The 57671-nt window shown below is 37.5% G+C and carries 59 protein-coding genes and 1 riboswitch (2 of these 60 running past the window's edge); of the genes, 15 read left to right on the forward strand and 44 right to left on the reverse strand.

What is annotated here, in order from left to right:
* From AAGS61_RS08030 to AAGS61_RS08045, 4 genes are all read right to left on the reverse strand, one after another.
* Positions 1–152: the 5' end (the start) of an ABC transporter ATP-binding protein gene (locus tag AAGS61_RS08030; RefSeq protein ID WP_391369835.1), read on the reverse strand. 730 nt of this gene lie to the left of the window's left edge; 152 of the gene's 882 nt are visible here — the first part of the coding sequence; the start codon lies at positions 150–152; its stop codon lies beyond the left edge, outside the window.
* A gap of 10 nt (positions 153–162) precedes the next feature.
* Positions 163–1059 carry an ABC transporter ATP-binding protein gene (locus AAGS61_RS08035; protein WP_391369838.1) on the reverse strand — a complete coding sequence of 299 codons (897 nt, stop codon included), beginning with the start codon at positions 1057–1059 and terminating at the stop codon, positions 163–165.
* Between the two features lie 101 nt (positions 1060–1160).
* On the reverse strand, positions 1161–1493 hold the full coding sequence (locus tag AAGS61_RS08040) for a DUF2500 domain-containing protein (RefSeq protein ID WP_391369841.1): 333 nt from the start codon (positions 1491–1493) through the stop codon (positions 1161–1163).
* A 41-nt stretch (positions 1494–1534) separates the two neighbouring features.
* Positions 1535–1852: a DUF3784 domain-containing protein gene (locus tag AAGS61_RS08045; protein ID WP_391369844.1), complete on the reverse strand. Its 318-nt coding sequence runs from the start codon at positions 1850–1852 to the stop codon at positions 1535–1537.
* Positions 1853–2302: 450 nt separating this feature from the next.
* Between AAGS61_RS08045 and AAGS61_RS08050 the strand changes: the two genes are divergently transcribed.
* Positions 2303–2605, forward strand: coding sequence for a tyrosine-type recombinase/integrase (locus tag AAGS61_RS08050; RefSeq protein WP_391370355.1), 303 nt, complete (start codon positions 2303–2305; stop codon positions 2603–2605).
* A 46-nt stretch (positions 2606–2651) separates the two neighbouring features.
* On the opposite strand, the gene AAGS61_RS08055 is transcribed toward AAGS61_RS08050, so the two are convergent.
* The 3 genes from AAGS61_RS08055 to AAGS61_RS08065 form a co-directional block, all read right to left on the reverse strand.
* Complete coding sequence (locus AAGS61_RS08055) at positions 2652–4058, reverse strand: hypothetical protein (RefSeq protein WP_391369846.1); 1407 nt, start codon at positions 4056–4058, stop codon at positions 2652–2654.
* A gap of 262 nt (positions 4059–4320) precedes the next feature.
* A complete protein-coding gene (locus AAGS61_RS08060; RefSeq protein ID WP_391369849.1) occupies positions 4321–4722 on the reverse strand; it encodes a hypothetical protein in 402 nt (133 codons plus the stop codon).
* Positions 4723–4765: 43 nt separating this feature from the next.
* A complete protein-coding gene (locus tag AAGS61_RS08065) occupies positions 4766–5353 on the reverse strand; it encodes a dienelactone hydrolase family protein (RefSeq protein WP_391369852.1) in 588 nt (195 codons plus the stop codon).
* 198 nt (positions 5354–5551) lie between these two features.
* On the opposite strand from AAGS61_RS08065, the gene AAGS61_RS08070 reads away from it, so the two are divergent.
* Entirely contained in the window at positions 5552–6190 is a 639-nt protein-coding gene (locus AAGS61_RS08070; protein ID WP_391369855.1) for an NAD(P)-dependent oxidoreductase, read from the forward strand.
* 369 nt (positions 6191–6559) lie between these two features.
* Positions 6560–7123 (forward strand): M15 family metallopeptidase, encoded by a 564-nt coding sequence (locus AAGS61_RS08075; RefSeq protein ID WP_391370358.1) that lies wholly within the window; start codon positions 6560–6562, stop codon positions 7121–7123.
* An 85-nt stretch (positions 7124–7208) separates the two neighbouring features.
* On the opposite strand, the gene AAGS61_RS08080 is transcribed toward AAGS61_RS08075, so the two are convergent.
* Genes AAGS61_RS08080 through AAGS61_RS08090 form a run of 3 tightly spaced genes read right to left on the reverse strand, consistent with a single transcriptional unit; the run spans position 7209 to position 12072 of the window.
* Positions 7209–10061, reverse strand: coding sequence for an ATP-binding protein (locus AAGS61_RS08080; RefSeq protein WP_391369858.1), 2853 nt, complete (start codon positions 10059–10061; stop codon positions 7209–7211).
* Positions 10054–10416: a response regulator transcription factor gene (locus AAGS61_RS08085; protein WP_391369861.1), complete on the reverse strand. Its 363-nt coding sequence runs from the start codon at positions 10414–10416 to the stop codon at positions 10054–10056. Before AAGS61_RS08085 ends, AAGS61_RS08080 begins: the two co-directional genes overlap by 8 nt.
* A 24-nt stretch (positions 10417–10440) precedes the next feature.
* Positions 10441–12072 carry a GGDEF domain-containing response regulator gene (locus AAGS61_RS08090; protein ID WP_391369864.1) on the reverse strand — a complete coding sequence of 544 codons (1632 nt, stop codon included), beginning with the start codon at positions 12070–12072 and terminating at the stop codon, positions 10441–10443.
* Positions 12073–12384: 312 nt separating this feature from the next.
* Here AAGS61_RS08090 and AAGS61_RS08095 point away from each other — a divergent pair, with 312 nt between their 5' ends.
* Both AAGS61_RS08095 and AAGS61_RS08100 read left to right on the forward strand, forming a co-directional pair.
* Positions 12385–12693, forward strand: a complete 309-nt coding sequence (locus tag AAGS61_RS08095; RefSeq protein WP_391369867.1) for a hypothetical protein — start codon at positions 12385–12387, stop codon at positions 12691–12693.
* A gap of 188 nt (positions 12694–12881) precedes the next feature.
* Positions 12882–13538, forward strand: coding sequence for a hypothetical protein (locus AAGS61_RS08100; RefSeq protein ID WP_391369870.1), 657 nt, complete (start codon positions 12882–12884; stop codon positions 13536–13538).
* A 49-nt stretch (positions 13539–13587) separates the two neighbouring features.
* Here the strand turns inward: AAGS61_RS08100 and AAGS61_RS08105 are convergent, their stop codons facing one another.
* The gene (locus AAGS61_RS08105) at positions 13588–14232 is read right to left on the reverse strand and encodes a hypothetical protein (protein WP_391369872.1); all 645 of its coding nucleotides are present in this window, start codon (positions 14230–14232) and stop codon (positions 13588–13590) included.
* A gap of 157 nt (positions 14233–14389) precedes the next feature.
* On the opposite strand from AAGS61_RS08105, the gene AAGS61_RS08110 reads away from it, so the two are divergent.
* On the forward strand, positions 14390–14821 hold the full coding sequence (locus AAGS61_RS08110; protein ID WP_391369875.1) for a YiaA/YiaB family inner membrane protein: 432 nt from the start codon (positions 14390–14392) through the stop codon (positions 14819–14821).
* A 9-nt stretch (positions 14822–14830) separates the two neighbouring features.
* Here the strand turns inward: AAGS61_RS08110 and AAGS61_RS08115 are convergent, their stop codons facing one another.
* Positions 14831–15565: a hypothetical protein gene (locus tag AAGS61_RS08115; protein ID WP_391369878.1), complete on the reverse strand. Its 735-nt coding sequence runs from the start codon at positions 15563–15565 to the stop codon at positions 14831–14833.
* Positions 15566–15798: 233 nt separating this feature from the next.
* On the opposite strand from AAGS61_RS08115, the gene AAGS61_RS08120 reads away from it, so the two are divergent.
* Complete coding sequence (locus AAGS61_RS08120) at positions 15799–15990, forward strand: hypothetical protein (protein WP_391369881.1); 192 nt, start codon at positions 15799–15801, stop codon at positions 15988–15990.
* A gap of 111 nt (positions 15991–16101) precedes the next feature.
* Here AAGS61_RS08120 and AAGS61_RS08125 read toward each other — a convergent pair whose 3' ends face one another.
* Together AAGS61_RS08125 and AAGS61_RS08130 are read right to left on the reverse strand one after the other, a co-directional pair.
* A complete protein-coding gene (locus tag AAGS61_RS08125; protein ID WP_036158806.1) occupies positions 16102–16302 on the reverse strand; it encodes a cold-shock protein in 201 nt (66 codons plus the stop codon).
* 216 nt (positions 16303–16518) lie between these two features.
* Positions 16519–16830 (reverse strand): DUF1033 family protein, encoded by a 312-nt coding sequence (locus tag AAGS61_RS08130; protein ID WP_391369884.1) that lies wholly within the window; start codon positions 16828–16830, stop codon positions 16519–16521.
* 88 nt (positions 16831–16918) lie between these two features.
* On the opposite strand from AAGS61_RS08130, the gene AAGS61_RS08135 reads away from it, so the two are divergent.
* The 4 genes from AAGS61_RS08135 (at position 16919) to AAGS61_RS08150 (ending at position 21205) form a co-directional block, all read left to right on the forward strand.
* The gene (locus tag AAGS61_RS08135; protein WP_391369887.1) at positions 16919–18682 is read left to right on the forward strand and encodes a methyl-accepting chemotaxis protein; all 1764 of its coding nucleotides are present in this window, start codon (positions 16919–16921) and stop codon (positions 18680–18682) included.
* A 401-nt stretch (positions 18683–19083) separates the two neighbouring features.
* On the forward strand, positions 19084–19365 hold the full coding sequence (locus tag AAGS61_RS08140; protein WP_391369889.1) for an acylphosphatase: 282 nt from the start codon (positions 19084–19086) through the stop codon (positions 19363–19365).
* A gap of 107 nt (positions 19366–19472) precedes the next feature.
* A complete protein-coding gene (locus tag AAGS61_RS08145; RefSeq protein ID WP_391370360.1) occupies positions 19473–20102 on the forward strand; it encodes a 5-bromo-4-chloroindolyl phosphate hydrolysis family protein in 630 nt (209 codons plus the stop codon).
* The gene (locus tag AAGS61_RS08150; protein ID WP_391369892.1) at positions 20099–21205 is read left to right on the forward strand and encodes a toxic anion resistance protein; all 1107 of its coding nucleotides are present in this window, start codon (positions 20099–20101) and stop codon (positions 21203–21205) included. Before AAGS61_RS08145 ends, AAGS61_RS08150 begins: the two co-directional genes overlap by 4 nt.
* 75 nt (positions 21206–21280) lie before the next feature.
* On the opposite strand, the gene AAGS61_RS08155 is transcribed toward AAGS61_RS08150, so the two are convergent.
* The 10 genes from AAGS61_RS08155 to dapF all read right to left on the reverse strand — a co-directional run bounded on the left by AAGS61_RS08155 (position 21281) and on the right by dapF (position 35516).
* On the reverse strand, positions 21281–21478 hold the full coding sequence (locus tag AAGS61_RS08155) for a DUF6501 family protein (RefSeq protein WP_391369895.1): 198 nt from the start codon (positions 21476–21478) through the stop codon (positions 21281–21283).
* A gap of 297 nt (positions 21479–21775) precedes the next feature.
* The gene (locus AAGS61_RS08160) at positions 21776–22510 is read right to left on the reverse strand and encodes an amino acid ABC transporter ATP-binding protein (protein ID WP_391369898.1); all 735 of its coding nucleotides are present in this window, start codon (positions 22508–22510) and stop codon (positions 21776–21778) included.
* 20 nt (positions 22511–22530) lie between these two features.
* A complete protein-coding gene (locus AAGS61_RS08165; protein WP_391369900.1) occupies positions 22531–23259 on the reverse strand; it encodes an amino acid ABC transporter permease in 729 nt (242 codons plus the stop codon).
* Between the two features lie 76 nt (positions 23260–23335).
* The gene (locus AAGS61_RS08170) at positions 23336–24187 is read right to left on the reverse strand and encodes a transporter substrate-binding domain-containing protein (protein ID WP_391369903.1); all 852 of its coding nucleotides are present in this window, start codon (positions 24185–24187) and stop codon (positions 23336–23338) included.
* A 102-nt stretch (positions 24188–24289) separates the two neighbouring features.
* A riboswitch (Lysine riboswitch) is annotated at positions 24290–24476 on the reverse strand.
* A 1157-nt stretch (positions 24477–25633) separates the two neighbouring features.
* Positions 25634–26878 carry a 2-oxoglutarate dehydrogenase complex dihydrolipoyllysine-residue succinyltransferase gene (gene odhB, locus AAGS61_RS08175; protein ID WP_391369905.1) on the reverse strand — a complete coding sequence of 415 codons (1245 nt, stop codon included), beginning with the start codon at positions 26876–26878 and terminating at the stop codon, positions 25634–25636.
* A gap of 98 nt (positions 26879–26976) precedes the next feature.
* A complete protein-coding gene (locus AAGS61_RS08180; RefSeq protein ID WP_391369907.1) occupies positions 26977–29781 on the reverse strand; it encodes a 2-oxoglutarate dehydrogenase E1 component in 2805 nt (934 codons plus the stop codon).
* A 235-nt stretch (positions 29782–30016) separates the two neighbouring features.
* Entirely contained in the window at positions 30017–31417 is a 1401-nt protein-coding gene (locus tag AAGS61_RS08185; protein ID WP_391369910.1) for a HAMP domain-containing sensor histidine kinase, read from the reverse strand.
* Positions 31414–32085: a response regulator transcription factor gene (locus tag AAGS61_RS08190; RefSeq protein WP_391369912.1), complete on the reverse strand. Its 672-nt coding sequence runs from the start codon at positions 32083–32085 to the stop codon at positions 31414–31416. Before AAGS61_RS08190 ends, AAGS61_RS08185 begins: the two co-directional genes overlap by 4 nt.
* A gap of 412 nt (positions 32086–32497) precedes the next feature.
* Entirely contained in the window at positions 32498–34531 is a 2034-nt protein-coding gene (locus AAGS61_RS08195) for a PAS domain S-box protein (protein WP_391369915.1), read from the reverse strand.
* Between the two features lie 19 nt (positions 34532–34550).
* Positions 34551–35516 carry a diaminopimelate epimerase gene (dapF, locus tag AAGS61_RS08200; protein WP_391369918.1) on the reverse strand — a complete coding sequence of 322 codons (966 nt, stop codon included), beginning with the start codon at positions 35514–35516 and terminating at the stop codon, positions 34551–34553.
* A gap of 330 nt (positions 35517–35846) precedes the next feature.
* On the opposite strand from dapF, the gene AAGS61_RS08205 reads away from it, so the two are divergent.
* Positions 35847–36395, forward strand: coding sequence for a GNAT family N-acetyltransferase (locus AAGS61_RS08205; RefSeq protein WP_391369921.1), 549 nt, complete (start codon positions 35847–35849; stop codon positions 36393–36395).
* 195 nt (positions 36396–36590) lie between these two features.
* Here AAGS61_RS08205 and AAGS61_RS08210 read toward each other — a convergent pair whose 3' ends face one another.
* From AAGS61_RS08210 to AAGS61_RS08220, 3 genes are all read right to left on the reverse strand, one after another.
* On the reverse strand, positions 36591–37667 hold the full coding sequence (locus AAGS61_RS08210) for an undecaprenyldiphospho-muramoylpentapeptide beta-N-acetylglucosaminyltransferase (RefSeq protein ID WP_391369924.1): 1077 nt from the start codon (positions 37665–37667) through the stop codon (positions 36591–36593).
* A 976-nt stretch (positions 37668–38643) separates the two neighbouring features.
* Entirely contained in the window at positions 38644–39549 is a 906-nt protein-coding gene (locus AAGS61_RS08215) for a CobW family GTP-binding protein (protein ID WP_391369927.1), read from the reverse strand.
* 158 nt (positions 39550–39707) lie between these two features.
* A complete protein-coding gene (locus AAGS61_RS08220) occupies positions 39708–41195 on the reverse strand; it encodes a S41 family peptidase (protein WP_391369930.1) in 1488 nt (495 codons plus the stop codon).
* A gap of 1020 nt (positions 41196–42215) precedes the next feature.
* Between AAGS61_RS08220 and AAGS61_RS08225 the strand changes: the two genes are divergently transcribed.
* The 3 genes from AAGS61_RS08225 (at position 42216) to AAGS61_RS08235 (ending at position 43568) form a co-directional block, all read left to right on the forward strand.
* Positions 42216–42836 carry a class I SAM-dependent methyltransferase gene (locus tag AAGS61_RS08225; protein WP_391369932.1) on the forward strand — a complete coding sequence of 207 codons (621 nt, stop codon included), beginning with the start codon at positions 42216–42218 and terminating at the stop codon, positions 42834–42836.
* A gap of 35 nt (positions 42837–42871) precedes the next feature.
* Positions 42872–43072: a hypothetical protein gene (locus tag AAGS61_RS08230; protein ID WP_391369935.1), complete on the forward strand. Its 201-nt coding sequence runs from the start codon at positions 42872–42874 to the stop codon at positions 43070–43072.
* Positions 43073–43289: 217 nt separating this feature from the next.
* On the forward strand, positions 43290–43568 hold the full coding sequence (locus AAGS61_RS08235; protein WP_391369937.1) for a hypothetical protein: 279 nt from the start codon (positions 43290–43292) through the stop codon (positions 43566–43568).
* A gap of 199 nt (positions 43569–43767) precedes the next feature.
* Here the strand turns inward: AAGS61_RS08235 and deoD are convergent, their stop codons facing one another.
* From deoD to AAGS61_RS08320, 17 genes are all read right to left on the reverse strand, one after another.
* Positions 43768–44475: a purine-nucleoside phosphorylase gene (gene deoD / locus AAGS61_RS08240; protein WP_391369940.1), complete on the reverse strand. Its 708-nt coding sequence runs from the start codon at positions 44473–44475 to the stop codon at positions 43768–43770.
* 112 nt (positions 44476–44587) lie between these two features.
* Positions 44588–44803, reverse strand: a complete 216-nt coding sequence (locus tag AAGS61_RS08245; protein ID WP_391369943.1) for a YozE family protein — start codon at positions 44801–44803, stop codon at positions 44588–44590.
* A 292-nt stretch (positions 44804–45095) separates the two neighbouring features.
* A complete protein-coding gene (msrB, locus tag AAGS61_RS08250) occupies positions 45096–45536 on the reverse strand; it encodes a peptide-methionine (R)-S-oxide reductase MsrB (protein WP_391369946.1) in 441 nt (146 codons plus the stop codon).
* Entirely contained in the window at positions 45529–46062 is a 534-nt protein-coding gene (gene msrA, locus AAGS61_RS08255; RefSeq protein WP_391369949.1) for a peptide-methionine (S)-S-oxide reductase MsrA, read from the reverse strand. The genes msrB and msrA overlap by 8 nt, the downstream gene beginning before the upstream one ends.
* Positions 46063–46067: 5 nt before the next feature.
* On the reverse strand, positions 46068–46628 hold the full coding sequence (locus tag AAGS61_RS08260) for a YpmS family protein (protein WP_391370363.1): 561 nt from the start codon (positions 46626–46628) through the stop codon (positions 46068–46070).
* 11 nt (positions 46629–46639) lie between these two features.
* Positions 46640–47572: a GDSL-type esterase/lipase family protein gene (locus tag AAGS61_RS08265; RefSeq protein WP_391369952.1), complete on the reverse strand. Its 933-nt coding sequence runs from the start codon at positions 47570–47572 to the stop codon at positions 46640–46642.
* Positions 47573–47788: 216 nt separating this feature from the next.
* Complete coding sequence (locus AAGS61_RS08270) at positions 47789–48625, reverse strand: DegV family protein (RefSeq protein WP_391369955.1); 837 nt, start codon at positions 48623–48625, stop codon at positions 47789–47791.
* Positions 48626–48723: 98 nt separating this feature from the next.
* Complete coding sequence (locus AAGS61_RS08275) at positions 48724–49794, reverse strand: mechanosensitive ion channel family protein (RefSeq protein WP_391369958.1); 1071 nt, start codon at positions 49792–49794, stop codon at positions 48724–48726.
* Positions 49795–49964: 170 nt separating this feature from the next.
* Positions 49965–50285 carry a heme oxygenase gene (locus tag AAGS61_RS08280; protein WP_391369961.1) on the reverse strand — a complete coding sequence of 107 codons (321 nt, stop codon included), beginning with the start codon at positions 50283–50285 and terminating at the stop codon, positions 49965–49967.
* Between the two features lie 146 nt (positions 50286–50431).
* Complete coding sequence (locus AAGS61_RS08285; RefSeq protein WP_391369964.1) at positions 50432–51322, reverse strand: peptidylprolyl isomerase; 891 nt, start codon at positions 51320–51322, stop codon at positions 50432–50434.
* A 98-nt stretch (positions 51323–51420) separates the two neighbouring features.
* Entirely contained in the window at positions 51421–51870 is a 450-nt protein-coding gene (locus AAGS61_RS08290; protein WP_391369967.1) for an ATP-binding protein, read from the reverse strand.
* Between the two features lie 75 nt (positions 51871–51945).
* Positions 51946–52989 (reverse strand): beta-carotene 15,15'-monooxygenase, encoded by a 1044-nt coding sequence (locus AAGS61_RS08295; protein ID WP_391369969.1) that lies wholly within the window; start codon positions 52987–52989, stop codon positions 51946–51948.
* Positions 52976–53419 (reverse strand): MarR family winged helix-turn-helix transcriptional regulator, encoded by a 444-nt coding sequence (locus AAGS61_RS08300; protein WP_391369972.1) that lies wholly within the window; start codon positions 53417–53419, stop codon positions 52976–52978. Before AAGS61_RS08300 ends, AAGS61_RS08295 begins: the two co-directional genes overlap by 14 nt.
* A 108-nt stretch (positions 53420–53527) precedes the next feature.
* Complete coding sequence (locus AAGS61_RS08305) at positions 53528–53998, reverse strand: dihydrofolate reductase (protein WP_391369975.1); 471 nt, start codon at positions 53996–53998, stop codon at positions 53528–53530.
* A 953-nt stretch (positions 53999–54951) separates the two neighbouring features.
* Positions 54952–56574: a long-chain fatty acid--CoA ligase gene (locus AAGS61_RS08310; RefSeq protein ID WP_391369978.1), complete on the reverse strand. Its 1623-nt coding sequence runs from the start codon at positions 56572–56574 to the stop codon at positions 54952–54954.
* Positions 56575–56621: 47 nt separating this feature from the next.
* On the reverse strand, positions 56622–57389 hold the full coding sequence (locus AAGS61_RS08315; RefSeq protein ID WP_391369981.1) for a 3-hydroxyacyl-CoA dehydrogenase: 768 nt from the start codon (positions 57387–57389) through the stop codon (positions 56622–56624).
* A gap of 25 nt (positions 57390–57414) precedes the next feature.
* Positions 57415–57671: the end of a thiolase family protein gene (locus AAGS61_RS08320; RefSeq protein ID WP_391369984.1), read on the reverse strand. 865 nt of this gene lie beyond the right edge of the window; 257 of the gene's 1122 nt are visible here — the last part of the coding sequence; its start codon lies beyond the right edge, outside the window — the gene reads right to left on this strand; the stop codon is at positions 57415–57417.

A 57671-nucleotide genomic window follows, 5' to 3' on the forward strand; every position in this document is an offset into this window, starting at 1 on the left:
TTTAAAAAGCCCATTAAATGACGAATTGTCGTTGTCTTTCCTGCACCATTTGTTCCGACAAAGCCAAAAACTTCCCCTTCTTGAATATTGAATGAGAGATCAAAAATTCCTGTATCACCATAATCTTTTGTTAACTGATTTACCTTAATCATTTGAATCCCCCTAGCGTTCATAAAACTTCATAAAATAGCTTTCTAGGCGGAACGGTATTTCATGAAATTTTTCAATTTGGTGTGAAGCGAGCCGCTGGATAAATGATGTTAAATGCTGGCGAGGCACAGAAACCAGCATTTCTGTTCCGTTTATTTCCTCAATGGAAGCCACCTCTTTTACATGTAGCTGTAACTGTACTAGTGCTTCCTCATCTTGCATTTGTAGTTGAAATTTCTTCGGCAATGTCTCTTTTAATTGCGCGACATCAAACGTAGCTACAACAACACCGTCTTTAATAATAGCAATATCATCACAAGTTGCCTCCACCTCAGAGAACATATGACTAGACAGTAAAATCGTTTTTCCGCGCGCCTTTTCCTTTTGGATAAACTGTATAAAGCGCTTTTGCATAATTGGATCTAGCCCACTCGTTGGCTCATCCAACACTAAAATAGCTGGGTCATGCATAAAAGCCGCCACGATCGCTAATTTTCGCTTCTCCCCTAACGACATCCGTTTAATAGCGCCCTGACAATCCAGTTCGAAATAATCAAGTAGCTCATGTAAATACACATCTGTCTCCATGCCACGTAGCTTTTTCATCATTTGAAGAAATGCCGCTCCCGTTACATGCTCTGGTAAAGCAATTTCGCCCGGCAAATAGCCTAAGTTTTGCTGAATTTGACTGGCATATATCCAACTATCAAGTTGATTTACGCGCACTGTTCCTTTTTGCGGTTTCGAAAAACCCATAATATGCCGAATGGCCGTCGTCTTCCCTGCACCATTCGGTCCCAAAAAGCCAAACACAATGCCCTCCTGTACATCAAAGGACACATCAAAAATGCCACGTCCATGCCCGTAATCTTTCGTTACATCCTTTAGTGAAATGACCTCCACTGCCATCCCCTCCTACGATACAATTTCAACCTATGTAGTAAGTAGTACATATTCATTACGCTAGTTTATTCCAAAAGAAAAGGATAGAGAACGAGCGCTCCCTATACTTACTTTTGGCGCTCAAACGATACATAACGTGTTCCTTGGAAGGACAATAAACCAAGATCTTGCTCCACTAACATCCCATATTCGCTACCATCTACTTTCAGCTCCATGCGGTCTCCGCTTTGTACTTCAAATGTTACGTAATATGTTGTATACGAGTGATCCCCTTGAACCTGCGTACGTTTCGAAACGACCTGTACCGGTACTGTCAGTAAAGGAGCCTGACTATTTTTAATCCCCTGTTTTACATTCGAAAAAATCGTATACAATATGAAGCCAAATACAATAATCATAAAAATTGGCACAATATTAAACATCATATCCCCGAAAAACATATAGCGCCTCCTTCTCTCTTTACTACGCGTTAAAACTTCCGTTATTTCTTAAAACGGTTGCCCGTATTGACGTATACAAGTGTGAAAATTGTTAAACCGATAAATAACACAAGCCCAACGATAAACAGCCACTGCTGATTGATTAGCTCACTCAATCCCCATAACAGTATACTTAAACAGTAACCGTACATGACCTTGCCCATAAATTTGGCCAGTGCCACTTCATCATACTTGGCTTTTTCGCTTTCTGGTAACGTATTATAACCTGCGATTAAAAAGGCGCCCTTTCCTTTCGATAAGACAATCGCAAATATTAGAAACAACATTAAAATGATAATATAAATGATTGCAGTAGCCATGGTATACCTCCGATCTCCTTCTTCTTCACTTCTAATAATTAGAAAAAGAACCATGTGACTTATTTCTATTATACATGAATTGGAAAGGACAAAATTAACAAATTAAAAACCAGGTATCGACAATGGGATACCTGGTTACGATTTTATTCTGTTAAATCAATGACCACTTTATTGGATGATGGATTGAGCCGAACAAGTTGCTTGGCAAGCATGTCGGGGGGATACGGCATATCATTCCCAAGCCACAACACAATTGTCCCAACCACCGCAGAAGCTGAATATCACTCCGCTAGCGAATTGATATGGCTGGACGATAAGACGCTGGAATAGTTCTAGTAAACGTTGTGGATTTTGCTCCTACAAAAAATGAACGATCTAAACGTTTAATTAAAATGGATTCAGTGACAATGCAACAATTTAAAGAACTATTCAGAACACTCCCTACTAATTATTAATCAACTTGTCTTCTACAGCCCTGAATCAAAATACCAAGTTATCAGTAATACAAATGCAAATAAGTTGTTGAAAAAGACACTATTAGAACTCGATATAGAGCCTATTACAGTACATGGACTAAGACATACACATGCGAGTGTGTTACTTTATAAAAACGCTTCAATTTACTATGTTAGCGAACGTTTAGGACATGGAGATATTGAGAATACCTTGAAGGAATATACCCATGTATTGAAAGAATTGCGATTGCGAGATGAGCAGCTAGCGATAAATACATTTGAAGAGATGATTGTATAATAAAAATCAAAAGTTAGAAGAATTGAATTTAACTCCTAACTCTTCTTCATTGCTGTTTTATCCCTCTAGAATGACCACGAACAGATACTTTTCTCCCGTCTTTTAAAGTACGTGTATGAGGCTTTACAGTATGCTGTTTCGGTGAATTACGTTGATCGTTATCCAATGTTGATACATCTCTTTCCTCTTCTTGAATATAAATCGGATTGTCATAAGAGCTATAGTAATATTCATCTTTGTAATTATTGTGATTTGAATAATCATTTTCGTTATCATCGTAAGAGTAGTCATCATCTTCATACTCTCTTCTACGTTCTTCTTCTATTGCATCTTGCTCCTCAAAATAATCTAAAATCTCTTCTACATTCATTGAATAATCTCTAACTCTTAATCTATTTTCAATTTCTCTTTCTAGTCTTGATATATTTAAATGATAAATGAACTGAAATATTTCATTACCAGCTTTTTTTAAAAATCGTTTGAATAACCTTGTCCCATTAGGTACTTCAAAATTTTTATAAGTTTTTTTCTGTTCGTTTATAGAATTCAATTTTGCTTCTAGTGCTTGTCTATTTTGTTCTTCTATAGATATTTCATCCCGCCAATAATCGGTTTCAAAATCTACTGTTTCACCTTCAAAAGAAGTGTAATAATTTCCCCTAGAACCTTCTAAATGCAAGTTTAAATTTCGATCCTTCAATACATTCCAACTTAATATTTTTGTATCTATTTTTAATTTTAAAGCTTGCGAAACTAACTCTTCCCTATCCTCACGATGCATGTAATCACGAATTCGAAAATATTTATGGCTTTGCTCTAGTTCTAATGGCAATAGACCCGTACCAAAATACGCTAATAAATCATATTTTATTTTATATAAATCTAAGGTTGAATATTTAGATTGAACAGGTCTTTTATTAGGGAATTCTTGAAATAGTAAATCCAATCTTTGTTTTTGCTTTTTGCTTAATAAATGTTTGTTTTCAGTTAAATATCCTGAATAATCAACAAATGGTATATCGTATTTAGTTCTTAATAATTTTTCATATTGTTTTAATACATACTCAGGACTTCCAGATTTAATATCACCACCAGGAACTACTATCTTTTTATTTTTAGTATTTATTATATGTAATAAATCTGTTTTAGAAGTTGTATCTGGATTAATAATAGTTAATATATCTTCGCTATTTTTTAAGGAATTATATTCATAGACAGCTAAAACTTCATAAACATGTCCCATAAAAATATTCACTTTAGCTTTTAATTTATTAATGTCTTTATATATACTAATTTCTCTATTTAATATTTCCTCTATCTTATCATCTGTTAAAGCCGAGTTAGCATATTTCGCTATTGGTTCTTTTAAAAGTCGTTTAAGTTCTTCATCAATATAATAACTACTTAATAAAATCTTACATATCAAATCTCTATCTTCTAAAGTTAGAACCAATTCGATCTCCCCAATCCAAATAATCTACTATCTTTATATTAAATTAAATTGAGATAATCTAAAAGTGAAATTCGGTGTAAAAAATGTGTAAAACTCTACAGAAACATATCGTAATCAATGGAATCTCAAAAAACAGCAAAAGCCCTCAAATCCTTGATAAACAAGGACTTAAGAGCTTCTTAATAATTATTATCGTGACGTAAAAACATCTAGTGATACCGGTAGTCAGTTTCCACCACCAAAAACACACGGGAATCCTTTCCTACCAAACCCCCTTCTCCTCTATTTCCAATCGCTTATAATATTCATCAACGATTGGATAAATATCAGGGTTCGTATCATAGTATGTATCGTCAATCTGACTTAACGAGCAGTTGAATTGTACCTCTTCATCATAAAGTGTAATCACATATAAAAAGCCATATCGCATTTCTTGATTATCTTGAGGGGAAAATTCGATATCTTTTACTAAAGCTAGAAATTCGTTGATTTGGACTATATCCGTTAGCGTTTTTGTGTAACCCGTGCTACCATCCAAGATGACAACTTTATCTACACTTTCAATTCCTTCCTCTGTGTAAAAAGCTTCTAACGATTGTGTTTTTTCACTACAGGCTGTTACTAACCAGCCGAACATAAGCACAATAAGTAAGCATTTCTTCATCCAAATCCCCCGTTTTACGTGATTTAAGAATTAGACTCCACTATCAAGAAAGAGTTACACCATTTCCTACTACAAATTCCTTTACCACTGCCAATGCTTGAACACTCGATTGTTCATTAAAGTGTGGCGAGTATCGATCAGCAAACCCGTGATGCCCTTCACACGTTTGCACTTGTATGTTTTTCGTGATTAATTGCGCCACCAAAGTTTTTACATTAAATGATTGTTCCGATTCGCCGTAAATAAGCAAGACCGGACATAGCGGACTTATGGCTAAATAGTTTCGAATGCGTGAGCCGTAGTACCCTACTACCGATGTAACTCCTGTTAGCTCACTACAAAGCCACGCAATCGTAGCGCCGATGCTAAAGCCGACAATATGGATTTCTTTATATGTATCTTTTAATTGGATGATTAATTTTTCAACTTCTGCAAATCCCTGTGCAAAGCCAACCTGGTTCATAAAATGGGCATATGCCATTTGCTCCTCTTCGTAAGAGAAAGGCTGCTTTACTTGAAGGAAATTGGGACAATACACATCATAACCGAAAGCGATAAACTCATTTGCATAATGTTGCATATGGGCATTTAACCCATAAATCTCATGTAATAACACGACTGCTTTTTCCATTTGATTTCCCCCCATTACTTACATATATTCTTTCAATTGTTCTTCTTATAAACTTAATCGTTCTCTTCTGTTGCATATAAGCGATGATTTCTTCGCGAATATTCGGGTGCAGTACTACTTCAAATTATTCCAAATAATTGAAACTATAAGCAATCCTAGCCGTATGTATAACTATAGTAAACTATCGGAGGTGCTTGTATGGATAAAATAAATACAATAGCGATTATTGGAGGAACCGGGAAAGTAGGTCGTTATATTGCGACGAAAGCAGTACAAAGTGGTTATCAAGTCAAAATGCTTGTGAGAAACCCAGGCAATTTAACTCCTATAGAAAATGGCATCAAAATTATACAAGGTGATGTACATAACTTACAAGATCTCAAAAAGTTATTAGCAGGTACTCAAATCGTCATTAATGCATTTGGTCAACCCGTTAAAGCAGAGCCTCTCTATAGTAAAGTAACTAAAAACGTGTTTACTCTCATGGATGATTTACAAATTAAACGTTATATCGGTGTTACAGGCGGATCGCTCACGATTGAACAAGACAGAAAGAGCTTGCTAAATAAAATAGGTGCTACACTGTTTAAAATTTTCTTATCTAAACTGCTAGCAGATAAGCAAAAAGAATGGCATTTTCTTCTCGACCATAAACACATTGAATGGACATTAATCCGGCTTCCCTTTGTCGTTGATGAAGAAGCAACGGATGCTATAAAAGAACACCTCACAGATATGCCAGGTAGTAAAATAACAAACCAAGACATAGCCGCCTTTATCATCAAGCAAGTGAAAGATCAAACTTATATACATCAAGCGCCATTTATTGCTAATTAATGGAGATACTGCGTATACAGAAATTATTAAACCATTCTTAAGAAAATCTTCAGAAAGTCCCTTACTGCTTCTTAAATGTCATACGATATGATCGTATTAAAACATTTAGGAGATAGACAGATGAAGAAATTATTCCTGTTCATATTATTGATTTTATTTAGTTATATCGGCATAGATCAAATCACCTCAACAGATTCGATTGAGGATATTGGATTTTCAGAAATGACTGTGACCGAAGACGCAACTCACTTTGGTGATTTATTGCTCGTAAATAGTGAGTATCCTATGAGTGAACGTGCGAGACCGAACGATTTAGTAGCGCTATCGACATTAAATACGCCGAGCTTTTCCTTCGACCCTACGATTGAAATGGCTACACAAATTTTACAACCTTTTTCGGCCATGATGGATGCTGCTAATCAAGATGGTGTCACGAATTTTATCGTGAATAGTAGCTATCGTAGTGATACAGCACAGCAGCAGCTTTTTGACACAATGGGGGCTGATTTAGCACTGCCTGCGGGTTATAGCGAGCATAATGTCGGTCTATCTGTTGATATCGGCTCTACGACAGGAAAAATGGAGGGCTCAGAAGAAGCGGCTTGGCTAGAACGACACGCAGCGCGATACGGCTTTATTTTACGCTATCCCCCGAACAAATCACATATTACGGGTATCCAGCATGAGCCGTGGCATTTTCGTTATGTTGGCTTGCCGCATAGCGAAATCATCACCAAAAATGATTGGACACTAGAGGAATATTTAAGTCATTTACAGCAGGAAAAGTCCATTACAACACGTACGCAAGGCCGCGCCTACAAGGTTCTTTACTATGATTTACAAGAATCTTTACAAATTCCCGTACCGACGACACATTCGTATAAGGTTTCAGGTGATAATAGGGGTGGGCTAATTGTGACGATTATGCAGTAAGATGAATAAACCTTTATTTTTACTAGATGAAAAACACATTGGGCGATGTACCCAATGTGTTTTAAAAAAAGCAACTATTGTTTTACTAGACATTCGATGGATGATGGTTTATTACTATATTTTCGTTACTTAATCTAGCAGATACGGATGCTATGAGTATTTTAGAAAGTTCTTCTGGATGATATGGTTTTGTAAAATACTTTTCGACTTTAAACTTTTCTACGTATTCTTTTGATTCATCTAAAGCGGAAGAAATAATAATTGGAATCGTACTTGTTTGCGCTGTCTCTTTTAGTAATTGCACTAAATCCCAACCTTTTATATCATCCCCCAGCATTAAATCGATGACAATCCCAACGAGTGGTGTATGCAACGCTTCTTCAAATGCTCGTTTTGGATTATCATGATAAATGACTGTAAACCCGTTACTTTTTAATTCTTCCGATAGGAGTAAGGCTAAGCTTAAATCATCTTCTACTATCATGACATTTAAGCCCGCTTCATCAATTGCTACGTTCATTTCCTCTAGTGTTTGACTTGCATGATGTACTGGTAATGTAAAGTAAACTGTTGTCCCTTGCCCTTCTTCTGATTCAATCCATATATCGCCACCATGTTGCGTGACAATTTCTTTACAAATCGCGAGACCTAGGCCTGTACCACCAATTTTTCGTCTTGCACTATTATCGATGCGTTTAAATTTTTGGAACAGCTTGGAGATTTCATTTTGTGGAATACCAATCCCTTGATCTTTTACGCTAATTTGCACACGATTTGGGACATTCTCAAGCGTAATGACCACATCTCCTCCATTCGGAGAGAATTTAATGGCATTCCCGATAAGATTGATTAATAGTTGTACTAATCTTTCTTGATCGCCCATAATGTTCACCGTCTTAGCTTTATCCACTAAATGCACACGATGATGCTCTTCATGACGGAAGCGATTCACAATGTCTATCGCCAGCTCATCTATACATAGCTGCTCCATCTTATACTGTTGTCTGCCTGATTCCATTCTTTGTAAGTCTAAAAAATCATTGATGAGATTCGTTAAACGAATGGCTTCTTTATGAATCGTTTCAATATATTTTTTTTGACGCTCAGGTTTCAATTCTTTTGTCAATAGAAGTTCTGTAAAGCCTAAAACACTCGATAACGGTGTACGTAGCTCATGGCTAACCGTACTCACAAGCTCTGACTTCATTTGGTCTACTTCATATTCTCTTGTAATATCCCGATGCACAAACATCGTACCAATTTTTTCTTGCCCTTCATATACACTCGTTGCATAGACTTCAACAAAAACGGGTGTATTTTCTAAAATGGAATAGCGAATCGTTCGAGTATCTTCAAAGTCTTCTACAACAGCATTTTTGAAGAAGAACGTCAATTCTTCCGGCTGATCTGTAATCGCTTCAAAATGCTTGAGCCACTTCCATTGAGCAACATGTTGATTGTCCATTTTATGGTGGTAGCGGATGATGCGAGACAATGCCTCATTAATTAAGACCACATCTCCCGTAGGCGAAACAAATTGAATGCCTTCATTGACCGTATCAATAATATTTTGATTTAATTGTCGAGATCGCTCAACCTCTTCATACATTAAAATACGTTCGAACGCTATCGAAACACGATTCATTAAACCGTTTATCTCTTCGATTTCTTGCGTTGAATACTTATGCCCTTCCCGCGTAGCCATCATCACCGCCACTAAGCGTCCTTCAGAATTTAATACGGAGGAATAGAGGTCATATGAGAAATAAGACTGCTGTGCAATGTCTTGCGATGTTAGCGTTACCTCACGGGTAATCACAAAAGACTTTTCTTGTTCTAATCGAACTTGTTTATCCTCATTAAAATTTTCTACAAGTAAATCGGCGGATTGTTTTGTTAATCCTTTCGATACATATAGCTGACCTTCTACTAAATACAAAATACTCGTATCAAATGCATAAATATCATTTAAATATTTATGCAAATCTGCTAGCAGTTTTTGTTTATCTAACGTAAAGGTCAACACGTGATTTAATTGATTGAACTTTTGCAATTGATCAAGAGAATGCTGTAGTTGATCTTGGTTCCCTTGTAATTCGTCTTGCTGTGCCATTAGTTCTTCATTTTGAGTTGTGAGCACTTCTTCCTTTTCTTGAATAGATAGCGTCATTTTATAAAATGAATTAGCTAAAATCCCTAGCTCATCTTCTTTTTGAACAAGGTTACCGAGGTCAATGAAACGCCCTGAAGCAATCGCGTTAGTCGCTACTGTTAGTTGTTCAATTGGTTGAATTAAGTTTAACAATACTCTGCGCATAATCATTCCGACAAAAAGCAATACTAAGCCACCTAAAAGTAGCGAGAGTAATGTAATTTGTTGCGCTTGTTCCAATATTTTTGAAAATAGTTGTTTTAAATCATTCTCCGTTTGCTTATTATATTCTTTTGTATAAGCGACAAATTTATTGACAAGGTCATTGGTACCACCGCTAGAAAGTTCTCTTAACGACTTATAATCACTTACTTCGACATAGCTAATTGCTTTAGGTAAAATGACTTCCTTATACTCTTGATGAAACTCCATTAACTCCGCATAAATCACTTTTTCTTCCTTTGTTAGCGGAAATTGAGCAAATTCATCTAAAAGCAACTCGAATTTTTCTAAATTCTCATATAATAAGTCCAGCTCTTGCTCGTCTTGAAATGCATAATACCCTCTCGCTCGGAAAAAGATCCCATTATAGCTTTCTGCTAAATCACTCACAATTTGCGCTTTCGCACTAACTTCCTCTCGTTCGTTTGTTAAACGCTCATTGCTAGATTTCACATAGAGAAAAAAAATAATGACCATTCCAATAAAAATCAGGATTAACGTAAACAACATCTTAAAAAATTGATTGCGAATATTGTTTTTAAGTAACGGAAAAGGTTTATACATTTAAAATCTCCTCCACTAGCCCAATTAGTTCCACTGGGCTAAATGGCTTGGACATAAAATAATGAGCTCCTTTTTCTAAAACGATTTGACGGTCTGCTTCTTGCGCTTTCGCCGTGAGCATTAAAATGGGCGTCATTTCTTGTATATGATGAGGCAGCCGTTCTATCACTTCGACCCCAGTTAAATTGGGCATCATATAATCTAGCACAATTAAATCATATGTTTGTTGATTGATTTTCTGCAGTGCCTCTAACCCGTCTTCTGCTTCATCAATTTCACAATCTAAATCTTCCAGCGTATCGCAAATAAGCATACGCAAAATTTCTTCATCATCCACTACTAATATTCTTTTCATTACTAAATCCCCTTTTGTTCTACATTACATAAATAAGCGATTAATTAAACTGATGATTCGATTAGATACATCGGCTATATTAAATGGTTTGACAATATAATCATCCGCACCGTTTTCTAGCGCCTGTAGGACATACTCTTCGCCTTTTCGACCAGTTAACATCGAGACGATTACATCACTTGATGAATGTTTTTCTCTTATTTTTTTTAGTACTTCAATACCATCCATTTTCGGCATGATACCATCTAGCAAAATAATATATTTACTATTTTCTTTATACCAATCGGCATTTAAGAAGCTAATTCCATCACTAAAATCCATGACTTCAATCTCATACTGTTCACTTACTTCCCAATTTTTGAAGTAGTTTACAATGAGACTTCGAATGACGGAAACATCATCAATCACAATAATTTTTATGTTTACTCTCTTCTTGATGCCTTTTGTAATATGATTAAACAGGATTGTCTGGTTTCGTCCAGATTGCTTGGCATGATACAGCGCCTGATCGGCCTCTTCCAGCAACTTTTTCGGATGTAAATTAGCAGCAGTCGCTTCTACTACTCCAGCTGAAAATGTCACCTGAAAGGTTGTACCGTTGCCATCAAAGTATTTTTGTTCCATCAGTGTTCGAAGTCTTTCCATTACCCGATATGCCTCTTCACCAGATGTTTGTGGCATTAAAAAGACAAATTCTTCACCACCGTAGCGACAAAAAATATCCTGCTCACGCTTTGCGTCCTTCACTAACGTGGCAAACCCTTTTAACACTTCATCGCCTACTAAATGTCCGTATGTATCGTTTACTTTTTTAAAATAATCTAAATCAGCAATGACAGCTGAAAAGGGCTCATTGTTTCGAGTAGACAGCTGAATTAACTTTTGAAGCTGTGAATCCATAAATTTACGATTATACACTTGTGTTAATTCATCTATGACAATCGAATGCTCTAATTCCTTTTTATAAGCTAATCGATTTTTTACATAAGCAATTAATATTTCTTGATCAATTGGCTTGGCGATAAAATCTAAAGCACCCATCTCATATGCCCGTAGTCGATTTTCTTTGTTATCATTTACACTCATCACAGCAACAAACATACGATCTTTATTTATTTTTTTTATATTTTGTAAAATGGAAAAACCATTGATATCTGGTAGCATAATATCTAAAAACACAATGGAAGGTCGTAATTCGTAAATTAACTCTAACCCTCGCTTTCCATTATGGGCCACGAGAACAGCATATCCTTGTTCCTCTAACACTGTTTTAATATACGAAATAAAGATAACATCATCGTCAATTACTAAAATGAATTCTCGATTAGTAGCATAATTCGTCACTTGTACGAGTGTATTGTCTAACGGTTGTATCGGATAATTAGTTTGATAAAAGCTTATTGCTTCAATAATGGGTGAAAGATAGTTTTTCCACTCCTTCCTACTCCATTGCTTTTCGCTAGTTTCTGTTAAAGATTCTAGCTTTTCACTACCCATGCTCGATAATTCATGTAAGCCAATCGACCCAGCCGTTCCTTTTAGACTATGAAGAAAGCTATAGATTTCCCGTTCACTTATAAAATCTGACTTATTCCATGATTGAAAGGTATCATATATACGCTTATAAATCATTCGTTGATATTTTTCCATTTCCATTATTTATCTCTCCAGTTACAATTTTCTTCACTCTATCTAGTATAACTTGAATCGCTAATAAATCTAGAACAAAACCATTCAAAACAACATTCTGTTCAACTTATATAGAAAAGTAGTTTGTTTTTTATGGAATTGGTAACGTCCATGGTGTGTCATAATGTTATTCTCCTCATAATTTATATAAAAGTTAGCATTAAATTCAAAGGCACCTTTTTCTAATATTTGTATTTTTTTATTTCATTATAATAATCAAGGGGTGTCGTCTCATATACTTAAATTATTTAGAAATCATCGTAAGAGGAGGAAAAGCATATGCCTATTCAAACAATTACAACGTTATACCCTATCTCGGTTCTAGTTTCTATCATTCTTTCTACCATAATCGGCTATATTATTACGAAAAAATCGAAAGATCTTGGATATGGCTTCTTCATTTCATTAGTAGCGAGTGGATTATTCCTATTTCTTATCGTTGATTGGTTCTCTACGGTGGCAACAATTGCGGATATGGGAACTACACCTTTTTTACTAAATATTATTTCAGTCATTACTTTGTACCCTATCTATTTACTTTTGTTATGGGTTGTTTTGAAAAAAATCCACAAAGCAGCAGCAGAATAATTTTATATGGTATGTACGCTGTACCACTAAAATATTAAAAATATACGTATATCTCTACCGGTTTACTTTGGAGATGAATGAATAATCAACATTATTTTTACATTAATCGGAAATATCGATATATTGATAATGAGAGATAATTCAAATACATTATTTCAAGCTCGTTCTTAGCAACAGGAGGTCATGAAATGAATTGGTTTTCTCGTATCGTAGTAATCGGTATTTCGCTATTTTTCACCTTAAGTATTGTCGGTTATATGTATCTAGCATATGGGCTACCTTGGAAACATAATGAAATGAAACAACATATGGATCATTATTTAGAAGAACGGTATAAGGATGAATTTGAGCTTGGTTCTATTCGTTTTGACTGGCTGCATGGAGGCAGTTATTTTACAACAGCGACAGCTAAAACAACTGGGGTTTCCTTTTATGTGGAAACATCTACTGATGGAACAACAGAAGATATGTATAGTGATGAATATTGGACTCATCACGGAGACCAACTTATCTGGCCGATTATTAAACGATATTACACAGTGTTTGAAGGTGTATCGATTGGACTACGATTTGATGAGGTATTACCAGTAAACCTTCCTTTAGAGGAGCATAAAGCTTATACATGGTGGGACGTAAATGTTCATATCGCACAAGCGCTTGAGGATCATGATATAGAAAAGGCATTTTTCATCTTGCAAGCTTTGCAACAAGATGGCTTTAAAGTGGAACAGTTTTATATGGGATTTTATGATGTAGCGATTCAAGTATTTGAGGAGCAAATTCCGCTCATTACGGACAAAAACGAGCTAGCGAAGTTTGTCAAAACATATGAAGACGTTTACTAGTGTTTAAAAGCCATTGCACTTTGTAGGAACGCAATGGCAAAAACGTTCTTTATATATCATGAAACGGCTGATGATCTTCGTCTCGGATAATAATTTCATACGGAATGTCCTCTACCGATAACACTTGCCGGTGTTGTTCGATAAGTGCAGCGACAAATGCTTTTATTTCTTTTGCTTGCTGTTGTGCCGAATGGGATAAATGCGTTTTAATAATAATTTCGAGTGGTGCTGGGGAGAAGGAATATGCAAAACCTCGATAGGCCTCAAAGTTTTTCTCTGTCTCGTTTCCGATAATCGTAAAAATTGGTTGCCATTCTTCGTCTAGCCGTTCTTCGTCACTTTTCGTGCGAATCGTAATCGAAAAATCCTTATTCGTTTGTGCATAAACCGCTTCTGCTACAAGTTGCTGCAATTGATGTATCTTTTCAATTGATATTTCATCTAGATCGGCTAAGATGATTTCAAGATACGGCTGTGGACTTTGAGGATCCATTAACATCACCAGCCTGCCAAAGTCTTCCCTATTTAGCACCTCACTTGCAGCAGTAAAAGCAAGCTCCCCTAACTGCCCAACCTCCCCTGGTGCATATTCTTCAAGTTGATTAGACGCTGTATGTTGATTGATTTTAGCATTTCCAAATAGCCAGAAGAATACAATGAACGTACCGAATGTAGTTATTAATCTTCTCTTCACTCACTACTTCCCTTCACCAGATATATTATCTTATATTACTGCTTCTTTTATTTGAATAGAACGTACGATTCGTCGCAACCAGCAATCTCTCATTCATCGTTTTGGTAATACATCTACTAGTTGCTTAAGGTATTACACGATCAAAGGAGTGTACATGATGCAACAAAAAGAATTTTTCTTTCTTAGTTGGGCTGGGTTTCTTGTTTCGTTTTGCTTTGTCTTAATTAGTATTTGGAATAATGATGATTGGATGCTTGTAGAGCGTGGATTTTATACCATTTGCTTAGGCTGGCTTACTTATTCATCTTTTGCACTTGTAAACGTCTTACGTAATAGACGAGAAGGAGGAAAAACTGGGACCGAATTTGTTTTTCTGACATGGATCTCTTTCATTGCTGCGTTTTCAATCGGTATGATTGCCGTCTATAATACAACATGGGTACTTTTAGAAAAAGGATATTATTGGATGGGGCTACTATTCTGTACGTTCACAACCCTTACATTAGCCAAAGAAATTCGAGATCGCCAATCCAATACTAAGCCGTATAAAGAAGAATATATAGAAGAATCTCCATCTTCTGCCGAATAGCACTTTATTTTATCTATATTTAGCTGTTTCGAAAAATCGCTTTATCACTTCGGCCATTTGCTCTTTGTTTGTTGTAAATTGTTTTAAGCGATGGCCGTTTCCACCTGATGGATGAGGAAATCCTCTTAATAATGGATACGACTTGATATGCCCTGCCCTCATTAATTCTTCTACAACAGCCTGTACATTAACACCTAATGGGATAAGTAGTGCATGTTCTATTCCCTGGATATTCTTTGGAAAATAAGTGTGTACATATTTTCGTAGCAACTCGTTTGAGCTAATTTTAGGTGTAGCCCCGTTATAATTTTTTCCTTTATAAAAGACAGCATGCGGTAAAACAGATGTACTTTGCAAATAATGATGATATACGTTAAATAGTTGCTCAGTCGTCGCAATCTCTAAATAATCGGCTAGCTTCAGCTCGTCTAGCATCGCCACTAAGTTTTTTCGCATCGATCCATGAAAACTGGATTCTTCTTTTACTTTCTTTAAGATTTCTTCGTCTGTTCCTGTCGTGTTAATCACCGTCGAGTAGGAACGTTTCATTTGATGGAAACCTGGTGTGATGCCCACAATGATGACTTTCGCTCGTTGATTCACATATTCAAATGGCGCATAGTAAATGTCCAACCCTTTCTTCTGATCTTTGTCCAACAAAAACGTTTCATTTAGTAGCATGTCATCCGTATAATCAACTGGTAAAGCTTTAATTTGATCTTTAAACTGCAGGAACATTGCCATTATGTCACCTCTTTTGTAGAATGCCCGAATTGCATACAATTTTCCATCAACTAATACATCCAATATTTGTAACTTCCCTCAGTAAAAAACGTCTTATTCGATTAAGGGGGGCGGAAAGTTGCAATGTTTTAAATACTTACAGGTGAAAAATTAGCTGATCTAAAATAATTATTTGTTCTTCATTCGAAAGCTACTTTATTGCTCATTTATAAAAGGGAGGAAAGGAGGAGTTTATGAACCGCAATGTATTTTTCATCGGATTATTTATTGCAGCTTTTTTCATGCATCAATTTTTCAATTTTGATGGACATCTGTTTCATAACTGGGTGGATTCATTGTTATTTGCCTTCTGGTGTGTCATTGCTGTAATCGTATTAATGATTGCTGAGAAAAGAGTGAAGACAGTCCCCAAAAAGCACCAATGATTAAAATCATTCCTATAGCACTTCCTAAAAAAATCTCCCTAAATACAGGAAAAGACATTCCACAGTGTGGAATGTCTTGAATTAACATAGTTATTGTTTAATTGCTGAGAATTAAAGTTTAATTACGTTAGCAGCTTGTGGTCCGCGGTTGCCATCTACAACTTCGAACTCAACTTTTTGACCTTCGTCAAGAGTTTTGAAACCTTCGCCTTGGATTGCTGAGAAGTGTACGAATACATCGTTTTCGCCTTCTACTTCGATGAATCCGAAGCCTTTTTCTGAGTTAAACCATTTTACTGTACCTTGTTTCATGTGAGAAAACCTCCAAAAAAATAAATGTTAACAATATGGAATTTCTTTACCTGAATGAAAAAATTCACATATTACGAAGAGTACCGTCAAAATTACCGATCACTCTTTGTAATATGTGAATCTGTATTCCGGCCAAGCAATTTTATTGTTGATTTAATTATACCATCATTTAACACTATGTCAAACAATTTTTTAGTGTTTTTAGAAAATTTTCTTTTATTTCTGTAAATTATACATTTCTTTTATATTTAGACTAGGTGCTTCTAAAATAAGCCCGTGAAAAACTTGGACGTCTTCATCACACCCTTCACAAAATTCGCAATCCTCTTCATTCCAAAATGCAATAAATTGTTCTTTACGTATTTCTTCATGTTCAAATTGTGCGCGTAATTTCGCTAATAGCTTTTTTAGTGCGCTCTCATACTCGTCTTTCGTCTCATACTGGTATGTCGACACGATATAGGACTCCCACCCTTCAAATAGCCACCATGGTTCAAAATCCGCCTTCATATAAATAATTTTATACACGATCGACAACCCTTTCTTTTCTATATTATTGTATTTTATCAGAATGTTATAGTATGTCTATTATTACAACTTAGCGTGTGGTAAAATATTGTATAAGTATATTCTGGGAGGTATTCCACTAAATATGTTTTCAGCCTTTAAACCAAAAGCCGATCTTGATTTATTATTTGCACGTGGTACAGACTTAAATGCCACGGGACGTTTTAAACAAACTTTAGCCTTTAATCATTTTAACTTACACGATCAGCAAAATTTAAAAGAGATTTATGAGCGTCTTAAACAGAGTACACCAACAATGAATGAGATTTTTTCAAAATACTTGGATGAGATTGCACCAGCCGGTAAAAACCCTGTTTCAAAGACACACATCGATACGTATTTAAGTCAATTCTTCCTTGCAGAACGAAATGATACTTATATCGATCACACAGTTAGATTTTTTGATTTCCTACGTCGTTGTAAATTTGAACCAGGCAAGCTCATTGTTGTATTTAATCAATTCTCTTTTTATTTAAACACACACCTTTTATATAATTTCGCTTTAAAGCCTTTTAAAGCATTTGACTATATGAAATCTGTATCTGCTGCCGTGAATATTGATCAAGAAATTTTAGTGGAAGTAATGACAGAACGTATTATAGAAAATGTGGTGGAAGAAATTTCCTCATTAATGGATGTCAATGCAAAAATCATGTATATGAAAGACTTAATCATGAGCCTTGATCACCAAACTGACGAAATTTCTACATCGACTGCAGCGGCAGAACAATTAGCTGCTTCGATAAACGAAATTGCCCGCTCATCAAGCAATATCGCTGAAAAAACGAACGACTCTGTTGAGAATGCTGTAAAAGGTAAAGAATCCATTGAACAGGCACTGATTGAAATTTTCACAACGGAAGAAACATTTACGTCCATTGTAGCAAGCTTCAAAGACCTACAAAAGCACGTGAACGATATCGAAAGTGTCGTAACATTAATTAACCAAATTGCGGATCAAACAAATTTACTAGCACTCAATGCATCCATTGAGGCAGCACGTGCTGGTGAACACGGAAAAGGATTTGCTGTTGTTGCACAAGAAGTTCGTAAATTAGCGGAAAGTACAGTAAATGCCCTGAGTGAAGTGTCAACAAACGTACAATCCCTTAAAAGCTACTCCAATTCCGTTGCAAAATCGATTACAGAAACAACAGGCATTATTAAAGAAGCAACGAATGAGGCAAAAGAATCCTTACCTTTACTCAATTCCATCGTTGATACGATTGAAAGTATTAATATTGATGTCACAAATACAGCGGCTGTCTCTGAACAACAAGCAGCAGCGATTGATGAAGTATCGGCTCGTATGATGCATATTTCACAACTACAAGAAGAAATTCGCATTCACGGAGCAAGTACATCTCGTGATATTCACTTATTAGGTCAGGAAATTAACCGCTTCCGCGTAGATATTGTCGATAACAGTAGTATACAGTTATCAAGCATTGCCCTCCTACAACTTTCGAAAGCAGACCATATTTTATGGAAGTGGAAAGTATATAATATGTTCTTAGGTTTAGAACAACTAACGCCATCTGACGTATCATCACATAAAGAATGTCGTCTTGGGAAATGGTACTTCTCCGATAAAACACGCAACCGATTCGGTACACATTCATCTTATCGTGAACTAGATCGTTACCATGAACAAGTACACAACTCCGCAAAGGCAGCAGTCATTGCGTATAATAACAACCAAATCTCGGAAGCTGAAGTGCATTTAAAAGAAATTGAACAAGCTTCGAATCAAGTACTGTACTATATTAACCAATTAATCGACTCAATCCGTAAAGAACGTGAATCAATGTAATACAATGCATTCTATATGTTGATTAGTAAAAAAGAATTATTTTAGCAGGTGTGTTGATTATCAAAATATTTCCTGTATAGAAGCGTGTCTCTTTAGCAAAAACGTAATCAAAAATGACTTGCCAGTTGATTGAAGCGGAATCGGTGAGACTCCTACGGGAATAGCAATGTTTTTCTGCGACGAAAGCGTAGCGGCAGTTGCATGAGCTGAAGACCCCGCAGGAGCGAGCGACGAGGAGGCTGAGGCCATGCCCGTGGAAAGCGAGCCGAATGGAGCGGAAATCAACGTTTCACACGATTCTATTAATAATAAAAGGTAAATCAACACGCTTGTTACTTTAGCTTAACAATTTATAAGTAAGTAAAGGAATGCTTCACTTACTTTTTAAAGGGTGAGTAATCATGGCAAAACGTATAAAAGTTATATTTTTCGGAGATGTAAAAGGAACTGGTCATCGATTTTTCATTAAACAAAAAGCGATTGAATTAGGTTTGAAAGGATACTGCCAGTTAAATAGCAACAACCAACTCGAAGTGGAAGTAGAAGGCCCTACAAATGCTGTCGATGAATTTATTCACTTTGTGCAAAAAGGAGTTAGCTTACAAGCAGCGTCCAATCAATTTACACTCGAAGTGTTTGACGACCTAAAAGGCTATAAAGGAATGCAGTCGGATATTGTTTAATATCCGGCTTTTTCTTATGATAGGATGAGGTGAATGAAACTTTTATATCACTTACACCGTATATATTAGAAACGTTTTGATTGGAGGTACAAACTATGCTAAGTGCTATGCATTTTATCACGCGACATGCTTTCAACTTTTTCATTAGCTCTGCTCTTCTTATACTTTCCATTGTGAATTTTGATATAGGATTATTTGGCCTAGCCGTACTAATAGGTGGATATTATATGAGTAATAAGCTTATTTTAGCTATCCAAAAAAGAAAGCGTAGGAAAGAGTTAGGAATGACAAAAGAAGAATACAGACATATTGAAGAACAGATAAAGCTTGCACGAGAACAACTAACTAATTTAACACAGCAATACGTTCGTGTGCGCTCGATTAAATCATTTAAATTACTCAATGAAACAAATAAAGTAGCCAAACGCATTATCAATATCGTCCATACAAACCCACAAAAGTTTTATGCAGTGGAAGATTTCTTCTATGCTCACCTACCGTCAGCGGTGGAATTGGCAGATAAATATACCTTACTCACAAAAGAGCAAGTAAAAGGTACTGACATTCATATCGCATTAGAAGATACGCGGAAAACGTTAAAAGATTTACATGGGACAATTGAAAACGACTTAAAATTAGCACTTCAATCAGATATCGATCAATTAAAAATTGAACTTGATTTTGCAAAGCTTGCAAATGAACAAAGTCGAGAAAAAATAGGCGGTGGCGGTGAATGATACAAGAAAACCCATTTGACGCCTTTATATCGTCAGGTAGCCAGTTAGCAGAAGTAGCCAAACAAGAATATGAAGCACAATTACAGAGCAACTCTGCTACTCCCCTATTTTCAGCGCTTAGTCCACTAAATCAAAAACGTGCACTCGATTTAGCCGAACAGCTCGATATTAAAAATTATGAAGAAATTATTTCTTTTGGAAAGCTTGCACAACAAGCTTTAAAAAACTTTTCAACTAAATTATTAATACATGTTCAACGAAAAGATACTTCAGCAATTGGTGATATTTTATTTCAGTTGATGGAACAGCTCGATCAAATCAACCCAGATGCATTAATTGAAAACAAAAAGAGCTTTTTGGGGAAATTATTTAATCGACCAACAGCTTCCATCCAACAAACAATGTCTAATTATAGACGCCTAAGTAAACATATCGAGCGCTTAGGTATTAAGCTATCACATGCAAAAGAAGGCTTGCTTGCTGATTTTGCTATGCTAGATGAACTTTATAAATTAAATGAAGATTATTTTCATGAGGTCAATATTTATATCGCTGCGGGTGAAAGGAAGCGACACGAAATTCAGCATCACATACTCCCTGCTATGCAGCAAACAGCCAGTACAAGTGAAAATCCTATGGTCCAACAAGAATTGCAAGATTGGTATATGCGGTTGGAATGGATGGATCGCCGCATATATGATTTAGAAATTTCTCGTGAAATCGCCATTCAGTCTGCTCCGCAAATTCGGATGATTCAACAGACACATCAAATGCTCATTGATAAAATTCAAACGTCGGTTATGTCTACAATCCCCCTTTGGCAATCGCAAATATCTATGCTTCTTAGCATGAATCAGCAACGCCGGGCAAATGCTGCACAGGAAAGACTCCTAAAAGCTTCCGACGAATTAATGCGTAAAAATGCAAAAATGGCGAGTATTACATCTAAAGACATAAAGCGGTCAGGTACAGGTATTACACATGAAGCGGTCGACCACTTTAAAGAAACACAGCTTAAACTACTGCAAGACTTGGAAGAAACGCTACGTGTCCAAGCAGTGGCTAACGAAAAACGGAAACAAACCGAATCTACTCTTATATAATATAAAGTATCATTATTTAGCGTTCTACCAACTAAAAGCCGGTTCACATTCCGCATGCGAACCGGCTTTTCTCTTTTATTCAAAATACTCTTTGTAATAACCGCCAACTTTTCCTGTGTTATCGATAACGAAAATGAATTCTTCTGTTTCATTTTTCACTTCGTATTCTTTACCAACTGTTAATACATTTGATACTAAATACTTTGATGCATTTGTGTGTACACATTTTACTGTACGAATCGTTGGTGCGTCTTTCCAATTTAAATGTAACATTATGATACCTCGCTTTTTATAGAGAAATCTTCTCTAACATCTATAGTTTATTTTAAACGATTTTTAGCTGATTGTGTACTGAAACGTGTAATTCAGTAAAAATATTGCACTTTTACTATACCGAGAAACTTCTAACATGCTACACTAGAGAGTAGAGGTGATTTTTATGGCATTTGGTAATATCCCTGCATGGTTTTTCGCTATTGCATTTGCATTTGCTATTATATTTATACTCATATCAGAATGGAATTCTCGTAAATAATGAAAATCGACAAGCTTACGCCTTGTCGATTTTTTTCACTTTAATGTACGCTTTAAAAATTCTTTTGTCCGTTCATGCTGTGGATTGACGAGTACTTGATCTGGATGCCCTTCTTCTACAATCACCCCTTTGTCCATAAAGACAATTCGGTCAGATACTTCACGAGCAAATTCCATTTCATGTGTAACGATGAGCATTGTATTCCCTTCATCCGCAAGCATACGCATTACTTTTAATACTTCCCCTACCATTTCTGGATCGAGTGCAGATGTTGGCTCATCAAACAGCATCACATCGGGGTCCATTGCTAATGCTCGAGCAATCGCAACACGTTGCTTTTGCCCCCCTGATAATTGACGAGGTTTTGCATGTTTGTATTTATCCATCCCGACGATGTTTAAGTATTTTAATGCTTTCTCCGTAGCTTCTGCTTTAGAGCGCTTTAACACTTTCTGCTGACCGACAATGCAGTTACCAAGCACATCTAAATTATTAAATAGATTAAATTGTTGAAACACCATTCCTAAATGTGTACGATATTTTTCAATATCATGCTTGTCATCTAAAATATTTTCCCCTTTATAAATAATTTCGCCACCACTTGGCTTTTCAAGTAAATTAATACAACGTAATAATGTTGATTTACCCGATCCAGAAGAACCGATTAAACAAACAACCTCACCTTTACGCACATTGAAGTTTACGTCTTTTAACACTTCATGCTGACCAAATGACTTACTTAAATGTTTAATTTCGATTACAGTTTCCATAATTGATGCCCCTTATCTAATTAATTTTCTTTTGTTGTCGTTTGTTCGACTTTATAAGAATTCGGACCATCTAATTTACGCTCCATCCAACGGAGTAAGCGTGTAGCAGTAAATGTCATAATTAAATAAATACAACTTGCGATAAAGAAGCTTTCCGCAAATTTAAAATTCGCACCTGCAACGGATTTTGTCTGGAAAAATAGCTCCGTTACACTGATTACATTTAGTACAGCCGTATCTTTAATATTCATGACTAATTGGTTACCTGTAGCAGGTAAAATGTTGCGGGCTACTTGTGGTAACACAACATAAATCATAATTTGGAAGTGATTCATACCAATCGCTTGAGCTGCCTCATATTGCCCTTTATCGACGGATACGATACCACCGCGTACAATCTCGGCCATATAAGCACCTGTATTTAAACCGACAACTACAAGCGCTGCTACAAAGCGGTCTAATTCAATTCCGTATGCATAAAGGCCGTAAAATACAACCATCGCCTGTACAATCATTGGTGTGCCACGGAATACTTCCACATAAACCGTTAAGAGAAAGTTAAACACTTTTAGTACTACACTTTTAATTGAACGCTTACGCACTGGAATGGTGTGCATAATACCGATAAAAAATCCGATCAGAGCACCAATAATTGTACTAATAATTGCGATAGCTAATGTCATGTACGCACCACGTAAAAACATTGGCCAGTTATTTTGTAATATTGAGAGAATGGTCTCTAAACTCATAAAAATCCTCCTAACAGCCGTATCACTGTCTTTTAAATAAACTAGCCGCCAAAATTTGTGCGGCTAGTTGCATTTATTATTGTTGTGCTGGTTGATTTGCAATCGCTGCTTCCATTAATGTTTGGCGTTCCTCTTCTGAGATGCCTGTTAAAATTTCGTTCATTTTATCTTTGTTTGAATCACCTTTACGAACTCCGATTGCTACTGATACTTGCTCTTCAGACACTTCAAAGCCTTCTTCCAGTTCCGTATAAGTGAAGTTGCTATTTGCTGCTGCGGCAGAAATTGCTTCTGGACGCTCTGCTACATAACCATCAACTACACCTGTTTCAACTGCTACACGCATTGCCGGGAAATTATCCATCGCTACTTCTTTTTTCACGCCTGGAATTTGGTCGATTACATCGTAGTTTGTTGTATTTAATTGTGCTGTAATTTTTGCTCCCGTAAAATCAGCTAATGTTTTAGCCTTTTCATAAGCGCCACCCTTTTTTACTACCATAACAAAATCAGAAGTATAGTAGTTTTCTGTGAAATCAATTGACTCTTTACGCTCTGTTGTTGGACTCATGCCTGCAATAATCGCATCTACTACACCTGATTGAAGTGCTGGTACTAAACCATCCCACTCCGTTTTCACAATGACTAACTCTTTTCCAAGCTCTGCGGCTACCTTTTTAGCGATTTCTATATCATAACCGCCTGCATATTCGTTTGAACCATCAATTTTCACTGCACCGTTCGAATCATCCATTTGAGTCCAGTTAAATGGTGCATAGCCCGCTTCCATTCCAATACGTAATACATTGCTTTCTTCTTTTTCATTCGTGTCTGACGATGAGCCTGTTTTACCGTCATCAGATCCACATGCTGCAAGAACTAACATAGTCATCATTGCAGCCATTAGTACTACTAGCTTCTTTTTCATACAATTCTCTCCTTTTTCTGATAGTTTAGGCAATAAATAAAGCGACCTTAGAAGAACGTAAGGTCGCTTAATTATTATTAGCCCATATCCTCTAGTTTCCCATATTGAGATAGCACACCTTGAATGAACGGGAAGAATCAAACAAGACAGTCCTGCAATTATTCATTGCAAACCCAGTGTATCGTAGTGAGCCTACAAACACACTTCGGCGATATTTCCTTCTCTTTCATTTCATCGTTCGCTCTAAACTCTATGAAAAACTAATAAATACCGCGCCTCTACCTCACGAGATTGTGAGGTTTGATTATTAAATTGATAATAGAATATTACAACATTCTAATTTTTGTGTCAATATTCATTTTTCTGACACATGAATAAATATACTCAAAAACGCTTAATTTTACGTATATTTCCATTTAATTCAAGTGTTTGATTCACATCTCAGTAAAATCTTATAACAGGACTAATGTCTCGATAATCTCGACTAATACATAAAAATATATGATTAGCTCACAATTCTGTATGACCAACTGCGCTACTTCCTCTTTTCACTGCTTATATAACTATACGGTTAATTGAATAATCGTCTTCACCAATATGGTTCATCATCAAAAGTCGGGGTTGCCTTATATACATGGCACACTCCACTCCGAGCGGATGCTTTCCGCGGGCATGGCTTCAGTCTCCTCGGGCCAACACGATGTTGGTCACGAAGGCGTTGGCACAGGACGTGACGATTTTAGCCTTCGCTCTTTTATCGTCCCTCACTGCTCCTGTCGCGCACGCTTAGGCGCAAATAAATTGCCTGCGGGGCCTTCAGCTCATGCAATTCCCGCTGGAGTCACCGCTCTCCGTTCCATGTGCTACCTACTTCTACATAAATTGTTTGCTATAGGTGGAACACAGATTATGATGAAGAAGTATTCATTTTTTGCTATAGCGTACTATTGTCATAGAAGCCAAGCTTTACTTCACAACGGAAACGTACTGTGGTGAAGTATAAAGGTCACAATGCTTATTCTATTCAATACTTTTTACTATTTTTGTATTTTTTGTTCATTACGAATTGATGAAATAAAGTGTTTATTGATTGGAGTGGAAGCTGGGCGAGTGCATCTGACGGCTACGCCTTTCGATGCAGAAATAATCTGTTCCCTTCACTGCGGAACAGATTATTTTCCTGGGGGATTAGCGTCCTAGATGAGACCCTGGACTGAGCGTAGCGAGGGAAGCGGCTCATCGGACGCCCCCCGGAAAGCGCCCAGCTGCTCCTGACGCTCCGCTTTCGTCGCAAATGAATTTGGAACGGAAATCAACCCCAAGTTACGGTGATGAACCACCAATATAACAAATTGCATTATTCTCATTTATTTTTCAATCTGATGATACGATATCAAAATACAAAAAGCCTCTAACAAAATTTGTTAGAGGCTTTCATTGTATTTATTATGAATTTAATAATAAATCTTCTGGGTTCTCAATTAACTCTTTAACTGTTTTTAAGAAGCCTACAGAATCTTTACCATCGATGATACGGTGGTCATAAGAAAGTGCCACGTACATCATTGGACGGATTTGAACTTCACCGTTTACAGCTACTGGACGGTTTACGATTGAGTGCATACCAAGGATACCAGCTTGTGTACCGTTCATGATTGGTGTTGACATTAATGAACCGAATACACCACCGTTAGTGATTGTAAATGAACCACCAGCCATGTCGTTTAAGCCTAATTTTTTGTCACGTGCTTTTCCTGCTAACTCTGCGATATCTTTTTCGATTTGCGCGAAGTTTTTCGCATTTGCATCGCGTACAACTGGTACTACTAAACCTTCTTCCGTTGATACAGCTACACCGATATCAAAGAAGTTATTTAAGTGAATTTCGTCACCAACGATTTGTGCATTTACATAAGGATATTTCTTAAGTGCTGCTACAACCGCTTTTGTGAAGAATGACATGAAACCAAGTTTGATGTCGTTATCTTTTACGAATTGCTCTTGTTTACGTTTACGTAATGCCATGATGTTTGTCATGTCGATTTCGTTGAAAGTCGTTAACATCGCTGTTGATTGTTTCACTTCTAATAAACGTTTTGCGATTGTTTGACGACGACGAGACATTTTCTCAATTGTTACACGGTCTGTCTCAGCTGCAGGTGTGAAAATCACTGGACCTGTTGTTGCCACTGGTGCTGCTGCTACAGAAGCCACTGGTGCAGTGCCATGTGCTGCTACGTCTTGTACACGTACACGTCCTTGTGGATCTACTGGTGAGATAGCAGCTAAATCGATGCCTTTTTCACGCGCTAATTTACGAGCTGCTGGAGAAGCTACTACGCGCTCACCTGAAGTTTCTTCCACAACTGGTGTTGGTGCTGGTGCTGCCGCTTTTGGTGCTTCTGGTGCCGGTGCTGCTTCAGCTACTGGTGCTTCTGGTGCTGGTGCTGCACCTTCGCCTGCTTCTACTACTGCGATTACTTGACCTACAAGTACTGTATCGCCTTCTTCAGCTAAAATTTGTTTTAATACCCCTGCTTCTTCAGAGATGATTTCAGCGTTTACTTTATCTGTTTCTAATTCTACGATGAATTCGCCTTTTTCTACGCGATCTCCAACTTTTTTCACCCACTGGGCAATTGTACCTTCTGTAATAGATTCTGCTAGTTCAGGGACTTTGATTTCAGCCACTTTAATATCCTCCTTTGATATACCATTTGCTGTTTTAGTATAAAGCAAATGGTCGGGCTACTTCGGGAAGTAGCCCATTATTCACAAAATTTATTATATTATTTTGATACAGCTTCCGCTACTAATGCAGCTTGAGCTGTTTTATGTGAATCTGCATCGCCTTCAGAAGTTGAGCTCATTGCAGGACGACCTACATAACGAACTTTTTTACCTTCAGCTAATTCATATAAATGTTCCAGCACATAGTTCCAAGAACCTTGGTTCTTCGGCTCTTCTTGTACCCATACGATTTCTTTTGCATTTGGATAACGAGCAATGATTTCTTTCACTTGATCCGCTGGGAATGGGTAAAGCTGTTCTACACGTACGATGTGTAAGTGGTCGAAGCCTTCACCATCTTTTACGCGATCTGCAAGGTCAATCGTTACTTTACCAGTAGCAAGTAAGATTTTTTCAACTGCTTCTACATTTTTACCCGTTGTTGGTTGTTCGATTACTTCGCGGAATTTGCCATTTGCTAACTCTTCAGCTGACGCTGCTGCAAGTGGATGACGAAGTAAAGATTTTGGTGAAACAACAACTAATGGGCGTACACCTTCCGTGCCTAGCATTGTAGCTTGGCGACGTAATAAGTGATAGTAGTTTGCTGCATTAGAGCAATCTACTACGAACCAGTTGTTCTCAGCTGATAACTGTAAGAAACGCTCCATACGGCTTGAAGAGTGCTCAGGACCTTGCCCTTCATATCCGTGTGGTAATAGCATCACTAACCCTGATTTTTGACCCCATTTCGAGCGAGCAGCTGAAATAAAGTTATCAAACATTACTTGTGCCATGTTTGCAAAGTCACCAAATTGTGCTTCCCAAATCGATAATACGTTAGGGTTTTCAAGGTTATATCCATATTCAAAGCCTACAACACCAGCTTCAGTAAGCGGTGAGTTGTGCACTGTAAAGGATGCGTTCGCACCTGAAATATGGTGCAATGGTGTAAATAACTGACCATTGTTTTTATCGTGTAATACTAAGTGACGTTGTGAGAACGTACCACGCTGTGCGTCTTGACCAGTAAAGCGAACTGGGTGACCATCTTGGATAATTGTCGCAAATGCTAATGTTTCCGCATGACCCCAATCGATTTTTTCTGTCGCGAAAGCTTCACGGCGTTTTTCTAAAATTTTACCAAGCTTGTTTTGTGGCTCAAAACCTGCTTCAAATTGAAGTAATTCTTCATTAATTTTCTCTAAACGCTCTACACCAACCGCTGTATCGATTTGAGGGAATGAAACTTTCACTTCTTCCGGCATTTCAAGATGAGCATGCTCGTCTTTTTCAGCCATTGCTTTTACATGATCATAAGCAGCTTGCATTTCCGCATAAATTTTCGCATCTAATGCTTGAATCTCATCCGTCGTTACTAAACCTGCGTTCGCAAGCTCCGTACCGTATAATACACGGATTACATCATGTTTCGCTACTAATTTGTAAGTATCTGGGTTTGTTACTGTTGGGTCATCTGTTTCGTTGTGACCGTAACGGCGATAACCAATTAAATCAACTACGATATCTTTCCCGAACTTTTGACGGTACGCGGCAGCGAAGCGACCTACTTGTGCTACTGCTTCTGGTGCATCTGCGTTCACATGAACGACTGGTACTTCATAGCCTTTTGCAGGGTCAGAAGAATACACAGAAGAACGTGAATCATAATGTTCTGTCGTGAAACCAATCATGTTGTTTGCGATAATGTGAACTGTACCACCAGTAGTGAACCCTTCTGTTTTCGCAAAGTTTAATGTTTCTGTTACAATCCCTTGTCCTGGGAATGCAGCGTCACCATGGATAATAATACCTAAAGCTTTTTGTGGTTTGAACTCCACTGCCCCTGGTTTTGTTGTATCATCTTGAGCTGCACGAGTTGTACCTAATACTACTGGTGCTGCTACTTCTAAGTGTGATGGGTTGTAAGCTAATTTCACATTCATACCAGAGTCACGAGTGTAAGATGCACCCATATGGTATTTTACGTCCCCTGTCCAACCTTTTGTAATTTCTAAACGACCATCTTCTGGTAAGAATAAATCATTTGAAACGTGCGCAAAATCAGAGAACATCATGTCGTATGGTTTGTTTAAAATGTGTGTTAATACATTTAAACGACCACGGTGTGCCATACCGATACGAACATTTTCTAACTTGTCTTGTTCGACTGTTTTTAAAATTTCGTCTAATAAGATAATTTGTGTATCTAAACCTTCTCCAGAGAAGCGTTTTTGGCCTACAAATGTTTTATGAATAAACTTTTCAAAGTTTTCAACACGTGTTAAACGTTCAAGAATCGCTTTTTTCTCATCATTTGAAAGTGCTGCCTTTAATGCACCTGATTCGATTTGTGACTGAATCCAAGCACGCTCTTCATCATTTGATACTTGATTGTATTCAAATGCAATTTTATCTGTATATACAGACTTTAAGAAGTCGATAGCCTCTTTCCCGTTTTTCACACCAGCAGGTACTTCTTTAAAGAAAACACTCGCTGGGATTTCAGCTAAATCAGCTGCTGATAACCCGTATGCGCTTTCATCAATACGAGAAGTATCTAGTTTGCGGTCTTTTAATGGGTAAAGATCTGCTGCTAAATGCCCATAACTACGAATCGCATCAGCTAAGCGTACTGCTGCTAATACTTTACGATAGTCACCTTGTGCTACACTAGTTGCTTGAACAGCTACATCAACACCTTCTACTTGTGGTGCACCATAACTTTGGAATAGCGCGACTAATTCTGCCTCTACTTCTTCAGGAGACTGCAGGTATAGGTCATATTGCTCTAAAACATAACCTAAGTTTGGACCAGCAAATGCTGACCAAGGGGAACCTGCAGAGTATACATTGTTCGACATGAAAAATTACCTCCAACTTGTGCCTTATCGGCAGTTCCATTTATTAATTAAAATAAATCTGTATAATATTTTACCATTCTATGTGCCATTATAAAATTATTCATAATACTTTGCACACAAGAACGTTTTTTCCATCTCAATCTTACTACTCTTCACAAAAAATACAACTCTTTTTAGCAAAATAAGCAATTTTTTTCGCGAACAATACAAAAACAAAAAAAATTTGTACAATTTGTTACATTTTTATGGTTAAGCGCAATAAAAATACGGTACCTTTTCCCATTTGACTATGCACTTCAATTTCTCCTCCATACTTATCAATCAGCATTTTTGTAATACTCAAACCTAGCCCTGTACTACCTTCTACATGCACGCGCGCATCATCCACACGGTAAAAGCGATCAAATATATAGGGCAGATGTTCTTCCGCAATGCCAATGCCATTATCAGAAATTTCAATATAAACACGATCGTTTTCATAATGAATCATTGTTTTAATATAGGGTACATTTTCATTATACCGAATACTATTCTCATATAGGTTTCGTATAATTTGTAACAATGCCTCATTCGATATCGCTGCATGCTTAGGCTGTCCTACAACACTTGTATCAAACATTACTTCTTCATAAATAAACTGCAATTCTGTCGATACTTGCCGAACGACAGCTTCTACATCTGTACTAGCATTTTCTGCTATTGATTCCTTTCGAGCAAGCTGAAGCAGTTCTTCCATAATCTGTTTCATACGTGCCAATTCATTTAATGTTGTATCGAGTGACTCCTCTAATACGTCAGGGTCATTTTTTCCCCAGCGTTTCATTAACGATAAATGCCCTTCCATCGATTGAATAGGGGTTCTTAGCTCGTGCGACGCATTCGATATAAATTGCTGTTGCCTGTTAAACGAAATTTTCAACTCATGGAGCATCGATTCATAAATCCTGAGTAAATCGCCTATTTCGTCTTTCGCATCATACTCAAAATCAACCTGTGTTTCAAAACCTTGCTCCTTCACAGCTATCATCGAATTACGTAGCTGGCGCAGTGGCCTAATGAGCACATTGGATGCATAATAACTAATAATCGCCGCTAACAATACTGCCCCTATCCCCATCATGAGCATCGTTGTGACTATATACCTCATGATGGATTGAAACGCTGTTAATGGATGTACAAGTTGTAGCACATATTGTATCGGTCCAATGTGCACAAGTCGATGCATGACGTAAACATCTCGCCCATCTAACGTCGTTTCATCGATCATCGTTTCAGTTGACGATGAAAAGAAAATAGCTAAATTCGCAGCAGGGGACGTATTATTAATTTGTAATAGTTCCTTTCCATCGAGCTGATATAAACGTACAGTTTGATCTTGATTTAAAATCGCCTTCATTAACCCGGTTTGTCTTTGAAGATCCTGTATTGTAACAGTTACACCTTGTGAAGCAAAAAACGATGACATATCATCTACTGTCCGAAGTGCATTTTTTTCTTCATTGGCTAATAACCACGTATGTAGTGCAATGAAAATAACGATACAAATGGCAGCATATGAAATTAAAATCGCCACTCCTGTTGTTAACATCCATTTTGTTTTTAAAGACTGGTGCTTTAACCGATCCTTTATGTTCATTCACGCATCACATACCCTACTCCACGAACGGTTTCAATATATGGGGTCTTTTCCGTTTTCAGTTTAGCTCGCAAATGCCGAATATAAACATCCACGACATTCGTTTCAACTTCTGTTTCATATCCCCATACATGTTCTAAAATAAGTTCTCGTGTACATACTTTATTTTTTTGTTCTACAAGTAGTTTTAACAAATCATACTCCGTTCGCGTCAGTTCAAGCTTCTGCCCTTCAAAAACGACTTCATAAGCAGTCGTGTCAATACATAAGTCCCGAATAATTAATTTTTGATCGTTCTCTACTTTCGGCTGTATGCGTCTAAAAATTGTGCGAATACGGGCTAATAACTCTTCAATCGCAAACGGCTTTACAATATAATCATCTGCTCCTGCATCCAGTCCTGCAACCCGGTCTAGTACCGCATCACGTGCTGTTAATAAAATGATTGGGACATCAGACTCTTTCCGAATACGACGACACACTTCAATCCCGTTCAGCCCTGGCAACATGACATCCAATAAGATACACTCATAATTTCCGTTTAAAGCCGTTTCTAATCCATTCCTTCCATTATGACAAACCGTCACCTCAAACTGTTCATGCTGCAGTTCTAGTTCTAAAAAACGTGCAATACTCTTTTCATCTTCTACAATTAATATTTTTTTCATAACACTTCTTCCTTTTGATAAAAAATTCAATTTATATACTCTGACTCTTTACCAAAACCTGTACTTGACCGTACATTCCGTTACGGGCGGACGCTTTCCGCGGGCGAGGTCGAGCCTCCTCGTCGCTCATTCTTCGCTCCTGCGGGGTCTCGACTTTCTCGCTTTTCCCGCTGGAGTCGCCGCCCTTCACTCCATGTACTTTTAGAGCCCTCTCTTTTTTAATCAAGAACATATTTTGATATTGAACCTATACTCTTAATAAAAAGTACACGGTGAATATTAAGAGCTATTGAACGAAAGGGGTATCATAGCCTCCGCGCTTTGCCACAGCCTACACAGGAACCCTTTTGATATGCAAAAAGGGATGTTTGGAAAGCTTGAGCTTTTCATACATCCCCCTTCCATACAAAATCTAATCATAAATTTTGTAGCTATTTTTTTGGTTTGATTTGGATTCACATAAAGCTTGGTCGGCTAAGTCCACTAGCTTTTCCAACTTTTCACCGTGATCTGGATAAAATGCGACGCCCATCGACGCTGTAGTTTGGAAATAGTGCTCACCTATCGCCCATCCTTCGTGAAGATGCATGCGAACGCGCTCGATAAAAGTTTGAACTTGTTCTGTCCGTATCTCTTTATTTCTAGATAAGTTCGTTAGGATCACCACAAATTCATCTCCGCCTACACGAACGACTAAATTATCAAGCGACACACTTTTTACTAAAGCATGACTAAACTGACAAATAAATTGATCTCCTACATCATGCCCATAACAATCGTTTATTTCTTTAAAATTATCCCCGTCAATATACACAATCGCAATCGATTCATATTTTGACTCCGCTTTTTCGAGTAGGTGTGGGAATTCCTTATCCAAATAACGACGATTCGGTAAATTTGTTAAACTATCATGGTACGCCATAAACATTAAAATACTTTCGCGCTTTTTACGCTCTGTAATTTCTCGAGAAAGCATAATCAGCTGATTCATTCCATTGTAATCGTTACTATAGACAACCTTATAATGCCCTTCTGTCCAAAACAGTTCTCCGTGTTTCCCCTGTAATTTCAGCTCTACCTTTTGTTCACGTGTATTGTCATGAAACCCTTCAAGAACGGTTTGCCATTTTGAGACACTCTCCTCGGCCAATAGTTGCGCATAAAACTTACCAAGTAATTTTTCTTCTTCGTAACCAAGTAAGCGCACATATGAAGGCGATGCATAACTTATAATACCGTCTTCATCCGTGATGATGATTAAATCATTTGTGTTTTCCGTAATAACGCGGAATGTACGCTCAATATTGCGCAGTTGCGTCATAACACGCTTCTTTTCCGAAACATTAAAGTGAATGCCTAAATATTGCGTAATATTACCCTCTAGATCATTTAACGGAATGATGGTCGTTTCGTTCCAATACGTGACACCGTACTTATCATGGTTGCAAATTTCTCCATGCCATACATTCCCACTCCGAATCGTGGCCCAAAGATTGTGGAAAAATTCAGGCGGATGATAACGAGAATTCACGATTTGATGTGTATTACCGATAATCTCTTCTCGTGTATAACCCGTTTGCTTTAAAAATCGCTCATTCACATCTACAATTTTTCCGTTTATATCTGTGATGGATATATCGGCTGCTGAATCCATTGCCCGTTTAAATGTTTCTAAAATGTGGGATGTTTGGTGTAACATTTGCTCCTGCTCAAAATACTTTGTAATATCTTGTAAAATGATGAACACGGCTACCACTTCATTTTCCTGCCTTAATGGGGAAAATGTGGCTGTAAAACTTCTTTTTACACCTTCTCTATCGATAAAGTGCACTAATTTTGTGGCAAACATGCCACCGTGTTGAGCTTCGACTAGGTATTGCTGTAGCTCCTCCATTGTGTCTTGATCAATGAAATTCAAATCTAAAAAACGTTTACCACGCATGATTTGCATATCAATGTTAAATGTTTGAATAAAGGCTGAATTTGCCTCTAGTAATTTCAAATCTTTGGACACTAATATTGTTGACAAAAGCGTTTTAAAAAAGATGTTACGCATAAATAAATACTTGTCTTGTAAATCTCTTTCAAAAGCAATCTCTTTTGTAATCGCTAATATATATTGCTGTTCCTGATGAATAATCGGAAGGACTGTCGTTTCATATTTCCGTACTTCCGATTCAAAAGTGATATAATCTTGAAAACTTTGTTGCTCATTTAACTCCAGCGCCAAATTATAATATTTCACTATTAAATTAGTCAGCTCGATAGACCGTACTTCTGTTAGCTTTTTACCAATAACCTCTTCATTAAAAATACTTCTAGCGACTGGATTTGTATAAATATAGGTGTAATCATTGCCTAATTTTTTGCACAAAAATACAAAGTCCTTACTTTTGTTGAATAACATATTGAATTGTTTTTCCGAAAGTAATGATTGGCTCATCATTACACCTACCTCTTTATACTTAATTGAAAAATGGTTTCGTTTGTTGCTCTACAAAATGGATACATTCTTCATATTCCACTTGTTCATTAGTAGATTGAGCCTGTAACCATTTTAAATTATTCCCTATTATCTCTAGTTTGTAAATTGATTTGACCGTAGCATTCCCAATTAATAACAAATCATAGCGATCATTTTGCTTTTGAATGATACATTTTACAAAGCCGCCTGGATTATACACTGTGACAGTAGTAGATTCAACAATACCATGTAATGTAGCGACTAGTGCCGATGCTGTCATGGCTGTCCCACATGCATTTGTAAACCCTACACCACGCTCATATGTCCGAACAAAAATACTGTCCGATGTCATCGGATACACATAGCTTACATTGACCCCATCATAACAAAACTCATTTTCCGAATTTAAGTATTGTGCCAATAGAAAATGGTGAGACTTATGCTTAATATAATAATCTCCTACAATCCCGATTAAATGTGGATTCGGTACAGATACAGCTGTAAATTGAATCGTTGGTGAAAACTCTTCAATTACTTCATTCATGATCACATCTTGGTCTTTATACCACATTGGTAATGAGGATAGCGCAAATGATACAGGGGAAATTTCTACTGAATATGTTGGTAACTGCTTAAACAACGGTTGCTCTTTTTTTACACGTAAGTTCGCTTTCATTGTTTCAATGACCGCTTCGTCTACACCTAATTTTTCACACACGTAACGAGCGACACAGCGTAAACCATTACCACACATCGATGCTTCAGATCCATCTGCATTGATGACACGCATTTTAGCATCTGCTATACGAGAAGGGCAAACAATGAGCAGTCCATCTGCCCCATCTTCATTCTCTTTATGACATAACCAGCTGACAAGTGTTGACCAGTCGAACTCGTTCTCATCACCCGTTTCATACAGATAAAAAGTATTACCCGAACCATGTACCTTTAGTAAAGTAATATCCATATCTATCTCCTCCACACTATATATAATTATATTATCGTTTAATAGAACTTCATTCAATAAAAGTTACACATCATTTTCACATAATTCAGAATCAAATTCACAATTTATATAAAATTTACTCTTTTACGAGCTATTATATTGCATTAGGTAATATTTCTGTTGTAAACTGAAAGCACAAAATACTATTTCGATATTGTGTTTTCATAAGCAAGATAGAGGGGAAACTAACGGTAAAACGATAGTTCGACGTCTATTTCTTTTAGGTTGGAATCAAGTTCGAAATCATTGCCTGACCCTAGGCTACACTATCCTAAAAAGGAGGCGTTTTGCATGTTAAAACAGCGAGATCTTCATGAAACAACAGAGCTATACAATTTACTTTCACACCCTGCTGTATTTCCTTATGTTCGTCAAAAAGCAACTTCTGCTGAGGAATACTTGTTTATGACCAAACAATTAATCGAAGAAGAACAACAAGGGAAAACCATTTCCCGCACAATTACGGATGATTGGGGGCAACCAATCGGAACAATCAGCATTTTTGATGTGCAGGACGGGGCCGGCTTTCTTGGTACATGGATAGGTAAGCCCTATCAAGGAAAAGGCTATAATCAAAAAGCAAAATATTTGTTCCTAACGGAGTTATTTTATAACTATAACTTCCATACTGTCTTCCTCCGCATCCGCCAAGAAAATGAGCGTTCCAAAGCTGCCGCATTAAAACTCCCGTATGTTCTCTGTGCCCGTGAATGTCACCCAGCATTATATGAAGAAATTAATGCAGGTGAATTAAAATATAGTTTATTTAAAATTACGAAAGACTTATTCTATTTAACAACTGCGCATGAGCGTGCAGAAGAAGAAGAACAAGCAATGTGAAAATACCAAGTGTTGTACAAAAGAGGCATTCTGAATGCACAACACATTTTATACGAGTAGAGCAATCTTATGTACATTCCATTTTGACATAAGATTGCTCTTTTTCTGTAAAACATGATAAAGTTTTTTCAAAATGCACACGCACGATTCACTGAAACTTCCATGTTTGAATGAAAAATCAAACATCCCGATCATTTATTTTTCATATTGAGTAATCAATGTCACCATTTCACCAGGTGTTTTTGGCGGCTCTGCATCAAGCATTTTATCAATCATTTGAGTTTCATCTCGAATCAAGTCTTCAATTGACCTCATAAAGCTGTCTTTTGTTAGTGCTTCTTCTTCTAATACATGTGCAAAGCCTTGTTTTTTAAAAATCCGCGCATTTAAAATCTGATCCCCACGACTTTTGGCTGCTGATAGCGGAATGAGTAACATCGGCTTACGCAATACTAAAAACTCAAAAATGGAGTTGGAGCCTGCCCGAGAAACGACAAAATCAGCTGCATATAGTAAATGTGGTAACTCATCCGTTACATAATCAAACTGTTTATACCCTGGGACTTCTAGTAACGTTTCATCTACATTTCCTTTACCACATAAATGAATAATCTGAAAGTCCTTTAATAACGCTTGTAAATTGTCACGTAACGCTTCGTTTAAGACTACAGAGCCTAAACTGCCCCCCATCACGAGTAGCACCTTTTTAGATTTATCAAATCGACATAGTGCTAACCCTTTTGCCTTCGAGCCTTCTAATAGCTGTTGGCGAATAATCGAGCCTGTGCATGTTGCCTTATCGTTTGGTAAATGCTGCATCGTTTCTTTAAAGACAGTAAAAATATGTGATGCAAATGGAAGTGCCAATTTATTCGCTAATCCAGGTGTTACATCTGACTCATGGACAACGACTGGGACATTAGCTAACTTAGCCGCAATTACGACCGGAACTGAGACAAATCCCCCTTTTGAAAATACAACGGTCGGTTTTACTTTTCGCATCACCGAAAAAGCTTGCGCAACCCCTGCTAACACGCGAAATGGATCTGTAAAGTTTTTCATTGAAAAATAACGTCTTAGCTTCCCACTCGAAATTTCATGATAAGGTACTTCAGGAAAGGCATTTTTAATTAGCTCCTTTTCAATTCCATCCTGTGAGCCAATATAATGTACTTTATACCCCTCCTGCAACAAGGTCGGTATGATGGCTTCGTTTAAAGAAACATGCCCCGCTGTCCCTCCACCAGTTAAAATAATTGATTTATCTTTCACAAACATTCTCCTATTCTTTCCACAAATCCATTAATTATTTCATCATAAAAGACACACATCTTTATTAAGCAGATGTTATGTCGGCATTTCTATTTCGTTTAATATGTTTGGCTGAACGAAAATATACATTGCGTAAAATTCGGTTATTTTAGGTTATGGTTTATATGCATCTCATAATGAGCAAATATCAAAACATATATTACCATTCCTGTAACCGTTGCTTTCCGCTGCGGCACTCGCTTTCCACGGGCGAGATCAAGCCTCCTCGTCGCTCATCCTTCGCTCCTGCGGGGTCTTGATTGTCTCGCTTTTCCCGTAGGAGTTTCGTGCCTCCGCTACAAGCAACTAGTGTTCAATACAATAATCGGTTGCTCAAAAATAATGGGCAATCCTCATTGCTTACAGTAAAAGCTAGGCGAATTATACGTGCAAATGGAAAGAAAACATTTCTTTTAGATAATAGAAATGTTTTTCTAGTATCTAGAGAAGTATTCACTTTTGCCGTAGCGCGCCATCGCCACAGGAGCCAAGATTTTTCTTTGCGACGAAAGCGTAAGCGTCAGGAGCAGGAGCAGGAGATCCAAACAGGCCGCGCCTGTTTTAGCTCCTGTGTAGGCTGTGGCAAAGCGCGGAGGCTACGATACCACTTTAGCTTACTATCTTTTATTGCCCTAATGGTATTTTTAGGATGTATTTTTGCTCATTACGAGTATGCATAATATTTTTTGGATTATATATTATAACTAATACTAATTATATGTTATGAAGTTTTTAATCACAACGACAATTGTAGCATAATATGCAGCTCCAACAAACCATTTACAATGTATTAATACCGATTAACGGTCATTACAGTATGGTTCTAACAAAATAAAAATTTATATGTTTGACTGAAAAAGCGAGGACAATAATTGCCCTCGCTACAACACATGACACAGATGAAGTTTTCCGATTGATATGCCTTCATACAATGATTCTAACTTTCCGTTCCAATGATCGCTACGTCTTTTATATTTTCACCAATGATCACAAGGCTTGCCGGCATTTTAATGTACTCAGGTAGCCACTGCACCATGCCGTAAGCATATTGGAATAACATCGGATTTTTAATCCCTTGAATCGGTACATACCCTTTCATACGGTACACAGATTGCGGCAAGCTACGTACCCACTCTTCAAACTGCTCTTGTGTAAAGCTTTCGGTAAATTCCACTAAACGCGAGCTTAAATTAAAGCTTTTTCCAATTTTTGCAGAGATGATGTCACTTTTATCCGTCCGTACAGTCGATTGCATATTTTGTAACAATGAAAATGGTACTTTGCCATTCGTTGTTTGCAAAATAAACGCATTCGGGTTAAAGCTTTGTAGCTCATATACCACTTGCGCTTGCTCGGCTTCTGTCAGCAAATCCATCTTATTCGCGAGTAATAAGTGTGCATGGCGGATTTGCTCTAGAAATAGCGACCGCGCTTGTGGGGATAACGTTGTACGATTTAACCACAGCTTGCTATCAGCGACCGTCACAATGCCTTTAATATTCAACTGATTGGCAAAGAGCGGTGAATATACGGCATCTAACGCTTCTACAGGATGGGCTGCGCCTGTTGTTTCAATGATTAGTACATCAAACTGGGCATCATGTAAGAGCGATTGAATTTGTGCTTCTGTTTTTTCTGCCCCTGAGCAACAAATACAGCCCTCTAACATTTCTTTTAAAGGCACATCCTCTTCCACTGCTTGTGAGTCAAAATTCAATTTCCCTAGCTCATTCATGATGACAGCTGGTTTTAACCCTTGCTCCTTTAATTGACGAATGACATCCGTTAACATAGATGTTTTTCCGCTACCTAAAAAACCACTAAATAAATATACGTCTTTCAATGTAAACACTTCCTCTATAGAAAAAGGGCTGTCCAGAAAAGCGAAAACTTTCCTGACATCCCCCTCATTTTTTAATTAATATCTACTAAGAACTATTGCTCCTGCAATGGTCACAACGGAGCCTTCTAAAAATGCCTTTTCAGATGGCTCCTTTACCATTATTCAGCTTGTGCTTCTTCAGTTCCTAATAGCACGTTTTTTGCTTTTAATACCATTGGATCTTCTTGTTTAATTTTGTCACGTAATGCATCCATTAGTGCATATGTCGTGTCTCCAACTAAAGCACCTGTTCGTTCTAGCTCTTGTGCTTTTTGGAACGCTTTTACTGCACTTGCTGTATTCGCATCAAATTTCCCGTCTACTTCACCAGGATTATAACCTAAAGCTTCTAACATACCTTCTGCTGCTTCAATCATTTTATTATTCATACCTGAAGACAATTCAGTTGCCGGGTCAACATAGGATAAGGATGCATAACTTGGGTACTGTACTTCAATCGTAGGTGTTACCCCTTTTTCATTGATCCAGTTCCCTTTTGGTGTTAACCATTTACCTGTTGTGAACTTTAAGTTAGAACCGTCTTTTAAGTAGCTGACTGTTTGTACCGTTCCTTTACCGAACGAGTTCACACCAATGACCTCAGCATTGCCTGATTCATGTAGTGCTGCCGCTAAAATTTCAGAGGCAGAGGCACTTCCTTCATCAATTAACACGGTAATAGGTTGTGTGAATTTTTTGCCGCCTTCCGCTTTAAATACTTCCGGCTCACCAGCACGACCTTGCACTTGTATAATTGGTTGACCTTCTTCTAGGAATAGACTCGCAATATCAATCGCTGCTGTTAAATAGCCACCTGGATTTTGGCGTACATCCAACACAATCCCTTCCATACCTTGTGCTTGTAATTCGTCTAAAATGGCTACAAGCTCGTCATATGTTTGCTCGCTAAATGATGTAATTTGAATATGAGCCATTTTATCGTCATCGATTTCACCGTAAACTGTTTCAATCGGAATATCATCACGCACAATGGTCATTTCCATTGGCTCTGCTTCACCGCGCTGTACTGTTAATGTCACGGGTGTTCCTTTTTCACCACGAATTAACAACACCGCTTCCGTCGCTGTCATTCCTTGAATACTTTCGCCATCAACAGATAAAATAATATCTTGCGGTAAAAGTCCCGCTTTTTCCGCCGGTGAATTTTTAATTGGCGATACGACGACAATATAGCCGTTACGTTCTTGAATTTCTGCTCCAATGCCTTGGAAGCTTGAAGATAAACCTTCGTTAAAATGACTTGCTTCAGTTGTATTCATGTAATCTGTATATGGATCATCTAGTGCGTCAAACATGCCATTAATCGCACCTGAGATAACTGCTTCTTCATCAATCTCAACATAATAATTATCTTTTAATTCATCAAACGCATCGTATAATCTTGTAAATTCCGCTCGTTCAACAGGTTCTTTTACTTCTACCACTTTCTTGTCGCCAAATGTAAGAGCTAAAATTGTTAAACCTGCTGTTAATAAAATTGTTAGGAAGATTAGCATGATCAGTGCAAACGGCTTTATACGTAAAAATTTCCCCGCTGGCTTTACTGGTTGCTCCTTTATTTCTTCCTCTCGTTTTTGTTCATCCATTGAATTTCACCACTCTCTAACTTGCATTGCATGCTATATAACATATTAACAGTTTGCATGCCTTCCGAAAAGGAAAGACGTTAACTTTTTTATAAAGTTTCGCAGAAAAATGAAAAAAACGTTTATTAGTGTCGGATATTATGTATCGTTGATTTAAACATCGGTGCGAACGAAACACCTTTGATGATAAACGTCTCATCTCGAATCGCTACATCTCCATGCAATCTTCACTATCACTAAAAATGACTTCGCTTTAGATTGCAAACAAAAGCAATTATTTTACTGCTAACAATTAGCATGGATCATTTTCATACCTCGATTGTGTCACATAGCGAAAATGAGATACAACTTATTTTAAAATATATGTCAAATCAGGTCTATTTACCTAAACGGCACTTATCTACAATTAAGTTGTATATCAAAAACGACCAATTGAGATTTAGTCGCTTTTTTGAAGTGAGCGTGTGATTCTTTTTCTTGAAAAAATGGCACATCACCTTTTATTGCGATCACGATAAATAGAAATTTATTATTTTTCACAGATGACTACATCCTAAAGACGTGTGCCGATTCATTTTGATATACGGTAACATTGTCTAAAAAAGCTTAATTATATTCATTTCCTGTTCAAAAAGGGGGATTTTTCTCTCTCCCGTAAGATTTCGTTTTAGTACATTTCTCTCTTTTTTAACACAGTAACTCTTCGTAGCGCACTTGATTTTGAATAAAAACGTTTATTTTTTAACCAAAATGCAAGGAATGAGACGATTCCGCTGCAATAGATCAATTGCTTTTGAAATCGGTAATTAGTGCCCCCTATCATCCTCTGTATAGATACGCTCTTATTTATTGTTATAACGTTTAATCCAATCGATCACACATTTACCATTCCTCTTACAATTCCATTATGTTACAATTTTTATACAAATAGAGACTTCCCGTTATTTTAGAAATAATACATCTTAACATTAATGGTAAAACAGTGGCACATAGTTGTTGCCTACATAAGAGGTGAAAATTTTGAATCATACATGGAATAAATTCATTTATAAAATCGCTTCGCCTATTTACGATATGTTTTTTAATTCAGGTGTATTTTTAAAAGCTCGAAAAAAAGTATTTCAATCTATCTCATTCAAGGACAATCAAAAAATCTTGTTTATTGGTGTAGGCACAGGGGCGGACTTAGAGATCATTAATTACTCTAATTTAGATGTCACTGCCATTGATTATTCATCCGCCATGCTCAATAAGGCAAAGGAAAAATTTGAAAATTCTACCATCAATTTTTTAGAAATGGATGCTCAAAGTTTAACTTTCGAAAACGAAGCCTTTGATTATGTTGTAGCCAGTTTAGTACTATCTGTTGTACCTGATGACAGTAAAACATTTCAAGAGATGATTAGAGTGTTAAAACCCCATGGAAAAATCATTATATTTGATAAATTTGCGCCTAAAAATACAAAAATGCCATTAACACAAAGATTTTTACGACCGCTTATTCGTGTACTCGGAACGGACATTGGGCGGAGTTTTGAAAAATTACTTTCTGAACAGAACAAAGCTGTAATTGTGGAACAAGATACATCTGTTATGATGAACGGATTATATAGGAAGATTTTAATTTCTAAAATTTCTTAACGATTGTTATTCAGCAAAAATAGGAGAATCATTCCATGAGTAGAACAGTTACTTTTTCGGTAGATACTAAATATGAAGATAGAATAGAAGAAACATTCACTTTTGAACAATTAGGGCTCGACGAAAATACAGCTATTGAAACTGTTAATAAAGAAATAGAGGAAATTTTTAAAGCATGGGTTAGCTATCAACTTAATATTTCTTACAGTATCATGATCGACACGGATAACAAGTAACTAAAGATATACTTATTTTTACAAGTAAACACCATTACGGACTTTTGTATTACAATCTATTTTTTCTTATTTGCAGATGAAAGAAATACCTTCTGTCACCCTTGGAACAAACAGTCACAAGCTCCACACAACGCTATATCACTATAACTTTAATTTTATAATCAATCTTAAATTGTCATGTCGTGGAGATCAACATTTTCGGGCAGGTGAATAAAAAGTGAGTATAGATTTAATCATAATCGGCGTTATCCTACTCTTCTTTGGGTATGTAATTGGTGTTCAAGAACGAATTGAGCTCGTGTCATTTATAAAAAACAAAAACGTAAAGGACAAAGAAAAGGTTGCTCAATATTTAGGTGGCAGTCAAATAATTTTAGGGGCCATTTGTATTACATTAGGCGGCAGTGGTTTTAATAACGCTCCCCTTGTGGCTGTATGTATACTAATTATTTTATTTATAACTTCTATTTATGTAGTAAAGAAGTATGTGTGTTAACAAGGGCGAACAGAGAGTTGAGACATATTATGCTGCTATCCATTGGTTTATTTCTATCTATTAGTTTATTCGGTTGCCAACATCCTCAAAAACCTTCTATTAAAGAAAAAGCGAGTGACCTTTTAGCCACCTCATCTAGTTGATTTGGTCACTTTTGGTCACTCGCCGTTATTCGTAAGTTGTAAAACCCTTGATACGCTTACTCTTGAACCGCTGCATCTAATGCGATACGCATCATATCTAAGAATGTCGTTTGACGTTCTTCAGATGAAGTAGCTTCGCCTGTTAAGATGTGGTCAGATACAGTTAAGATGGATAATGCTTGACGGCCAAATTTCGCTGCTAATGTATAAAGTGCTGCCGATTCCATTTCGACTGCTAATACACCGTATTTAGCAAGCTTTTCATTTTGTTCTTCATCTGAGTAGAACATATCGGCTGTGAAAATGTTACCTACTTTTACGTTTAGATCAGCTTCTGTCGCTTTGTTGTATGCTTTGTATAATAAATCAAAGTTCGCTGTTGGCGCGAAGTCAATGCCGCCGCCCCAAATGATTTGGTTCATACGTGAATCTGTTGAAGCTGCTTGCGCTAGGATGACATCACGTACTTTCACGTCTTTTTGAATCGCACCGCACGTACCAACACGGATTAATTTTTGTACGCCATATTCTTGCATCAACTCTGTTACATAAATAGAAATCGATGGTACGCCCATCCCTGTTCCTTGTACAGATACGCGTTTTCCTTTATATGTACCTGTAAAACCTAACATGTTGCGCACTTCATTGTAACAAGTTACATCTTCTAAAAATGTTTCTGCGATAAATTTCGCACGTAGTGGATCCCCTGGTAATAATACGATGTCAGCGATGTCACCTTGTTTTGCCGCAATATGGATACTCATATCATAATCCCTCATTTCAGTTATTTGTCACCATTATCATACTGTGTTTTCTTTATAGATGCAAGGTTAGACGTCTTGCAAGGAAATGTTAGAGTAGTTTGTCAATTTACGCTTATAAACCATACTTTGTTGCATATGTATCCCACAATTCATCAAATACAGAAGTTGCTAAATCTGCGTTCGCTTGCATTTCGATATAGGCACTTAATTCATTGAAGTCCGTTGCCGTTTTTGGAAAGATCGAATCATGAAACACGGCCTCTGCAAAGCGCCCTTTGTCATCCCGCGCGCCGCGATATGTTAATACATAATGATAAAAAGATTTCATACGCTACCTCACTTTTTGTTTTATAATATTTCACCAACAGTATTTGCTCTTGACGCAAATGTACATGTTACTCACTTTTGTAAAGCATACATTCAATCTACTAAATCAGCCTCCATGTTGTAAACTTATCTTCTCATTTGCTTGTACTTCAGCTAAAAATAAATGTTTTTTAACCGTTCACCATCGACAATTTTAAGCTGATTGATATAGTTAACCACATATATAATCTATACATGTTGCATCCCTCTTATCAAAACATTCCGATACATTACACAACACGAAAAAACGCCCCTTATTCAGAAGCGCTTTCAAATAATGATGTATATTCCCCGTACCCCTCTTCTTCTAAGCGGTTTGCTGGGACGAAGCGGAGTGCAGCTGAGTTAATGCAGTAACGTAAGCCACCTAACTCTTTCGGGCCGTCTGGGAAAACATGCCCTAAGTGAGAGTCCGCTGTTTTACTGCGCACCTCTACGCGGCGCATCCCAAAAGACGTATCAAAGTGTTCGGTAACTTCAGGTGCATCCATCGGTTTTGCAAACGCTGGCCATCCACATCCTGAATCGAATTTATCCTTTGAGCTAAATAATGGTTTGCCGGATACGATATCGACATAAATGCCGTCTTCAAAATGCTTGTCGTATTCATTGCGGAATGGTGGTTCTGTGCCATTTTCTTGTGTCACATAATACTGCATTTCTGTTAGCTCTTTTAAGCGTTGTTCTTTATTCATGTGAATTCCCCCAATACCTTTCAATAAATGCCACACGCCCTGAACCGACCGAGTAGCGGTTATAATGAGCTGGATTTTTCTTATAATAATACTGATGATATTCCTCAGCACGGTAAAATGGCTTTGCCTCACGAATTTTTACTGCAATCGGTTGCGCGAATTTTCCTGATGTATTAAGCTCTTCTTTTACACGCGTTGCGATTTCCTTTTGTTCCTCATCGTGGTAGAAAATCGCTGTCGTATACGATTCCCCTCGATCATAAAATTGACCACCCGCATCTGTTGGGTCGATCAATGTAAAATACAATCGTACTAACTTTTCATACGAATATATTTCAGGGTCAAATGTAATTTGTACTGCCTCTAAATGACCTGTTGTTTCGCTACACACTTGTTGATATGTTGGCTGTTCCACATGTCCGCCTGTATAGCCTGAGATTACACTTTCAATACCTGGCTGCTCATCGAACGGCTTGACCATACACCAAAAACAGCCACCTGCAAAAGTTGCTACTGCCACCTTCATACCTCCTATTCTGATGGAACAATGACTTCTAACACGATATGATCCTTTTTCAAGTCGATTTCCTTTGCTCGCACACGCGAACCAGAAGCGATATTAATACGAGATAAATCGACGAAAATTTCCTCATCATTTGGGATAATTGTAATCCACGATGGGAAATCAACAGCGTCTTTCATTAATTTTAACACAGTTTGCGGTGGGATATTTAGCTTCCCTACATTGACAGCCGTTTGTTTTAAGACGATGTTCCCCTCTTCTACAATGGGTTCAAAGTCCATGACAATCGGCACATCGACAGAAAAGACTGTTAATGTACTAAAAACTTGAATTTGAGTGTTCACTTCGATTTCAACGGGTAACGGCGATTTATTTAACGCCTCCCCTAAATACTGCTTCGTAATGGACTCAAATTCTTGTGCTGTTGTTTGTACAGTAATAACATTCCCCTCAGTTTGTGCTGGTTCTGGTTTTTCAACGTCCTCTGCAGGTGATGTCGCTAAATAAAAGATAGCGGCAATTGATAAAATTACCGCGCCGGCCAACGTAAAAAAGGCCACTTTCCACACGTTCAATACTCTCACTCCTCAATGCCAATACGACCTGCTGACATTTGCTCTATATCACACAGTTTCATATAGTCAATAATTCTTCCCGTCATCTGTTCATAACCACTTGCATTCGGATGGAAGAAATCCGTGTGATATACCATGCCCTCATTTGTCTCAAATAAGTCGCTAATTGGCACGAAGCATGCGTTTACATCCTCCGTTGCGATTTGTGCTATCACATCATTCCACTCATCAATAATGGTTTCAAACGGCGTATATTCATCCGTTATAATCGAAACGGGGTTATAAAACCCTATCAATAGTAGTGGTGCATCACTATTTCTTGCGCGAATTTCTGCTACTATGTTACGATAACGCGCTTCGAACGAAATAAGCTCTTTATCAAACATTTCCTTATTCAGTGAAAATAAATCAGCTTTTACAATTTTCATTATATCATTTCCACCGAGCGTCATCGTCATAAAATCTACATACGGTAACTCTTCATCGTAATGTCCGCTTTCTAACAGCTTCAACAATTGGTCGCTGCGGCGTCCATTTTTCCCACGATTATCGAGCTCTACCTCTGTAATGGCAGGCCATCTTTCTAGTACTTCCACTAAGCGGTTTGTATAACCGTACTGTTTACTCTCATCACCGATTCCCCTTGTCAGTGAATCACCAAATGCCATATATTGAATCGGCTCTGCGTCACTATTTTTCCTTGTTCTCCAATCTAAATGTAAAACAGCTTCAATAAATCCTTGTAAATTTGTCTGCTCTTCTATGGAACCTTCCTCTACTTCGCTTATTTCAATTTTTGGCGTTTCATTTATCAATTGCTCCGGTTCAGCGTATGGTTCATTTTGCTCTTCCTCTTTCGGCTGTGGGTCATCAATTGTAATGAAAGAACAACCAGCTAAAACAATTGTTAAAAACGTTAAAATACCGAATCGCCACATACTAAAACTCCCTTAGCTCAATGTATATCTATTATAAGTTTATGATGAACGGGTTGAAAAGCTAATAATCCTTGGGACAATAAAAATTATGTACTTGAGAATGGGCATTTACCGAAGAAAGGAATGTCATGATAAAAAAGAGCATCAAACCCCAGTACTGCAAGGCATTTGATACTCTTTCTATCATCGTCATCATACTATTTTTCAAAGAGATAACTATTCTGCAAAATACATAAAACCAAGCGCACCTGGACCAGTATGTGTGCTAATAATTGGGGATGTTAACGTAATATCAATATTTGTAAAGCCTGTCCCTTTGACTAGTTCCATTAATGGCGTGCCCATTGTTGTTAAACCATTGGCATGTGAAAATCCTACAGCTTTGACTGTTTTTCCGGCTGTATCGTTTTGGAACTGCTCAAATAAGTATTTCACTACTTGCTTATAGCTACGTGGTTTCGATACAGGTGTAAATGCACCCGTATCTAGGCTACCAATCGGTTTAATATTTAATAACGAACCGAACATCGCTTTCCCTTTACCGATACGACCGCCTTTTACCATGTTTTCTAATGTATCTAGTACAACAAATAAACGAGTATTTTGACGTACTTGGTCTACACGGGCTACAATTTCCTCTACACTCGCGCCTGCATCGCGAAGACGCACTGCTTCACGTAATTGGAAGGCTAAAGCCCAAGCAATATAGCGTGAATCTACTACCGTTACATCTGCCTCTGTAATTTCAGCAGCCTGTCTTGCGGATTGAACGGTACCACTCATCCCACCTGTCATGTGGATTGAAATAATTTGATCACCATTTTTACCAAGCTCATCATATAACTCTGTAAACTTCCCCGGTGATGGTTGAGATGATTTTGGTAATTCTTTTGCACTCGCCATTAAGGTTAAAAAGGATTGTGGCTCTACGTCAACACGGTCGACGTATGTTTTGCCGTCTATTTGAATCGTTAATGGTACGATATGAATGTTTAATTTTTCAATTTCTTGTTGTGATAAATCACATGTTGAGTCCGTTACGATATGAATCATTATTTGACACATCCTTTATTGTCTTCATTTTATTATATGTAGTTTAATATTTCCATTCAATATGACATCTGTCATTTCTCTCTATTCACCTACAAAATTTAGTCGTTTCGAAGCCATAGTTCACTGTCAGCTGGTACGAGCTCAATCGCATATTCTTCCAATAAATGCTTGCAGACGAATAATATATCTTGTTTCACATCAAGCATCACGCCTGTGTCATTTGTTTTGACAAAATAGCGAATAAATAAACGAAATGAACCCGGGCGATAATCATCAATTGTGACATGAATGACGTCTTTTTCCGTTTGCGGATGGAGGGTAATTTGCTCCCGTATTTTTTCCACAACAGCCCGTAAACTTTCCTCACTATTAGATGAAGAAACGTAAAAGCTTTGTTCACATTTCCGTTTTACACGCTTACTTAAATTATAAATTGGACGATTAACTAAATAAGCGTTCGGCACATATACAAGCCCTTTATCGCCTGTTTGAATAAGTGTACTACGAAGGTTGATATCCTCTACCACACCATCAATTTTTTGATCTTCTGTTGCAATCCAATCGCCAATTTGAAATGGCTTATCTAGCGCAACACTCATACCGCCGAAAATATGAGTTAATGTATCACGAATCCCAAAGGCTAGCGCTACCCCAGTTAGCCCAATCGCTGTTAAAAAGCCATTTAAGTTAAAATCCCACAGCGAAGCAATGGAAAACAGCGCCACCAACATAACTAATACTTTACTAATACGCAGGAAAAACGGTGTTAAAATATCTTGGTCTTTTCCTGTCTGTAGCCGCTCTGGATAAAGTAAATAAAAAGTTAATAAATCATACAACCCTTTAAAGGCAAAATAGAACATGAACGACATAAATAAGTCTTTCGTCGATTCAGTTGTGAGTAACCGTACTTCAAATAAAATGGCCACACTAATTGTAATGACAACCGTCATAAACGCATAACGAGTCGCTTTACTAAACTGTTCCGTAATATCGGCTATCACACTTCGCCCTTTTCGCCTTAGGAAATTAGCGAACGCCTTAATGCTTGGCTTTAAAATATAGCGCTGGATGAGAAAGCCTACAATAATAATTGCAATAGCTATTACTATGTCTTGCCAAATCTGTTGTTGAACATTAAGCAACAACTGTTGAATTGAATCAACCATAAATCCACCTACTCTTACTAGAATGCGTAAGAATCATAGCATGACTCCTTCTTTTACACAAATTATCACTATACATATGTTCAAATTGATGCTCGAAATAGGAAAAAGACGAACCACAATACGATTGCGATTCGTCTTTTTTTACTTTATCCGCCATTAATGGAAGATATTTATTTCGCGATTTCAGCTGCTACTTTAGCAACAACGATTTGGCTTGTAATGACAGGAGAGTTTGGATCTGGTGCGTCACCTGTTGGACGTTTATGCGCTTCTTTAAACGCATCTGATTCACGCCATACACCGAATGATTTTTCATCCTCCCAGTACATGACAACACTCATTTCATCGTACTCTTCAAATTGTGTAGACACTAATACCTCTACTTTGTGGAAGCCTTCAAATTGTTGTAATGGACCTGGCTTCGCAAACATGGGCGCCATTTTTTCAGCCATGCCTTTTTTTACTTGAATACGGTTCGTTACTGTAATCATTTACATACATCTCCTTAGTTGGAAATCAAACATCAGATTGAGAACACTTCTCATAATATATTTATTAAATCACATATGTGACAGTAGTGCAACTATATTTTTGGTAAAAAAAGCCGTTATCCATCATACTCTGTACGAAAATTACATTATTCAAATAATGTCTTTTTAATGTCGTACTCTTTCATTTTTTCTTCTACCCATGTAGCATATTGTTCATTCACACGACTGTCTAGTAACATTTGACGCGCTTCTTCCTTGCTTGTCTCATAGTCAGCCGCTTTTGCTTCAATTTTATCTGTTACTTTAATAATATGGTAACCATGTTCTGTTTTAACTGGTTCTTTACTTACTTCCCCAACATTTATCGCAAATGCCGCTTTTTCAAATTCTGCTACCATTTCACCGCGCCCAAAGAAACCTAATGCGCCGCCGTTTTCAGCATTGGACTCATCAATTGAATATTCTTTTGCGAGCTTGGCAAAGTCTCCCCCTGCGTTTAATTTCTCAATGACTTCCTTCGCTGTCGCTTCATCTTCTACTAAAATGTGGCTTGCTTCCACTTGCTCTTCCGTACTAAAGGAATCTTTATTTTCCTCAAAGTACGCCTTTACATCCTCTTCTTTAATATCAATTTGATCTTCCATCACTTTTAGCGTTAATAAATAGATTTCAACGTCTTTCAGAATATCTTCTTTTGTCATATTATAACCTTTTAACGCCTCAAGCAGTGCATCTTCTCCACCATATGATTCTGTATAAGTTTTGTATTCTTCTTGTATTTCTTTATCCGATATTTTTATATCTAATTTTTTCGCTTCTAGCTCCACAATTTTATTTGTAATTAAGGAATCTAATACACTTGGTCCGTATTGACCTTGCAATAAACGATTTAATTCTGCTTCTGTAATCACCTCATCATTGACCGTTGCAACCGTTCGAGAATCGCCGCCATTATCTGAGCAGCCTACTAGGAAAGCTGATAAAGCGATTGGTGCCGCTACCATTTTTAATATTTTCTTTACTTTTTGTCGATCCATTTTCATTTCCTCCAATAAATAATCTTCTGTACAGTGTAACAAAGTATTGTGTCAAACATACGTCAAGACGCTTTCGCTAATTTTAGTCGGAAAATAGTTCATTGCTCTGTACTAGCAATGAACACTAAATCCCCAACGAGCGATTGCGCCATCATTTTACTTACCGCCAATCCTAAAACTAAGCCCCGCACTTTATATTTTTTTTGTTCACCACGATAAAAACGGTCAAAAATAAACGGTTGCTCTTCTAGCGAAATACCACAACCATTCTCTTTTACATCCACTACACTAAATTGTTCGTCCGTCTGTAATGATACATGAATATTTCCACTACCGTCCATTGCTTGCTCCGCATTCGTCAATAAATTCACTAAAATTTGCTGCACTCGTACTAAATTTACTTGGGCATGAATCTCTTCTTCTAACGTTGAATAATGGTACTGAAAAAGATGGATGAATCTTTGATAGAATAGTCTTGCATCCATAATTAATATTTGATTCACAATTTTCTCAGTTGTAGCATGGAGGGATGTTAACTTCTGTTTCATATAGTTAGTACTTATTATTGAAAAAATACAAATTTGTAATGGAAAAGCTGCTCCTTTTGAGGAACAGCTTTTTCGTTAAATCGCCTCTATATATGCCATTCTACGCTCGATGATTGCTTTTAATTCACCTGGTTGATCACAGCGAATCGCTACCTTTGAATAGTCCTTCTCAATCCCCATAAACAATGTCGCCTTGATTGGATTTTTCATATATAAAATCATCTGTGGCTGCCCCTCTTCAAATTCCCGGGCAATAAAGGCTAATGTATCCTTCGAAACTTTCTTCTCAAGCTCTGTTCGGTCCTCACATACATAGTCAATATCCGCAAAACGAATTTTCGCACGCTTCATTAAACCGAGTGAAATATACATGGCATCGTCTGTCACATGAACCGGATTTAATCGTACAGCATTTATATCGCCTAAAAAGAAAAACACGGAGTAGATGTTGATGATCAGTAAGACAATCGATAGTATCATTGATTTTTCATGTAGCCACCAATGGAATCCAAGTGTTTCGAGAATAATAGCATGAATGATCATGACCATAAAAGCAATGTAGCTTGAGTTTTTGTGAAGTGTAATCCCTTCAGGCGCTTTCTTTTTCCATGCAAACAGCGCATAGTAAAACATCAATAATTCTGAGCATAATATTTGAATCATTGGATTTTTCTTTACATATTTATCTATCGCATAATGAAAAGAGAACACAGTTGGAATGTTGCTCGATTTTACAAAAGCCATGATTTTGGGAATATAACGAATAAACGTCATAATGAGCAAAATTTCAAACGTAACGATTGCGGCTTCGGCTAATAGACCTACCCATGTTACGGCAACATACGGCTCTAGCATCGCACTCGGAATCATCAATCTTGCTAAAATACAGCCTAGTGCTGCAACAGCAATTGCCGTCTTAATAGAAAACTTGCGCATGATGAGCATGACAAACAATGGCAGCATAATCATGAAATCAATCAGAGAACCAAGCACTACCCCATCTTTCTCTACAGGCAAAATACTCGCGCCAAATTGCGTTCGGTATAACATCGTATTACTTATTAATAATAGCAACAACATGACTAGCCATAACGGTCTACCTTTTTCAATCACCTTCATTGTCATACTCCTCCTGTACAATCGTATTTAACTTTTCAAGAATCATTAAAAGTTGTTGTAAATCCTCTAATGATAATTTCCCGTATACACGTTCATTCATTTCTTGCTGTAGCTTTTCTGCGGAAGTAAAATATGCCTCTCCTTTCTGTGCGAGCGCTAACTTAATCTCTCGTCGATTGTCAGGATTAATGTTTCGAGAAATATAGCCTCTTTCTTCGAGCTTATTAAGTAACTGGCTAACGGCACTATTGGAAACATGTAAATGTTGCGCTAACGCTTTTGTAGTCGATACATTAGATTGAATCAATTCCAATAGCAGCACTTGTTTTGCGGTTAATTGATTGTCAAGACGGCTTTCATATTTACTAGCTAACTGCACAATCAATTCATTTTGTAAAACATTAATTTGTTCAATATATGTATTCTTCAAATTCATAACCCCTAGTTAATAATTAAGTTACCTTAACTATACAGTTCCCTACATAATTTTTCCATAATAAAAAACACGCGAAACCTAAGTGATTTCGCATGTTTTTCATTACTTTTCATAAATACAATATTGGAATGTCATACCTTCTGGTGTAGTAATCGGCTCTTGGCAGCTTGTCTTTTTCCAGCCTTCATACGGTGGGAAATACGTATCGCCTTCAAATGCATAATCAATCTCCGTAATATACAATCGATCTGCTATTGACAGGCTTTCTTTAAAAATTTGCTCCCCACCGATAATCATAATTTCCTCTACATCGCCAGCAAGCTGAATCGCTGCTTCTACACTGCCGACAACCTCAATGCCGTCCGCTTCATATGCAGGATTTCTTGTAATCACGATATTACGACGGCCTGGTAGCGGACGACCAATGGATTCAAACGTTTTACGTCCCATAATAATTGGCTTCCCCATCGTCATTTCTTTAAAGTATTGAAGTTCACCAGGCAAATGCCACGGCATCTTATTATTTACCCCAATTACTCGATTTTTATCATGTGCAACAATTAATGAAATCATCAAAAATCTCCTTTATACGTGAAGTGGTCATTTAATTTTTAAATACTGACTATATCTTTCTAATATATGGATAAATACAGTCTTTTTAAACTTTATTGTTTTTAGCTTTTGTTCAAAATATGTATTCGCTCTATATTTCTTTATAGAGGGTACAAATACTAAAAATAAATTACTACTAATAGATGATACGAGCAAAACTTAACACAAGAAGCCCCCACTTCAAGCTTCTGCTAAGTGCTGGATAGTTCACAGTAATTTGTATCTCAACGTTATTTTATCATGTCTTACTATTATTTTAATACTATATAAGTTCATTGTAATGTTCCAGCATAAGGATTGACTTTAACAATCAGCCTACATGTTGCGCGCTGATCGTCTCATTTGATTGCATTTTGGTGAAGAAATAAATGTTTTTGACCGTTTACTGCAGGGTTTTTGCTCGGATACGGCAACGTTTTGCTCGTGCCGGGAGTTTTGCTCACACTACACACTAAAAGCGCCCTGTTCATGACGAGGGCGCTTCTTACAGATTTTCCGAACGAGAAAGCGCATTCCTTTAGGTGTGGGATGAAAGTGAGATCAGACAAAGAGTAGCTTATGGCTACCTCAGTTGTCTGAAATGTGCTACACTTTGCTGATAGACAAGTACAAGTCTCTAAAACCATTTCGTTCGTTGATAATTGGATATAGTATGAGGTTGCACGAACTAAATCGCTTCGTGTGTAAAACGATATGTGTCGTCATGCAAAAGACGCTAAAACATAGACGAACAAACAATCTGGCTCGTTTGGTAATAGAACGAGCGCGGTATCTGCTATATGCACTGGATACGGAGTGGTGATGGCACACCGCAATCTTGCACGTCAGCCGTAGCAGAAATGTAATCGGTCTTTGGTAGCAAGAATCCCACTGGTATCAGTCAGCTTACCCATTTATGGGTGGGAGTGTCAAATTTAGGCTTGGGGTGTATAACCCTTTAATTCTTCACGTAGCTTTGCTTTTAAAAACTTCCCTACGGATGTTTTCGGAATTTCATTTAAAAAGACAATATCATCTGGCACCCATTTCTTCGGGAATTGTGCCTCTAAACTTTCGAGTAATTCTTTCTTATTAATAATCTCTTTAAATTCTGGCTTTGGTACAACGCAAGCAAGTGGACGCTCAATCCATTTTTCATGTGGAATCGCAATCACCGCTGCTTCAAATACTTTACTATGTGTCATTAATGCATTTTCCAGTTCAATCGAAGAAATCCATTCACCGCCTGATTTTATTAAATCTTTTGTTCGATCGGTAATGCGAATATTTCCTTCTGGTGTGTAGACGGCAATATCTCCTGTATACAACCACCCATCCTTAAAGGCTTCCTTCGTTCGTTCATCTTTATAGTAGTTAGATGCTATCCATGGACCACGTACAATGATTTCGCCCATTGTTTGACCATCCCACGGAACATCACCGTTTTCATTCACAACTCTTGTCTCTATAAAGGGCACAGTTAACCCCTGTGTTAGACGAACATTCATTTTTTCATCAAAACTATAATCATCCATATCGGATGTCAAAACCGATAAGCTGACAAGCGGGGATGTTTCTGTCATCCCAAAACCTGTAAAGTATTCTACACCCATTTCTTCAAATGCACGAATCAGCCCTAATGGGGATGCCGAGCCGCCACATATTAAACAACGCAAATGGGACAAATCTCGTGGATTTGCTTGCTGCTCTTGCAGAACACCTAACCAAATCGTTGGTACACCCGCAGATACAGTTACTTTATATTGCTCAAATAAATCTAAAATTAACGGTGGTGTAAACATTGGGCCTGGTAATACTTGTGTAATGCCTAAATTGACACACGCAAATGGCAGTCCCCATGCATTAGCATGGAACATTGGCACAACAGGTAAAACGACATCTCGCTCTTTTAATGCCACTCCGTCCGCAAAAGCCATGACAGTGCTGTGTAATACAATACTGCGATGCGTGTACACAACACCTTTAGGCATACCCGTTGTTGCACTTGTATAACACATGCCTGCTGGTGCATTTTCATCTAAATCTTCTGGAAACTCGTAATCATCTGAAGCTGCCGCTAAAATTGCCTCATATGAATAAGCATTTGGTAGTGTCGTTTTCGTTAAATCTACGTGATCCCCACAAATGACATAGGCTTTCACTGTTTTAAAATGTGGTGCCACTGCTTCCACTAACGGTAGCAGTGAATCGTCTACTAAAATAATTTCATCTTCTGCATGATTGACAACATAAACAATATGCTCTGGAAACAATCGAATATTTACCATATGCAACACAGCGCCAGCACATGGCACGGCAAAATACGCTTCTAAATGACGATGATGATTCCAACAAAATGTCGCTACTTTCGCTCCTCTCGTCATCCCTAACTTTTCTAATGCAGCAGCAAGTTTACGTGTTCGTTGCCCATATTCTTTATACGTAAACTCATGAATTGTATTTTCAGCTGTACGTGAAATAATTTTTTTATGACCAAAATAACGTTCTGCGCGATTTAAAAAATTGGTTAATAGTAAAGGCATATTCATCATATGCATTTGTATATCGCCCCATTTCGATATAATCATCACCGACGAAGACATTTTTATTTTGGCTGCATGCGAATAGCACCGTCTAAGCGAATCACTTCACCATTTAACATCGTATTTTCAATAATCGTTGCAACAAGGTGTCCGTACTCCTTTGGTTCACCTAAACGTTTTGGAAATGGTGTCATTGCACCTAAAGATGCCTTTGCATCAGCTGGTAAGGATTCAAACAATGGTGTATTAATTAAACCTGGTGCAATCGTCATCACGCGAATGCCAGAAGCTGCAAGCTCGCGTGCAATTGGTAACGTCATACTAACGACGCCTCCCTTTGATGCGCTATAAGCTGCTTGTCCAATTTGCCCATCAAAAGCTGCGACAGATGCAGTATTAATAATTACACCACGCTGACCGTCATCATCTGGAGCATTGTTTTCCATTGCTGCTGCAGCAAGTCGCAATACGTTAAATGTTCCTGTCAAATTCACACTGAGTACGCGCTCAAAATCTGCCAGTGCATGAATCCCTCTTTTGGATAAAACCTTTTGTGCAATCGCAACTCCTGCACAATTTACCGCCACATTGATATGACCAAACGTTTCAATTGCCAAGTCAATTGCAGCTTGTACTTGCTCTTCCTTTGTAACGTCTGTTTTTGCATACGTTACGGCATCCCCTAATTGTGCGACAAGTGCTGCAGCACGTTCATCCTGTACATCCAGAACTACTGCTTTTCCCCCCTGTTCCACAATTTTTCGTACAGTTGCCTCTCCTAGCCCTGATGCGCCACCTGTCACAATCGCTACCACTTCGTTTAATTCCATCTCCCATTACCCCTTTTTTATCAATTTATATTTTTTCAATAATTGTCGCGTTAGCCATACCCATACCTTCACAAATTGCTAGTAACCCATAGCGCAAGTTTTCTCGTTGCATTCGGTATAGCATCGTTGTTAAGAGCTTTGTGCCTGTCGCACCTAATGGATGTCCAAGTGCAATGGCACCCCCATCTGGGTTTAACTTATGGATATCCGCTCCTAGCTCTTTAGCCCAAACGAGTGGTACAGGTGCAAAGGCTTCATTCACTTCATACGTATCAATCTCAT

The sequence above is a fragment of the Lysinibacillus sp. KU-BSD001 genome (genome assembly GCF_042920265.1).
Lineage (GTDB): Bacteria > Bacillota > Bacilli > Bacillales_A > Planococcaceae > Lysinibacillus_B.

What these genes read in the sequence shown, in the direction of transcription:
- AAGS61_RS08035 (WP_391369838.1), bottom strand. Translation starts at nt 1,059, where the DNA reads ATGGCAGTGGAGGTCATTTCACTAAAGGATGTAACGAAAGATTACGGG.
- AAGS61_RS08040 (WP_391369841.1), bottom strand. Translation starts at nt 1,493, where the DNA reads ATGTTTTTCGGGGATATGATGTTTAATATTGTGCCAATTTTTATGATT.
- AAGS61_RS08045 (WP_391369844.1), bottom strand. Translation starts at nt 1,852, where the DNA reads ATGGCTACTGCAATCATTTATATTATCATTTTAATGTTGTTTCTAATA.
- AAGS61_RS08060 (WP_391369849.1), bottom strand. Translation starts at nt 4,722, where the DNA reads ATGAAGAAATGCTTACTTATTGTGCTTATGTTCGGCTGGTTAGTAACA.
- AAGS61_RS08065 (WP_391369852.1), bottom strand. Translation starts at nt 5,353, where the DNA reads ATGGAAAAAGCAGTCGTGTTATTACATGAGATTTATGGGTTAAATGCC.
- AAGS61_RS08070 (WP_391369855.1), top strand. Translation starts at nt 5,552, where the DNA reads ATGGATAAAATAAATACAATAGCGATTATTGGAGGAACCGGGAAAGTA.
- AAGS61_RS08075 (WP_391370358.1), top strand. Translation starts at nt 6,560, where the DNA reads ATGGCTACACAAATTTTACAACCTTTTTCGGCCATGATGGATGCTGCT.
- AAGS61_RS08080 (WP_391369858.1), bottom strand. Translation starts at nt 10,061, where the DNA reads ATGTATAAACCTTTTCCGTTACTTAAAAACAATATTCGCAATCAATTT.
- AAGS61_RS08085 (WP_391369861.1), bottom strand. Translation starts at nt 10,416, where the DNA reads ATGAAAAGAATATTAGTAGTGGATGATGAAGAAATTTTGCGTATGCTT.
- AAGS61_RS08090 (WP_391369864.1), bottom strand. Translation starts at nt 12,072, where the DNA reads ATGGAAATGGAAAAATATCAACGAATGATTTATAAGCGTATATATGAT.
- AAGS61_RS08095 (WP_391369867.1), top strand. Translation starts at nt 12,385, where the DNA reads ATGCCTATTCAAACAATTACAACGTTATACCCTATCTCGGTTCTAGTT.
- AAGS61_RS08100 (WP_391369870.1), top strand. Translation starts at nt 12,882, where the DNA reads ATGAATTGGTTTTCTCGTATCGTAGTAATCGGTATTTCGCTATTTTTC.
- AAGS61_RS08110 (WP_391369875.1), top strand. Translation starts at nt 14,390, where the DNA reads ATGCAACAAAAAGAATTTTTCTTTCTTAGTTGGGCTGGGTTTCTTGTT.
- AAGS61_RS08115 (WP_391369878.1), bottom strand. Translation starts at nt 15,565, where the DNA reads ATGGCAATGTTCCTGCAGTTTAAAGATCAAATTAAAGCTTTACCAGTT.
- AAGS61_RS08120 (WP_391369881.1), top strand. Translation starts at nt 15,799, where the DNA reads ATGAACCGCAATGTATTTTTCATCGGATTATTTATTGCAGCTTTTTTC.
- AAGS61_RS08125 (WP_036158806.1), bottom strand. Translation starts at nt 16,302, where the DNA reads ATGAAACAAGGTACAGTAAAATGGTTTAACTCAGAAAAAGGCTTCGGA.
- AAGS61_RS08140 (WP_391369889.1), top strand. Translation starts at nt 19,084, where the DNA reads ATGGCAAAACGTATAAAAGTTATATTTTTCGGAGATGTAAAAGGAACT.
- AAGS61_RS08145 (WP_391370360.1), top strand. Translation starts at nt 19,473, where the DNA reads ATGCATTTTATCACGCGACATGCTTTCAACTTTTTCATTAGCTCTGCT.
- AAGS61_RS08150 (WP_391369892.1), top strand. Translation starts at nt 20,099, where the DNA reads ATGATACAAGAAAACCCATTTGACGCCTTTATATCGTCAGGTAGCCAG.
- AAGS61_RS08155 (WP_391369895.1), bottom strand. Translation starts at nt 21,478, where the DNA reads ATGTTACATTTAAATTGGAAAGACGCACCAACGATTCGTACAGTAAAA.
- AAGS61_RS08160 (WP_391369898.1), bottom strand. Translation starts at nt 22,510, where the DNA reads ATGGAAACTGTAATCGAAATTAAACATTTAAGTAAGTCATTTGGTCAG.
- AAGS61_RS08165 (WP_391369900.1), bottom strand. Translation starts at nt 23,259, where the DNA reads ATGAGTTTAGAGACCATTCTCTCAATATTACAAAATAACTGGCCAATG.
- AAGS61_RS08170 (WP_391369903.1), bottom strand. Translation starts at nt 24,187, where the DNA reads ATGAAAAAGAAGCTAGTAGTACTAATGGCTGCAATGATGACTATGTTA.
- AAGS61_RS08180 (WP_391369907.1), bottom strand. Translation starts at nt 29,781, where the DNA reads ATGTCGAACAATGTATACTCTGCAGGTTCCCCTTGGTCAGCATTTGCT.
- AAGS61_RS08185 (WP_391369910.1), bottom strand. Translation starts at nt 31,417, where the DNA reads ATGAACATAAAGGATCGGTTAAAGCACCAGTCTTTAAAAACAAAATGG.
- AAGS61_RS08190 (WP_391369912.1), bottom strand. Translation starts at nt 32,085, where the DNA reads ATGAAAAAAATATTAATTGTAGAAGATGAAAAGAGTATTGCACGTTTT.
- AAGS61_RS08195 (WP_391369915.1), bottom strand. Translation starts at nt 34,531, where the DNA reads ATGATGAGCCAATCATTACTTTCGGAAAAACAATTCAATATGTTATTC.
- dapF (WP_391369918.1), bottom strand. Translation starts at nt 35,516, where the DNA reads ATGGATATTACTTTACTAAAGGTACATGGTTCGGGTAATACTTTTTAT.
- AAGS61_RS08205 (WP_391369921.1), top strand. Translation starts at nt 35,847, where the DNA reads ATGTTAAAACAGCGAGATCTTCATGAAACAACAGAGCTATACAATTTA.
- AAGS61_RS08220 (WP_391369930.1), bottom strand. Translation starts at nt 41,195, where the DNA reads ATGGATGAACAAAAACGAGAGGAAGAAATAAAGGAGCAACCAGTAAAG.
- AAGS61_RS08230 (WP_391369935.1), top strand. Translation starts at nt 42,872, where the DNA reads ATGAGTAGAACAGTTACTTTTTCGGTAGATACTAAATATGAAGATAGA.
- deoD (WP_391369940.1), bottom strand. Translation starts at nt 44,475, where the DNA reads ATGAGTATCCATATTGCGGCAAAACAAGGTGACATCGCTGACATCGTA.
- AAGS61_RS08245 (WP_391369943.1), bottom strand. Translation starts at nt 44,803, where the DNA reads ATGAAATCTTTTTATCATTATGTATTAACATATCGCGGCGCGCGGGAT.
- msrB (WP_391369946.1), bottom strand. Translation starts at nt 45,536, where the DNA reads ATGAATAAAGAACAACGCTTAAAAGAGCTAACAGAAATGCAGTATTAT.
- msrA (WP_391369949.1), bottom strand. Translation starts at nt 46,062, where the DNA reads ATGAAGGTGGCAGTAGCAACTTTTGCAGGTGGCTGTTTTTGGTGTATG.
- AAGS61_RS08265 (WP_391369952.1), bottom strand. Translation starts at nt 47,572, where the DNA reads ATGTGGCGATTCGGTATTTTAACGTTTTTAACAATTGTTTTAGCTGGT.
- AAGS61_RS08270 (WP_391369955.1), bottom strand. Translation starts at nt 48,625, where the DNA reads ATGATTCATATCGTAACGGACTCAACATGTGATTTATCACAACAAGAA.
- AAGS61_RS08275 (WP_391369958.1), bottom strand. Translation starts at nt 49,794, where the DNA reads ATGGTTGATTCAATTCAACAGTTGTTGCTTAATGTTCAACAACAGATT.
- AAGS61_RS08280 (WP_391369961.1), bottom strand. Translation starts at nt 50,285, where the DNA reads ATGATTACAGTAACGAACCGTATTCAAGTAAAAAAAGGCATGGCTGAA.
- AAGS61_RS08285 (WP_391369964.1), bottom strand. Translation starts at nt 51,322, where the DNA reads ATGGATCGACAAAAAGTAAAGAAAATATTAAAAATGGTAGCGGCACCA.
- AAGS61_RS08290 (WP_391369967.1), bottom strand. Translation starts at nt 51,870, where the DNA reads ATGAAACAGAAGTTAACATCCCTCCATGCTACAACTGAGAAAATTGTG.
- AAGS61_RS08295 (WP_391369969.1), bottom strand. Translation starts at nt 52,989, where the DNA reads ATGAAGGTGATTGAAAAAGGTAGACCGTTATGGCTAGTCATGTTGTTG.
- AAGS61_RS08305 (WP_391369975.1), bottom strand. Translation starts at nt 53,998, where the DNA reads ATGATTTCATTAATTGTTGCACATGATAAAAATCGAGTAATTGGGGTA.
- AAGS61_RS08310 (WP_391369978.1), bottom strand. Translation starts at nt 56,574, where the DNA reads ATGCATATGATGAATATGCCTTTACTATTAACCAATTTTTTAAATCGC.
- AAGS61_RS08315 (WP_391369981.1), bottom strand. Translation starts at nt 57,389, where the DNA reads ATGGAATTAAACGAAGTGGTAGCGATTGTGACAGGTGGCGCATCAGGG.